Source organism: Streptomyces sp. NPDC031265, assembly GCF_055570295.1.
This window is the reverse complement of sequence record NZ_JBVIHM010000028.1, coordinates 1-49,706: the sequence shown is the minus strand read 5'-3', so window position 1 is coordinate 49,706 and position 49,706 is coordinate 1. Positions and strand designations below refer to the sequence as shown.

Annotated in this window: 29 protein-coding genes and 3 pseudogenes; 15 read left to right on the top strand and 17 right to left on the bottom strand. The window is 69.3% G+C overall.

The window, feature by feature from the left end; translation table 11 throughout:
* From ACZ499_RS32045 to ACZ499_RS32000, 10 genes and pseudogenes are all read right to left on the bottom strand, one after another.
* A partial coding sequence (locus ACZ499_RS32045) for a FadR/GntR family transcriptional regulator (RefSeq protein ID WP_468679698.1) occupies positions 1–663 on the bottom strand: 663 nt, incomplete at its 3' end.
* A gap of 932 nt (positions 664–1,595) precedes the next feature.
* A complete protein-coding gene (locus ACZ499_RS32040) occupies positions 1,596–2,912 on the bottom strand; it encodes a ricin-type beta-trefoil lectin domain protein (RefSeq protein WP_468679697.1) in 1,317 nt (438 codons plus the stop codon).
* 176 nt (positions 2,913–3,088) lie between these two features.
* A pseudogene (locus ACZ499_RS32035) lies at positions 3,089–3,670 on the bottom strand (alpha-L-fucosidase); the annotation flags it as partial.
* Between the two features lie 183 nt (positions 3,671–3,853).
* On the bottom strand, positions 3,854–5,683 hold the full coding sequence (locus ACZ499_RS32030; protein WP_468679696.1) for an RICIN domain-containing protein: 1,830 nt from the start codon (positions 5,681–5,683) through the stop codon (positions 3,854–3,856).
* A 22-nt stretch (positions 5,684–5,705) separates the two neighbouring features.
* Entirely contained in the window at positions 5,706–7,349 is a 1,644-nt protein-coding gene (locus ACZ499_RS32025; RefSeq protein ID WP_468679695.1) for a glycoside hydrolase family 27 protein, read from the bottom strand.
* Positions 7,350–7,684: 335 nt separating this feature from the next.
* A pseudogene (locus tag ACZ499_RS32020) lies at positions 7,685–9,154 on the bottom strand (glycoside hydrolase family 10 protein); the annotation flags it as partial.
* Between the two features lie 38 nt (positions 9,155–9,192).
* The gene (locus ACZ499_RS32015) at positions 9,193–10,341 is read right to left on the bottom strand and encodes a ricin-type beta-trefoil lectin domain protein (RefSeq protein WP_468679694.1); all 1,149 of its coding nucleotides are present in this window, start codon (positions 10,339–10,341) and stop codon (positions 9,193–9,195) included.
* A gap of 81 nt (positions 10,342–10,422) precedes the next feature.
* The gene (locus tag ACZ499_RS32010; protein WP_468679693.1) at positions 10,423–12,867 is read right to left on the bottom strand and encodes an RICIN domain-containing protein; all 2,445 of its coding nucleotides are present in this window, start codon (positions 12,865–12,867) and stop codon (positions 10,423–10,425) included.
* 117 nt (positions 12,868–12,984) lie between these two features.
* Positions 12,985–14,580: an arabinofuranosidase catalytic domain-containing protein gene (locus ACZ499_RS32005; RefSeq protein WP_468679692.1), complete on the bottom strand. Its 1,596-nt coding sequence runs from the start codon at positions 14,578–14,580 to the stop codon at positions 12,985–12,987.
* Between the two features lie 819 nt (positions 14,581–15,399).
* Positions 15,400–16,152, bottom strand: a complete 753-nt coding sequence (locus ACZ499_RS32000) for a FadR/GntR family transcriptional regulator (protein ID WP_468679691.1) — start codon at positions 16,150–16,152, stop codon at positions 15,400–15,402.
* 414 nt (positions 16,153–16,566) lie between these two features.
* Between ACZ499_RS32000 and ACZ499_RS31995 the strand changes: the two genes are divergently transcribed.
* The 10 genes from ACZ499_RS31995 (at position 16,567) to ACZ499_RS31950 (ending at position 30,215) form a co-directional block, all read left to right on the top strand.
* The gene (locus ACZ499_RS31995; protein WP_468679690.1) at positions 16,567–17,943 is read left to right on the top strand and encodes an ABC transporter substrate-binding protein; all 1,377 of its coding nucleotides are present in this window, start codon (positions 16,567–16,569) and stop codon (positions 17,941–17,943) included.
* Complete coding sequence (locus tag ACZ499_RS31990; RefSeq protein WP_468679689.1) at positions 17,940–18,854, top strand: carbohydrate ABC transporter permease; 915 nt, start codon at positions 17,940–17,942, stop codon at positions 18,852–18,854. Before ACZ499_RS31995 ends, ACZ499_RS31990 begins: the two co-directional genes overlap by 4 nt.
* The gene (locus tag ACZ499_RS31985) at positions 18,844–19,812 is read left to right on the top strand and encodes a carbohydrate ABC transporter permease (protein ID WP_468679688.1); all 969 of its coding nucleotides are present in this window, start codon (positions 18,844–18,846) and stop codon (positions 19,810–19,812) included. Before ACZ499_RS31990 ends, ACZ499_RS31985 begins: the two co-directional genes overlap by 11 nt.
* Positions 19,813–19,892: 80 nt before the next feature.
* Positions 19,893–21,857 carry a DUF8034 domain-containing protein gene (locus ACZ499_RS31980; RefSeq protein WP_468679687.1) on the top strand — a complete coding sequence of 655 codons (1,965 nt, stop codon included), beginning with the start codon at positions 19,893–19,895 and terminating at the stop codon, positions 21,855–21,857.
* A 359-nt stretch (positions 21,858–22,216) separates the two neighbouring features.
* Entirely contained in the window at positions 22,217–23,263 is a 1,047-nt protein-coding gene (locus ACZ499_RS31975; RefSeq protein ID WP_468679686.1) for a LacI family DNA-binding transcriptional regulator, read from the top strand.
* A gap of 144 nt (positions 23,264–23,407) precedes the next feature.
* Positions 23,408–24,655, top strand: coding sequence for a sugar ABC transporter substrate-binding protein (locus ACZ499_RS31970; protein ID WP_468679685.1), 1,248 nt, complete (start codon positions 23,408–23,410; stop codon positions 24,653–24,655).
* 14 nt (positions 24,656–24,669) lie between these two features.
* Entirely contained in the window at positions 24,670–25,653 is a 984-nt protein-coding gene (locus tag ACZ499_RS31965; protein ID WP_468679684.1) for a carbohydrate ABC transporter permease, read from the top strand.
* Entirely contained in the window at positions 25,650–26,474 is an 825-nt protein-coding gene (locus ACZ499_RS31960; RefSeq protein WP_468679683.1) for a carbohydrate ABC transporter permease, read from the top strand. The genes ACZ499_RS31965 and ACZ499_RS31960 overlap by 4 nt, the downstream gene beginning before the upstream one ends.
* A gap of 81 nt (positions 26,475–26,555) precedes the next feature.
* Positions 26,556–28,292, top strand: coding sequence for an amylo-alpha-1,6-glucosidase (locus ACZ499_RS31955; RefSeq protein ID WP_468679682.1), 1,737 nt, complete (start codon positions 26,556–26,558; stop codon positions 28,290–28,292).
* Between the two features lie 69 nt (positions 28,293–28,361).
* A complete protein-coding gene (locus tag ACZ499_RS31950; protein ID WP_468679681.1) occupies positions 28,362–30,215 on the top strand; it encodes an RICIN domain-containing protein in 1,854 nt (617 codons plus the stop codon).
* Between the two features lie 26 nt (positions 30,216–30,241).
* On the opposite strand, the pseudogene ACZ499_RS31945 reads toward ACZ499_RS31950, so the two are convergent.
* The 3 genes and pseudogenes from ACZ499_RS31945 to ACZ499_RS31935 all read right to left on the bottom strand — a co-directional run.
* Positions 30,242–31,267 (bottom strand): annotated as a pseudogene (locus tag ACZ499_RS31945) (glycoside hydrolase family 10 protein); the annotation flags it as partial.
* A gap of 330 nt (positions 31,268–31,597) precedes the next feature.
* Complete coding sequence (locus ACZ499_RS31940; RefSeq protein ID WP_468679680.1) at positions 31,598–33,019, bottom strand: glycoside hydrolase family 10 protein; 1,422 nt, start codon at positions 33,017–33,019, stop codon at positions 31,598–31,600.
* 120 nt (positions 33,020–33,139) lie between these two features.
* Positions 33,140–34,177, bottom strand: coding sequence for a LacI family DNA-binding transcriptional regulator (locus tag ACZ499_RS31935; RefSeq protein ID WP_468679679.1), 1,038 nt, complete (start codon positions 34,175–34,177; stop codon positions 33,140–33,142).
* A gap of 179 nt (positions 34,178–34,356) precedes the next feature.
* Between ACZ499_RS31935 and ACZ499_RS31930 the strand changes: the two genes are divergently transcribed.
* The 4 genes from ACZ499_RS31930 to ACZ499_RS31915 are packed head-to-tail and all read left to right on the top strand — an operon-like array spanning position 34,357 to position 39,744.
* Positions 34,357–35,649 (top strand): ABC transporter substrate-binding protein, encoded by a 1,293-nt coding sequence (locus tag ACZ499_RS31930; protein WP_468679678.1) that lies wholly within the window; start codon positions 34,357–34,359, stop codon positions 35,647–35,649.
* Positions 35,646–36,542: a carbohydrate ABC transporter permease gene (locus tag ACZ499_RS31925; RefSeq protein WP_468679677.1), complete on the top strand. Its 897-nt coding sequence runs from the start codon at positions 35,646–35,648 to the stop codon at positions 36,540–36,542. Before ACZ499_RS31930 ends, ACZ499_RS31925 begins: the two co-directional genes overlap by 4 nt.
* The gene (locus tag ACZ499_RS31920) at positions 36,542–37,360 is read left to right on the top strand and encodes a carbohydrate ABC transporter permease (RefSeq protein WP_329394767.1); all 819 of its coding nucleotides are present in this window, start codon (positions 36,542–36,544) and stop codon (positions 37,358–37,360) included. The genes ACZ499_RS31925 and ACZ499_RS31920 overlap by 1 nt, the downstream gene beginning before the upstream one ends.
* Positions 37,357–39,744 (top strand): beta-xylosidase/alpha-l-arabinosidase, encoded by a 2,388-nt coding sequence (locus tag ACZ499_RS31915; RefSeq protein WP_468679676.1) that lies wholly within the window; start codon positions 37,357–37,359, stop codon positions 39,742–39,744. The genes ACZ499_RS31920 and ACZ499_RS31915 overlap by 4 nt, the downstream gene beginning before the upstream one ends.
* A gap of 132 nt (positions 39,745–39,876) precedes the next feature.
* On the opposite strand, the gene ACZ499_RS31910 is transcribed toward ACZ499_RS31915, so the two are convergent.
* Both ACZ499_RS31910 and ACZ499_RS31905 read right to left on the bottom strand, forming a co-directional pair.
* The gene (locus tag ACZ499_RS31910) at positions 39,877–42,351 is read right to left on the bottom strand and encodes a glycoside hydrolase family 9 protein (protein WP_468679675.1); all 2,475 of its coding nucleotides are present in this window, start codon (positions 42,349–42,351) and stop codon (positions 39,877–39,879) included.
* Positions 42,352–42,598: 247 nt separating this feature from the next.
* Positions 42,599–42,817 carry a hypothetical protein gene (locus ACZ499_RS31905; RefSeq protein WP_468679674.1) on the bottom strand — a complete coding sequence of 73 codons (219 nt, stop codon included), beginning with the start codon at positions 42,815–42,817 and terminating at the stop codon, positions 42,599–42,601.
* 495 nt (positions 42,818–43,312) lie between these two features.
* Between ACZ499_RS31905 and ACZ499_RS31900 the strand changes: the two genes are divergently transcribed.
* Complete coding sequence (locus ACZ499_RS31900) at positions 43,313–46,231, top strand: glycoside hydrolase family 48 protein (protein ID WP_468679673.1); 2,919 nt, start codon at positions 43,313–43,315, stop codon at positions 46,229–46,231.
* 287 nt (positions 46,232–46,518) lie between these two features.
* On the opposite strand, the gene ACZ499_RS31895 is transcribed toward ACZ499_RS31900, so the two are convergent.
* Entirely contained in the window at positions 46,519–47,121 is a 603-nt protein-coding gene (locus ACZ499_RS31895) for a DUF4986 domain-containing protein (protein WP_468679672.1), read from the bottom strand.
* 342 nt (positions 47,122–47,463) lie between these two features.
* Positions 47,464–49,581, bottom strand: a complete 2,118-nt coding sequence (locus ACZ499_RS31890; RefSeq protein ID WP_468679671.1) for a beta-galactosidase — start codon at positions 49,579–49,581, stop codon at positions 47,464–47,466.
* Between the last annotated feature and the right edge of the window lie 125 nt (positions 49,582–49,706).

The window sequence follows — 49,706 nt, the reverse complement described above, 5'->3', positions numbered from 1 at the left end:
GGGGGTGGAGGAGGCGCGTCCTAACCCGCGGGGGGGGGGGCCACTTAGGGAGGAGGGGGGGGGGCAGTTGGGCTGCTTTGTTTTTTTGTGTGGGGGGGGGGGGCCCCCCTCTTCTTTTCTTCCCCCCCCCCCCCGCCAGATCCGCGCCCGCAGCGTACGGCCCGAGATGCCCTCCAGAAGAGTGAGCAGCGAGTCGTTGCCCGTCGCCGCGACGACGGTGCGGTGGAAGGCCGCGTCATGGGCGTTGAGCTGCTCGACGTCGTCGCGGGCCTCGCGCATGGCGTCCAGGTGGTGCTTGACCTCGGCCAGCTGGTCGTCGGCGATCCGGGTGGCGGCCAGGCCGGTCGCGGCCGGTTCGAGGAGCCGGCGGACCTCCATGAGGTCCAGCAGTGCGGCCGAGTCCGTCTGCAGGAGTTCCACGGCGCCGCCCAGCCCCTCGAACAGCAGGCTCGGCTCCAGGCTGGTGACGTATGTGCCATCACCCCGGCGGACCTCAAGGACCCGTGCCACGGCCAGCGCCTTGACCGCCTCGCGCGCGAGGTTGCGGGACAGCCCCAGCTGAGCCGCGAGTTCCGGCTCCGGCGGCAGTTTCGAGCCCGGGAGCAGCGCACCGGTGCGGATCAGTTCACGAATCCGCTCGATCGCCTTGTCGGTCAACGACATCGCGAACTCCCTCGTCCTGGTTCTCCTACTGCACGCCGGGGCTGATCAGCCCCGGGCGCGAGGGTCGTTCGGGACATGCCGACGGTGGAACTCCACTCCGCGTTCCGCGTGACTTGTTCGCGATTCCGCATGCCCAGGGTGACGTTGATGATACTGGAGTGGGTGCACGCGAAGGCGATGGCTGCCGCGGGAAGCGTCGTACCCTGCGTGGAGCAGACCGCGGAGATCTCCCGGGCGCGGGCGACCAACGCGGGCGGAGCCGTCTGCGCTCGCGCCCTGCCGGGATGCGGTCCGGGATCGCCTTGCCGCGTACCGGACCGGCCCCGCAGGACCTGGGTGGTGTCGGTGGCCGCCGGCCGGGTCACACCGGCCGATGGGACTCGCGGCTGCCCAGCAGCGTGGGGTTCCTGCGGGCCCGGGATGCCCAGGATCCGCTGATCCTGGAAACCGGCCGGCTCTCCGTCGGCCATGTCGACGAGTTCGTGCGGTGCCCGCCCCCCCGGCTGGAAGGTCGGCATCGCCGATCCCGAGGGACGGCCTGGGACCAGGGAGATCAAGGAGACCCTTGAGATCCTCAAGCGGGAAACCGGTGTCACGTACGCGGAGAACGCTCAATCCGGTCGGGGTGATCGGCGAGCCGGGCGCGGGCCTTGCGGAAGCGGTGGGCGCAGTGGTCACCCAGGACAAGGTGGACCTTGTGCGTGACGTGTCCGGTGAGGCGGTCCAGGAAGCGGCAGCCAGTCCACGCGGGAGTTCGACGTTCGACGCACGGAGACGCGAGACCGCAACGATCCGGATGGGCGGCAGCAGCCCGGATGCCGCTGCGCCCGCGTCAGGAGCGCGGCAGGGCGCGCCTGCGCGGATCCGGCTTGGCCCGTGCCTCGAGATCTGCGGGGCCAGGCCCGCACGGTGACGTGCCTGGCCCCGGCGTGTCAGTTCTGCAGGCGCCAGTGCTGGTTCGCACCGCCCGTGCAACTCCACAGCTGGACTTTCGTCCCGTTGGCGGTCCCACGGCCGTTGGCGTCCAGGCAGAGCCCCGACTGCACCGCTGTGATCGTGCCGTCGGGATTGACGTTCCATTGCTGGTCTGTCTGCCCGCCGCAGTCCCAGATCGCCGCCGGTGTGCCGTTGCCTGCTGCCTGGCCGGCGATGCCCAGGCACTTGTTGCCGTACACAACCAGCTGCTTTCCGGCGGTGTGGGTCCACCGTTGGTTGGAGCCGCCGTTGCAGTCCCACAGTTGTGCCTGCGTGCCGTTGGCCGTGGTCGAGTTATTGATGTCGAGGCAGCGCCCCGACTGCTGGCCGACGATCTCCTGGTTGCCGGTGGGCGGTGACGGATTCGAGCCGAACTGAGTGAAGAACTGCCACACCGCTGCCGACGTCCAGGTGTGCCAGCCGTCACCGGTGGAACCGTCTATGGGACCGGGGTCGTGGCCCGCTCCGTCGAACGCGGCCCAGACCACGGGGTATCCGGACCTGCATCCTGAGTAGGTGGTGATGATGTGCGTCAGGCTTCCGTAGGCCGGCTCGGGCGGGTTCTGCGGGGTGCAGCCGTTCGTACGGACGAAGGTGTCGCGCAGTTCCCGTCCCGACGCGATGGGCAGCACGTTGTCCCTGATGCCGTGCAGACCCATGTAGGCGATGGGCTGAGTGCCGCCGTTGCACCCGCTGAGGTTCGCGCCGGAGTAGACCGCGACCGCGCGGAAGACCGTCGCCCGGGAGCAGGCGAGGGCGTACGACATCGCGCCGCCGTAGCTGAAGCCTGCGGAGAACAACTGGGTGGTGTCGACGCACAGACCTGATTCGATCTGGCCGACCATGGCGTCGACGAAGGCCGTGTCCTGGCCGCCGGAGTTGGCCCAGCCGTTGCCGATGCCCTGGGGGGCGACGAAGATCGTGCCGTTGTTCGCGTTGTCCGCCAGGCTCCGGAGGCCGTAGTAGGACCAGTTGTACCCGTCCGTTCCGCCCGAGTCGACGTCGTTGGCCGTGCCGCCCCGCCAGTGGAAACCGAAGATCAGCCGGTAGGGGTGGTTGCTGTCGTAGCCGGCAGGAACCCGCAGTATGTAACTGCGCGTCTGGCCGCCGCTCTGAATCGTGTGTGCACCACTCGTCAGGGTGGGGGCCTTGCCGCAGCCGGCGGTCGCCCGGACCGCGCCGGTGGTCGTGGCCGACGCGGGCGCGCCAAGGCCGCTGCTGAACGAGGTGCTCGCAGCTGCCAGGACGAGAAGTACCGCGGCCGCGATGGACATTAAGAGCGATTTGCGTTGCATACATGCCTTCTTCCGTGGTCGGGGGAGGGGCAGGGAGCGTTGGTCGCCCGGGTACGGGTGCTGTGTGCGGCGGTGACACCACAACGCATGACAAGAGCCTGGGCTCGAAGCCTCCGAGGCGGTGGGGACGTCGCTCTTCGAGGTCCGTTCGATGGTCGAATGGACTGCGCCTGCAGCCCCACCAGATCGAGTCCGGGGCCGTGCTGGACCGAGTTCCACGATTTGGATCGGCTGTTCCACATGGAGAAGCCGTCGTGGTGCTCGGCGACCGGGCCGGCGAACTTGGCGCCCGCGGCCTTGAACAGCTGCGCCCAGGCGTCCGGATCCCAGTTGCCGCCCTGGGAGGCCGTTTTGGGGCGAACTGCACGTAGGTGCCGGTTTTGTCGCGGGCACCGTCGATGAAGTTGTTGTACGGCCATACCGAGGGGTCGCCGTAGGTGGCGATGTGGTGCCGGTTCTCGGCCGAGCCGCCGATGTACATGTTGCGCGGATACCACTCGTTCCCGAACGCGGGAACGCTGAAGACGCCCCAGTGGTAGTAGATGCCGAACTCGGCGTCCTGGAACCAGACCGGGGCCAGGGGGTGCTGGTCCACGGAGGACCAGCTCGCTGTGCAGCTTCCGGGGCCGTCGGTCGCGGCGGCCTCGGGGGCGAACCGCAGCAGGCCGAAGGCCGTGGCCGCACCGGCTGTCGAAAGCAGTCGGCGCCGGGCTGAGCGGGAGGGAAGAGGAAGGCATGTGGGGTGCCTCTCGGGGGAATTGACGGAGGTGATCCGGGAGTCGGTGATCGTCAGCCGGTCACCGGATCAGCCCCGCGTCCACTTCTGGTTGCAGCCTCGCTCGTTCCACCCGCCGAGGCAGTCGGTGCCGAGCCCGTGCTGCTTGGCGCGGCCCAGCCGCGAGAGCGGATAGTCGATCACGTCAGCGCAGGATGAAATCCTGGTTGGTGCCGGGCGCGTTCTTGCACGGCCACTGGTCCAGTTGCTGGCCCAGGTTGCCGCCGGCGCCGTAGACGTCCAGGCACAGACCGCTGTTCTTGTTCTGGAACTCGTACGAGCCGTCGGACTGCCGCACGGGCAGCCAGAGGCTGTTGGCCGCCGTACCGGGGGCCTGTTGGACGATGTCCGGGACGCCTGCCGCCGTGGATCCGCCGGCGACCGCCACGTCCTGGCCCGAGTTCTGGGCTCGCAGTTCGCCGTAACCGCCCGAGGCCGGCACGAACTGGAACTGCTGGTTGCTCTGCCCGTTGCAGGTCCACTGGTCGATCGCCACGCCCGCGCTGCCAGAGTTGCCGTAGACGTCCATGCACAAGTTGTCGTTGGCGACCGCGAGTTGGTGGTAGCCGTTCGGGAAGCCGCCGCTGGACGAGGCGGGTGTGAGGTAGACGGCGAACGCGTCGTGCGAGGCCTGGAACGTGAACGGTACGGTGATCGAGCCGCCCGAGGTGCTCACGTTCTGGTTGTACACGGTCTGCGGGGCGGCGAGTGGCGCCTGCTCCGGGATGCGGTGCACCGTGACGTTCACGCTGCCCGCGTTCGCCAGCCAGGGCACGGACGCCAGCCCGTCGAAGGTCACGGACGCGGAGCCGGTGTTCCCGTTCGAATCGCCGATGATCGCCACCACCCGCTTGGCGGTGGAGTCCTCGGAGGCTGAGATCGCCGTCGAGCCGACCTGGCCGGAGGTGGCCACCAGGGTGCCGGTCATGTCGGCATAGTCCCGAAGCGCCCACCAGTTGCCGGTCGGCTGCCAACTGCCCCCGCTCTGGGTCAGGACTCCGGTGAGGTTCGGGGTGACGCAGCACACCCAGTTGCCGCGCATCGCGTTGGTGTACCCGGACTGCGCGAACCGCGCCAGATACCACGCCGTCACCCCGGCGGTCTGCCGGTCGGCGGGCTGGTACTCGTTCGCGGACAGCGGCAACGGACCGATGCCTGCCGCGGTCAGGGCGCTGTTGAGGGACTGCCCGACGGTGACCGGGTCGTCGACATCGCCCTCGTCGTGGTTGGTGATCATGTCCGGCACCGTCCCCGCCGCCTTCACGTGCGCGAGCCAGGTCTGCCATTCACCGGGGTTGCCCTGCGGGGTGAACGCCAGTGACGGTCCCACGATCTGCGCCCCGGGGGCGATGCGCCGGATCTCCCGGTAGGCGGTGTCCCACATCTGGAAGTACTGGGCGCTGTTCACGCCCCGGGTCCAGAAGACGGAGATATCCGGCTCGTTCCAGATGTCGTAGGAGAACTTCAGCCCCGAAGTTTGCAGCGCTCCCACCGTGGAGTCGATGAAGCTGATCCAGTTGGAGCAGTCCCCGTTGTCGCACGGGTACTTGGTGTTCGACGGCTGGCCGCCGTTCGCACCGTAGATGTCGCTGACCAGTACCTGGTACTGCGCGTGGTAGGGCGGTTGGGTGAGCCGTTTCGCCTGCGAGATGATCGAGCCGACATCGGCCCGAGTCGCCGAGCCGTACTGGTAGTTGTCCTTGATCCAGCCGCCGGAGAACCATCCGCCGCCGCGGAACGCGTTGACGCCCAACGGCTGGATGAACTGGTCCACGGGCTGGCTGCCGTCTTCACTGATGCCGTAGAGGAAGCCCTCCCCGACGCCGGTCGACGGCCCTCGTGTCGACGCCAGGTGCACGCTCAGCGACTCGCCCGAGGCGGCCTGGCTCACTGCCGTCGCCGGCAGGGGCAGTAAGAGCGCCAAGACGGCGCCGGCTATCAGTGCCAGACGTCCGGGTCCCACTCTCGTCTTCATCCGATCCTCCTGCGGTCCGAGGTCAGCCGAGCGACCATTGCTGGTTGGATCCGCCGTTGCAGGTCCACAGCTGTACGGGGGTGCCGTTGGCGGTGGCGGCATTGTTGACGTCCAGGCACAGGCCCGACTGCGTGTTGGTGAGGGTGCCGTTGGTGTTGAGGTTCCACTGCTGGTTGCTCTGGCCGTTGCAGGTCCAGGTGATGACCTTGGTGCCGGGGGTGGTGCCCTGGTGGGAGGCGTCCAGGCACACCCGGCTGGTGCCGGAGTACACGGTGAGCTGGTGGGAGGTGGTCTGGGACCAGGTCTGGTTCGCCTGTCCGTTGCAGTCCCAGATCTGCGTCTGCGTACCCGCTGTGGTGGACGAGCCCGGAATATCCAGACACCGGCCCGCACCCACCGCGCGCAGCTCACCGGTCACGCTGGTGCCGCCGCCGCTGGTGCCGCCCGCGACCCGGTACATCACCGTGCCGTGCGCCGGCACCGAGGCGCGGATCGTGCCCGAGGTGGTCGAGGCCGCCCCCGACCACAGGTCGGTGAGGGTGTAGGCGGACGCCCCGGTCTTCCCGATCGCGGCGGCGGTGGTGGTGATGGTCGCCGTCGAGCCCGTCTCGTTGAACAGCGCCACCGACACGTCCCCGTTGGCAAGCGGCTTGGCCAGCACGTCCAAGCCGCCCGAGGACGCGACCATGGTGCCCTGCTTGCCCAGGGGATCCTGGTCGACCGCGATCACCCGGGAGTTGGTCAGCGTGGACAGGGTGTCCGCACTGGCCGAGGGGATGTTGGTGCCCGCGATCAGCGGCGCGGCCATCTCCGCCCACAGGCTGAACTCGGTGCGGCTCTCGGTGGCCGTCATCGAGCCGTTGCCGACCTCCAGCATGTCCGGGTCGTTCCAGTGGCCGGGGCCGGCGTAGGAGGCCAAACCCATGTTGCTGTGGAAGATCGACAGCATGCTGGAGAAGCTCGCGCTGATGTCCCCGGTGGTGCGCCAGCTGTTGCCCACGCCCGCGCCCCAGGTCCACACGTTTTCCTGGCCCCAGTTGCACAGGCTGTACAGGATCGGCCGGCCGGTGGCCGCCAGGGCGTCCCGCATCGCGGTGTACCGGGTCTGCGCCGGCGCCCCGTTGCTGTTGCAGTTGTCGTACTTCAGATAGTCCACACCCCACGACGCAAACGACTGCGCGTCCGTGGTCTCGTGCCCCAGGCTGCCCGGATACCCCGCACAGGTCGCGCTGCCCGCGTCCTCGTAGATCCCCAGCTTGAGCCCCAGCGAGTGCACATAGTCCGCGGTGCCCTTGATGCCGTCGGGGAACTTGGCCGGATCGGGCACCAGGTGGCCGCCGGAATCGCGGCTGTGGGTCATCCAGCAGTCGTCGATGTTGACGTACGAGTAGCCCGCCGCCTGCATGCCGTTGGTGTGCATCGCCTGTGCGGTGGACTTGATCAGCGACTCGGAGACACTGCAGCCGTACGCGTTCCAGTCGTTGAAGCCCATCTGCGGAGTCAGCGCCAGCCCGTTGTCCAACGCGGCGGCGGGCTGCGCCATACCGGGGGAGAGGAGCGGGGCGGCCGACGCGAGCAGCGCGACCGAGAAGGTGAGCGCCAGCGTCCTGCGCAAGGACAGTCGCGGGAGCAGGGGCGGAAGACGTCCGGCAATGGTAGTGAGCATGTCAATGACTCTCCTGGAGGGGTCTTCTGAGGGCTGAACAGGGGCCGACTCTGCCTTGGTGTCGTGGGGGTGAGGGCGACCGAGAGCACCCATAGAGAGTACTTAGACATCCCATGTCCCTCAGTGATCCATACGTCATTCCCGCTGTCAATACGCATGCCGCCCCAACCGGAAGCTGATCCATCCCATGTATATGCCCCGGCCGGTCAGCCGTGAGGGCATGGTGAAACCCGCGTCCGGCGACGGCCGCCATGGCGGACGCGGACGCGGGTGTCCGTTCCGGTCCCGCCGAAGCGATCCGGCGGCCGGGGCGCGCTCTGGCGCCGATCACCTCACCTGAGACTCCAGTGCTGGTTGGCACTGCCGTTGGAGTCCCAGACCTGGACCGGGGCCCCGTTGGCGCTCTGGCCGCCGGGCACCTCCAGCGCCCGGCCGGAAGCGACGTTGGTCAAGGTGTACGAACCGTCGCCGTTCCGACTCGCGCGCCAGTGCTGGTTGGCACCGCCATTGGCGTCCCAGATCTCCATCCGCGTGCCGTTACCCGTCTGGCCACCCGGCTCGTCCAGAACCCGCCCACTGCCGGTGTTCGTCCACGTGTATGAGCCGTCGCCGTTCTGATCCGCCCGCCACTGCTGATTCGCAGCACCGCCATTGGCATCCCAGATCTGCAAAGACGTGCCGTTCGCCGTCTGGCCGGCCGGCACGTCCAGCACCCGCCCCGCGGCGACATCGCTCAGCGAGTACACCCTGCCCGAGACGATGCCCCCGGGGTTCCCCGTGCTGCCGCCGAGCGCGGACAGGGCCGAGTCATAAGCCGGCTTCTTGTTGCCGTTGTTGTCGAACAGCAGCGGGTTCTCTCCCGTCCGCCACGAGTCGCTGTCCCTGATTCCCCACACGGTGATGCCGGTGCAGCGGGCGACGTTCATGCAGGCCCTCAACGTGTTGGCGTACGCGCTCGGCGATGCCTGGGCGATGTCGAGTTCGGTGATCTGGACGTCGACGCCGAGCGCGGCGAATTTGGACAGGGTGGTCTGGAAGCTGGCGGGCGGGCCGCCGGTGCCGAAGTGGCTCTGGAGGCCGACGCAGTCGATCGGCACGCCGCGGGACTTGAAGTCCTTGACCATGTTGTAGACGCCCTGGGTCTTGGCGTCGGTCCAGTTCTCGATGTTGTAGTCGTTGTAGCAGAGCTTGGCCGAGGAGTCGGCCGCCCGGGCGGTGCGGAACGCTTCCTCGATGAAGCCGTTGCCCAGCACGTTCTGGAACACCGAGCTGCGGTGCTGGCCGCTGCCGCCGTCGGCGAACGCCTCGTTGACCACGTCCCAGGCGTAGATCTTGCCCTTGTAGTGGGTCATCTCGGTGGTGATGTGGTTGTTCATCACGCTGCGCAGCGTGTTCGCGTCGCCGATGGAGCTGACCCAGCCGGGTAGTTGGGAGTGCCAGACCAGGGTGTGGCCGCGCATCCGCTGTCCGTGCGCGGTGGCGTGGCTGACGATCTGGTCGGCGGGGCCGAAGTTGAAATTGCCGCGGGACGGTTCGGTGGTGTCCCACTTCATCTCGTTCTCCGGGGTGATCATGTTGAACTCCCGGTCGAGAATCGTGGAATACGTCGAGTTGCCGAGTTTTCCGGCAGCCAGGGCCGTACCGAAATAGCGGCCGCTGTCGGCCGCGGCGGCGCCCAGCGTGCCGGAAGCCGCGTGTGCGGCAGGGCTCGCCGGACCGGTCAGGGCCAGTACCGTGCCGGCCACCAAACCGGTGGCCAAGGTCAGGGCCTTGCGGAGACGGGGCTCCTCGTTGGGCCAGGACATGGGGGATCGTTCTCCTTGTGTGGGGGGTGAGGCACCGATCAGGAGAGGGTGCCGCGGTGGAGTCGTGTCACGGAACTGACCGGCAGGGTGGTCCACCCCTGGTTGGCGCCGCCGTTGCAGTCCCACAGGACCAGTTGCGTACCGTCGGTGGTGGACGCACCTGGGTCGTCGAGGCAGCGGCCGGAGACCGGATTGCGGTATCCACCGTTGTACGCCTGCCATTGCTGGTTGGTACCGCCGTTGCAGTCCCAGACCTCGATCTTGGTGCCGTTGGCGGTACCACGGCCGGTGGCGTCGAGGCACTTCCCGAGCGCCCGCAGGGTGCCGTCGGAGCGTGCGGACCACACCTGCGCGTCGGAGCCGTTGCATGACCAGATCTCGGCGGCGGTCCCGTTGGCGCTGTTGCCGCCGTTGACGTCCAGGCACTTCCCCGCGATGCCGGAGCGCACCTGCCCGCCCACGGAAAGCGGCGGCTTGATCCAGCCTGCCGCGTCCGCGGCCTGGACCCCGGCGTTGAAGGCGTCCGCCATCTTGCCGTAGCCGCTGTCGTTGGGGTGCAGCGAGTCGGCCAGGTCCGCGCTGGTCAGAGCACCCATGTCCACCAGGCGTACATGCTTGCCGGCTGCCTGCTCGGCCTGGACGATTCCGGGTAACTTGGCGTTGAAGGCCGGCCGGTTGGCCTCCTCGGTACCGCTGGTGGAGATGATCAGGGTGCCGACGAGGACGGTCGCGTCTGGTGCGTCGCTGGTGATCCGGTCGATGAGCGCACGGAGCCGGTCGGTCGCGGTCGGGACCTGATAGCCGCCGTTCAGATCGTTGGTACCGATCTCCAGGGTGACCACATTCGGCCGGTATCGGGCCAGCATGGAGTCCGCGATGCCGGCTATCTGGTCGATCCGCCAGCCGGAGTGGCCTTCGTTGTCCGGGTCGGACATGGTGCCGTTGCGGCCCGAGCCGACGAAGTCCAGGGCGTGCCCCTCGGCCGCCAGTCGGTTCCACAGGAAGCCCCGGTAGCCGTTCCCGGACGCACTGCCGACGCCCCAGGTGATCGAGTCACCCAGCGGCATCAGCCGCAGGGCGGCGGGCGCGGCCTCGCCGCCGTCGTCGGCGGCCGCCGCGGGCAACGCGCCGCTCAGGCCGAGCGCGACCGTCAGCGCCGCGGCCAAGGGTGCCCAGTACTTCTTCATCAGTGTTCCTCACTGGTGGGGGACAGTGGTGTGGTCAAAGAACCGCCGGCCCGGTGCAGGCGCCGGGGCCGTACGGGCCGGTCAGCGCGGGGTGAAGTCCTGGTTGGTGCCGGCGGTGTTCTTGCAGGGCCACTGGTCGAGCTGCTGGCCGAGGTTGCTGCCGGCGCCGTAGACGTCCAGGCACAACCCGCTGTTCTGGTTCTGGAAGGCGTACGAGCCGTCGGACTGGTGCACCGGCAGCCACAGACTGCTGGACGCTCCGTCGGGGGCCTGCTGCACGATGTCCGGCGTACCGGCAGCCGTGGAACCGCCCGACACCGTCACGACCTGTCCGGAGTTCTGTGCCTGCAACTGCCCGTAACCACCCGAGACCGGCACGAACTGGAACTGCTGGTTGCTCTGCCCGTTGCAGGTCCACTGGTCGATCGCGGCGCCCGCGGCGCCGGAGTTGCCGTACACGTCCAGACACAGACCGTTGCTGCCGATCACCAGTCGGTGGTAGCCGGTGGGGAAGCCGCCGCCGCCCGACGTCGGGATGCCTGCCTGCTGGATGACCTGCTGCGCACCCTGCGGCCAGTTGGTGCCGCTGACCTGGACGTTGCCGGTGAGGACGTTGTTGTGCGGAGGACCGGTGGCCACGTACGTGTTGCCGCCGTTGTACCAGTTGCCGGAGAAGGTGCTGTTGTCGGTGTGGTTGTTTCCGTTGGCATTGGTGAGCGCCCAGTTACCGGCGTCCTGCACCACGTTGTGCGACACGGTCAGGTACCGGGAGCCCTCGTCGAGGTACAGCGCGGTGGTGTGACGGTTGTCGTACATGTAGTTGTCGGAGATCACCGAGCCGGGGCTCGCGGACAGGCTGTAGATGCTGCCGCCGTCGAACATCGCGTTCTTGGTGTTGAAGACCAGGTTGTACGAGACGGTGTTGTTCTTCAGCGTTGTGGGAGTGCTGTAGACGGGCTGGTAGTTGTACGTGCCTCGGTTGACGTAGTCCTGGCTGCCGCCCGGGTCGTTGACGCCCCAGCCCCAGCCGATGTCGATCCCGTCGTAGGGAAGGTGGTCGCACTGGTTGTGGGTGATCGTCGCGTTCGTGACGTAGGTGGACAGGATGGCCGCGGTCTCTTTGTAGTCGGTGCCCACTCCGCTGACCCGGTTGTTGCTGACGACGATGTTCTGGTTGGTCATCCGCGGGTCGCTGGGGTGGTGTGCGTCCGGCTGGATCCCGCCGATCTGGATGCCGCTCCCGGCGTCGTCGGTGAACGTGTTGCCGGTGATGGTGATGCCGTTGGCGCCGAGGCCCGTCCCGGAGGCCGTGGCGGCGCCGTCGTTGCCCACGCCCAGCCCGGCCTGTCCGAGTTCGGAGAACGTGTCGCCGGAGAACGTGATGTTGGCGGCGGCGGAGACCTGTACGGCCGCGGGCATCTGCACCCAGTGGTTACGGGTGGCCTCGAACTGCGTGCACCCGGACTTGCAGGTGCTCAACCAGTCCGCCGGCATCGTGTAGGCGCCGGTGATGTGCGCGCCGCTCTGCTGGTCCGCGTAGCCGACGGATCCGCTCGGGCCGAGCCAGGAGGTTCCGGTGAACCGGATGCCGGTGAACCGCAGTCCGGTCGCGGGGGAGCCGTAGCTGCCACTGATGCCGAGCAGGCTTTGCAGCCGGGGCAGTTCGATGTCGAGGCTGCCCGGATTCTGACCCGGCTGGGCCCGGTAGTACAGGTCGCCGGTGGACGAGTCGAGGTACCACTGTCCGGCCTGCCGCAGGAACGCGTAGTTGTTCTCCAGGTACATCGTCCCGCCGGCGAATGGCGCGTTGATCGTGTCGTAGCCCCAGGAGTTGTTGTTCCACGCGGGCTGCTGCATCGTGATGGTGTTGCCGCTGATCGACTGGACGGGCGCGTAGCGGTCGGTGAAGGAGTTGAGGCTCTCGACTTCCATGTGGTTCTTGTCCGAAAGGCCGGCCAGATAGCTGAGTGAAGAGTTGGTGATGGTCAGACCGGTCTGGGTGAAGGTGAAGTCGGAGCGGGACACCTGGATCGCCGCCCGCGGTGCCTCCTTGCCGTTCACGTACAACTGGCGCGTGTTCACGCCAGTGCCGACGTGGACCGACCAGATGTTGTTCGTCTGGTCCTGCACCTGCCAGCCGGTCACCTGCTGGGCGCCGGTCACGACCGGCTGCTGTCCGGACATGGCCTGGTAGGAGATGGTGTGGCCGTTCTGGCCGCCGTCGCCGGAGCCGAACGTCAGCGGCTTGGACTGCCGGTAGGTGCCACCGGCCAGGTAGACCACGACGTCCGAGTCGGCCGCGAGCTGGTGCGCGGGCTGCCGCGCCTGGTCGATGGTGGCGAACGGTTGCTGGGCACTGCCGTTCCCGTCCGGCGCCGCGCCCGGAGCCACGTACAGGGCGGCTGTTGCTTGGCGTTCGGCCGGTGCGGCGCTCGCGGCCCCGGCCGTGGCGACGCCCCCGGCCAGTAGGGCGAGCAGCGACAGGGGAACGGCCCAGCGGCCGCGGAGCACTCTGGGTCTGGGCATCGTCATCCTTGAGTAGTGGCGCGTGTGGCCCGGTGCCGGGCATGCGGGTGCCCTCATCTGGTGGCGAGTGCGGCCCGCGGCCGGCCGTGAGCCGGCCACGGGCGGGAGCCGTTCAGGTCAGTTGAGGCGCCATTGCTGGTTGGATCCGCCGTTGCACGGCCAGAGTTCGGCCAGAGCGCCGTTGGCCGTGGAAGCGCTGGTGACGTCTAGGCAGAGCCCTGACTGGAGACCGGTGACGGTGCCGTCGGAGGTCAGCTGCCATTGCTGGTTGGCGCCGCCGTGGCACGGCCAGGTCACCACCTTGGTGCCGGCGGTGGTCTGGTTGTCGTACGCGTCCAGACACATCTGGCTGCTGCCGCTGTAGACAGTCAGCTGGTTGGAGGAAGTGCGGGTCCAGGTCTGGTTGGCGCCGCCGCTGCAGTCCCAGATCTGCAGCTGTGTGCCGGCAGTGGTGGACGAGTTCGGCACGTCCAGGCACTTGCCCGCGCCCACCGCGTGCAGCGGGCCGTTGCCCGTAGTGCCGGAGGCGTTGTTGTATCCGGCCGCGGTGATGTTGGCCTGGACCGCGTTCTCGGTGGCGTCCGAGGGGTAGCCGGAGGTCATCACGCCCTCGTAGAAGGTGCCTTGGGCGCCCTTGCTGTTGTCGCCACCGATACCCAGGATGATGGCCCCCTGCTTGCGCATCGGGTTGTAGCCCGCAACGTTGGGCCGCGGCCCGTCGTAGAAGGTGGACAGGCCGCCCGACTGAGCGTTGCCGCCGCGGATCGCCCAGTGGTTCGGGCCGCCCTTGACGATGGCGGTCGTATACCGGTAGTTGATGGATGGGTCGCCCGCGTTGTAGTGCTGGTTCACCCCGGAGAACAGGCCGTTCTCCAGATCGGCCATGATCCAGGGGCCGTTGCCGGAACCGTAGCCCCAGACCTTGATGTTGCCGAAGTAGATGGCCTCCATGGTGCCGTTGCCGTCGTCGTTGCTGTCCGTCTCGGCGTTGCCGTAGTCGAAGCAGCAGCCACCGTTGTAGTGCGTGCCGTCGAAGATCGCGTACATGCCCTCGGGGTTGTCCCCGGTCGCGATGCCGTTGGTGTGGTTGTTGCGGTAACCCGTGCCGGGCGCCACGAAGACGCCGTAGGCCTTGTGGCCGCCCACCGTGGTGGGTGCGGCGGTCGCGTTCGCGAGGTTGTCCGGACCGCCCGCGGCACCACCCCCGGGCGCCTGGGTGAGGTGGTTGCCTCGGCCCGACTGGTCGTAGATGATCGTGATCAGGCAGCTCGTCCCCGCGCAGAACGAGTCCTGCGCGGCGGCGTCGGCATACCCACCCGCGCTCAGGACGCCGATGTTTCGGGTGGTGTTGTCCGAGGAGCGCCGGACCTGGTAGAGCGGCCCGTTGTACGAGGCGTACAACGCGCGCGTCGTGCTGTGCGCCGCGACGCATGGTGTACTGCCTGTCGCGTAGATGTCGCACGGCCCGGATGTGGCCGCCTGGGCCGTGCCGGCCGTGGCCGTGGCACCGGTCAGCGCGCCAACGACAAGTGCGGCCGCGGCCCCCGCTCGGGCGAACGTCTTCAGCCGAGAGCGCGGCGAGCGCACCGGCGGAGGGACATGTGCCTGATCCGGCACCCTGTCCGGCCCGCCGCGGCGCCGTAACGCTGCGAGCAGCCGTTGGACGCCACCGCGTCCGGACAGCATGTGGCGTTTTGTATGTGGGGTTCCCATCCGATCTCCCTACCGTGCCGGCGTATCCCAGTCAGGTTGTGCTGGCGGCGCCCATGGTGTGGAAGCGCTTGAACGTGCCGTGTTTGCAGTGGGATTGCAGTGAGGTTTCGGGAGGAGACGCTGCTCCCGATTCCGCAGGGCTGTCAAGGGTTAGGGAGCGCACTGTTGCGAACCTTCGCGGAATCGGTTCGATGGCTGAGACCGACAGAACGGGGGCGATCGACGCGCCGAGCCGGGCCGACGCAGCGGCGGGCGAGTGGTGGCGCGGTGGGTCGAGCGGGGTGCGTTCGACGGCCACGCCCAGGAAACCCGGGCGACCTGCCGTCATGCCCCTGAACAGGTACGCAGCCGTCAAACCCCGGTGATCGGGGGTCGGTTCGAAGCGCACTCGCCGAAGCAGCGGGCTCGGCCGGCGTGTCTGCGTCGCCTTCGCCTCGCGGCACGTCATTGACCCCGTACCCCGCCGGTCGTACCATCCAGTCGAAGCGCTTGCGTAGAATCGGTTCGCTCCACGCCTGCCGGTAAGGCATGAGACTCAGAACGCCTGGCGGTGACCAGCGGGCCTACGCCGTTTCCCGCACACTCATGACACTCGGGCATCTTTCATCCGTCCGGGCACGCCAGTGGGAGCGACGGCCGCCGGACTGCGCCGCAGCCCGGTCCAGCTCCGTCGTACAGCGTGGGATGCAGTGGCAAGGTGACCATCACGGGCATCAACCGCACGCCGTCCCGGGGGATACCGTTGTCGGCGTCACCCTGGACCGCACGGTGCAGCCGGACGACATCGCCGTCGGCAAGTGCCACCACGCCCGGCGGGCATCAGCCAAAGACGCGCTGCTGAATCTTCTTGCGATAGTCCTCAAGGGTGTTGTCGATGTGGGTGGCGGCCGCGAGCGCGGCGTCCTCGGGGAGGCCGTCTCTGATGGCGCGGAAGATCGCGTCGTGTTCCTCGATCGCGGCTGCCCCGTGCCCGCCCAGCGTGCCGCGTAGCGCCATGACGCCCGACTGGCTCTGCAGTCGCCGTGCCTCCTGCACGGCCACGGACAGGAAGGCATTGTGAGCCGCAGCGGCGACACCGGTGTGGAAGGCGTCGTCACCCTGCTCGAACAGCTCGACGTCGCCGGACTCGAAGGCGCGGCGGCAGGTGTCGGCGGCCTTCTCGATGGCACGCAGCTCGACGGGGGTTGCCCGGACCGAGGCCAGTCGGCTCGCCTCGGTCTCCTGGACTCTGCGGAATTCGAAGAGCATGAAGAGGTGGTCGAGGTTGGTCGGCAGGAAGAATCCGCCGAACCGCCCGGAGCCCAGCATGCCGGGGTCGTCGGCGACGTAGAGCCCCCGGCCCTTCTGGGCGCGGACCCGACCGAGCGCGGAAAGGATCTTGATGCCTTCGCGGACCACGGTGCGACTCGTTCCGAGCCGCCCGGCAAGCTCCAGCTCCGTGGGCAGACGGTCGCCCGGCCGCAGAGCCATGGACGCGATGAGTTCGAGCAGTTGCTCCGCAGCCACCTCATACCCGGGCCGGTACGGAGCCTCCTCGTCGCCGTCCGCCGTTCCTCTCGCTGTGCCCGTCACGGAAGCCTCACTTCTCCGTAGTCCTCGCTCGCCATGGATCTGATACATCCTCTCGCCGAGTTCGGCAACGAACAAGGGTCGGGCAAATAAGCCTATACATTCTGGGGGCGAAGGCGGCCTTCGCTGTCTGCGACAGGGGCTTGAGCTCGGCATCCCCGTCTCGCCTGGCCTCACAGAGCGAAGAAATGGGGCGAAGGGTGGCTCGGAGCGGCCTGGGTGTCGCTGAAAATAGGTGTGCTCATCCCCTTGACCCGGTCGGCGGGGCGGGAGCCTAATTACCGCCGAGAGGCCCCTACTTAAGTCCGTCGTCGGCCGGGACGGTCACAGATGCAGGCCGTGTGTATGACTCATCCCAGGCTGCCCCTCACCTGCTGCCCCCTGCCGGTGGGCACCACAACGGAGCGGAGAAGGCTCATGATCGGTACGGTCGGCGCCGGTGGCGGCACGAACAGACAGCGCAGCCGCCGTCTCCGCGACGCCGTGGCAGCCTCCTGCACCGTGCTGGCCCTGGTGACCGCCGCCGCCTGCACGAGCGACAACGCCAGCAGGGGAAAGACCACGAAGGACGGCTTCAAGCAGGTCGCCCAGGTCGGCGGCGCGCTGACCGTGTGGGTGGACTCGACCCGGCTGGCCGCGGCGAAGCTGTACGAGAAGCAGAACCCCGGGGTGAAGATGGACATCGTCACCTTCGACGGTGACGCCAACGGATCGCATTACCTGCAGACCAAGGTCCAGCTCTTCAACCGCACCGGCAAGGGCTGGCCCGATGTGGTGTTCAGCTCGCAGAACAACGAAGTCACCTGGGCGGTCCAGGCCGGCTTCACGGCCCCGCTCAACAAGGGCCTCCTCCCCGCCTCGACCCTCGGCAAGTTCGCCTCCGGCGCCAACGACGTGTGCACCGTGGGCGGCACGCTCTACTGCCTGCGCAACGACCTCTCGCAAGGCGTCCTCTGGTACAACAAGAAGCTGCTCGACGAGTTCGGCTACCAGGTGCCGACCACCTGGGAGCAGTACGCCGACCTGGGCAAGAAGGTGGCGGCCGAACACCCCGGCTATCTGGTGGGCGACGCCGGTGACTCCTTCGCCCCGGAGATCTACCTGTGGGCGAGCAAGTGCGGTGCCAACCAGATCACGGGTCCGAAGTCCGTTTCGGTGAACACCGCCAGCACCGACTGCACGAAGATGGCCAAGCTCATGGACGGCCTGATCACGAACAAGTCGATGTCGACCAGCGGTGTCTTCAGCACCGACTTCGGTAAGAACAAGGCTGACAAGGTGCTGCTGATGCCCGGTCCGGCCTGGTTCGGCGGCGCCCTGTTCAAGGGCACCTTCAAGACCCCCGCCGGCCAGATCGCCGCAGCCCCGCCGCTCCAGTGGACGGGCGACTCCAGCCCGGCCACCGGCAACGTGGGCGGCGGTACCTGGCTGCTGTCCGCCCACTCGGCGCACATCAAGGCCGCCACCGACTTCCTGACCTGGGTCACCACCTCCGACGACTACCAGGGCAAGGCTGCTCCCGGGTATCCCGCCTACGCCCCGGCCGCCGCCACCTGGCTGGCCGCCCAGAAGTCCGACGGCTACTACGCCGACGACATCACCAAGCCCCTCCAGGACGCCGCCACCAAGGTCTGGCCCGGCTGGGGCTCCGGCCAGTTCAGCCAGGAAGCCATCTGGGCGTCCACCGTCAAGCCCGGTCTGACCGCCGGAAAGACGATCGCCGCCCTGCTCCCCGCCTGGCAGGACGCGATCGAGAAGTACGCCAAGGCCGACGGATACAAGGTCTCCGAGTGACAACGCACACCCGCGCGACCGGCTTCGTCGGGGACCGTGCGGGCCGCGCCCCCCGACGAAGCCGGACCACTCATCTCTTCGTCGCCGGATACGTCATCCTGCTTGCCGCGTTCGGGATCGTGCCCACCGGCTACGCCGTCTACTTCGCCTTCACCACCGCTGATGGCGCCTTCACCGGGTTCGACAATTTCGCCGCCTCCGCACAGGACTTCCGCTTCCTGCCGGCCGTCGGACACATCGTGCTCTACCTGGTGTTCTGGCTCGCCCTGCTCGTGATCCTGGTCGTCGCCCTGTCCCTCTTGCTGCACCGGCTGGCCTCGCACGGCGCCAGCAGGGCACTGCGGTTCCTCTTCTACATCCCCGGCGCACTGGCGGGCGCGGCGAGCGTGATGATCTGGCTGTTCATGCTCGACCCCACCGTGAGCCCGGTCAGCTTCCTGCTGCGCCGGCTCGGCTACGCCACCTTCGGCGAGGTCATCGCACCTGGCCATCTGCCACTGCTCTTCGCGCTCATCGCGTTCTGGACCGGCGCGGGCGGCTGGATCGTGGTGATGTACGGGGCGCTCAACAACATCCCCACCGAGGTACTGGAGGCTGCCCGGATCGACGGCGCCGGCGCGTGGCACACCGCCTGGCACATCCAAGTGCCGATGCTGCGCAAGTGGATCGTCTACATGGTGATCCTGGCCTTCGCGGGCGGCACCCAGCTGTTCGTCGAGCCACAGCTGCTCTCCCAGGCCAGCGTAGGCGTGGCCGGCCGGGACTACTCGCCCAACCAGCTCTCGTACGACTTCGCCTTCCAGATGGACAACATCAACGGCGCCGCCGCCATCTCCGTCGAGCTCCTGGTCGTCGGGCTCGCGGTCGCCACGGTCTTCGTCGCGCGGTCGGGGTTCTTCGATGCCGAATGACATCAGGCCGTACGCCACCGCCAGGCCCTCCGCCGCCCCGGCACTGGCACCTGATGCGCCGGCCCCGCGGATCCGCCGCCGTCCGCGCCCGGTCCGCAGGCCGGCGGTTCCCCGGCTGCTCACCGCCGTGGTGCTCGCACTGTGCCTACTGTTCTTCGTTCTGCCGTTGCTGTGGCTCATGCTGGCTGCCACCAAGTCGGACCAGCAGCTGGTGCACGGCAATCCGCTGTCCTTCGGCTCCTGGCACGCGCTGCGCGCCAACTGGAACGCGCTGACCGGCTTCCAGGACAACGTGCTCCTGCTGTGGCTGCGCAACTCCGCGCTCTACTCCGGCCTCGCCCTGGTCATCACCCTGTGCGTCGCCGTGCCCGCCGGCTACGCCATGGCGATGACCGAGTTCCGGGGGCGGCACACGCTGCTGGTCGCCACGCTCATCGTGATGCTGATGCCCAACGCCACCCTGGTGGTGCCGCTCTTCCTCGAAGTCAACGCGGTCCACCTGATCGGGTCCATGTGGTCGGTCATCCTGCCGTACTCGTTCTACCCCTTCGGCGTGTACCTGACCTACATCTACTTCAGCACCGCCGTTCCCAAGGATCTGCTCGCCGCGGCGCGCATCGACGGGTGCTCGGAATTCGAGGTCTTCCGGCACGTCGCCCTGCCGCTTGCCGCCCCCGTCGTGGCACTCGTCGGTTTCTTCAGCTTCGTCGCCAACTGGACCAACTACTTCCTGCCCTATGTGATGCTCCCCGAGAGCAGTCAGATGCCCGTACAGGTCGGCCTCGGCACCCTCCTCGACAGCGTGCCCTCCTTCAACCCGACGGTCGGCGCGCTCGCGGTCGAGCGTCCCCAACTGGCCCTGGCCACACTGGTGGCGATCACCCCTGTCCTGGTGGTGTTCCTCTTTTCCCAGCGCTTCCTGATCGCCGGAATCCTCGCCGGGTCCACGAAGTCCTGAGCCACCAGGTCCCAGTCCGCTACGGCCTCGTACTCAACGCTTGTCCTCCCTGCCGCAGCGCCCCCGAAGGAGACCTCCCCATGTCCTTCAACCCTGCCGAGACCGGGCCGTCGCCCTCGATACCCGGCGTCACGGCCTCGGTTCCGCTGCTTGAGCCCCCGGGCTGGGCCATCGCGCAGCGAGACCTGTTCGAGCTCCTCGACCACGCCTGGCGGCGGTTCACGAACGACTTCACCGGCGAGGACGGCCGGCTGAACTACAGCGGCGTGCTGACCTCGCGTGACGGCGTGGACGACTTCTACGAGGTCTTCTTCAACTGGCCGCAGCTCTACCTGCTCGGCGGCGCGGACGACCTGCTGGCGGCCGCCGAGCGTCACTGGGAGGGCGTCACCCGGCAGCTGACCGAACTGGGCATGCTCCACGACGAGTACGAACGGGGGTACGACTGGTTCCACCAGGGCGAGAGCCTGCTGCTGCTCTACTTCCTGTCGATGGCCGCCCCCGAGCGCTGGTCGGAGCGCGCCCTGCGGTTCGCCGACCTCTACGTCGATCCGGCCAACGGCAACTACGACGCCGAGCACCGCATCATCCGCCGCCCCCACAACGGAAGCGACCCCGAGCGGGAGGGCCTGTCCGACGGCGAGGCCTACCCGTGGCTGCCCCAGGAAGCCCAGACGTACGGATTCCCGCTCGACTGGATGCTCCCGCACGGCACACCCGAACCCGAGCTGTCGCAGGACCCGCGCCTCGGCGAGGAGATGCGCCGCAGGATCGGCAGCGGCGACACCGCGGTCAACCTCGCCGCGGCCGGACTCGTCCTCAACGCCTGGATCCTGTCCGGCGAAGAGCGCTACCGCACCTGGATCATCGACTACGTCGGCGCCTGGCGGGAGCGTGCGGCGGCCAACGACAAAATCATTCCGGACAACGTCGGCACCGACGGCGAAGTCGGCAGCCGACTGGACGGTCGCTGGTACGGCGGGCACTACGGCTGGACCTGGCCACACGGCTGGTACAGCGTCGGCCAAGCAGCCCTGGTGGCGGCCCTGGCAGCCGTCGCCGCGACCGGCGACGACAGCTTCCTCGACCTGGTCCGCCCGGCCCTGGACACCGTCATCGCCCAGGGCAGGACCATGACCTTCAACGAATCCGACTCCAGCCTGCGCTCAAGGTGGACCGCCCAGCTCGCCGAGGATGTGGACACCCCCACCCTGCACGTGCCGTTCCGGCACAGCGACCGCGGGTGGTTCGACTTCAACCCGCTGCTGGCCGCCGTCCCCACAGCCCTGTGGCACCACAGCGCGGCCGACACGGACCGGGAGCGCCTGGAGCGGATGCGCGAGGCCGGTGGCATCGACTGGCGTACGGTGCGCCCGTTCCGTACGAAGGAGGAGGCGGGGCACGAGGAACCCTGGTTCGCCTTCCTGGCAGGCGACAACCCCGGCTACCCGGAACGGATCCTGGCCGCCGCCCAGGCCCAGGTGCGCCACCGCCTTGCGCGGATGGATCGCTACCGCGACCGGGACGTCCCCGAGGAGGACATCCACCTGTGGCAGCAGTCCAACCCGGTCGTCACCGAGGCTCTGGTCCAACTCACCTGGGGCGGACCGCAGGTCATCTACAACGGCGGCCTCCAGCAGGCCCGCGTCCGCCACTACGACGCCCGCAGCCGTCGCCCCGGCCTACCGCCCTCAGTGGCCGCACTGGTCACCGGCATCGACCCCGCCGCGACCACCGTCGAACTGGTCAATCTCCACCCCCAGACCGCGCGCACCGTCATCGTGCAAGCCGGTGCCTGCGCCGAACACACCATCAGGGCCGTGCGGCACACCGTCTGCCAGGACCCCTCCTGGATCGGTGACCTGTACGACTACGGCCACCGCGAACCGACCGTCACCGAGACCACGGTGGCCGTCGACGGCACCTGGATCAGCGTCGAGCTGCCGCCCTCCACCAGAATCCGGCTGACCCTGGAACTGGCGCTCCGCACGCGTACCCCCTCCTACCGCACCCCCTTCGACACCGCCGAGGGCGGGGCTTCCTAAGGACCGGCCGCCGGGCGGAGTGCGGATCACGGCTCGATCCGAGGCGGCCCGTCGACCGGTTCGACCACAGGCGCGACAACCGGCCCGCGGCTGTCGGAAGGACCACTTCGTCGAACCGGTTCGAGGAAGCTAGCACCGGGACACTCGGCCAGCAATACCTCTGATGCGAGGTTCTCGCATGTTGCTTCCTGTGGCTGGGAAAGTGTGCGCGGAGTATTGACAGCCGGAGGTGTCGTTTCTACGTTCCTTCATGCGAACCGGTTCGACAGCCGGGGCGTGCTCTTCCCGTAACCCGCACCCCCCCGGCCGGTGGGCGTTCCTCCTTCGAGGTGTCGAACCGGTTCGAGCAAGGAGTCGTCGTGAACATCGGTGAGATCGCCCGGCGAGCTGGTGTCTCGCGCTCCACGGTGTCCTACGCGCTGAGCGGCAAGCGCCCGGTGTCGGACGACACGCGCCGGAAGATCCAGGAGGTCATCGACGAGTTGGGCTACCGCCCGAACGCCAGCGCGCGGGCCCTGGCCAACGGCAGGACCAGCACGATCGGCCTGGTGTTCCCGCCGGCCGGCGACCACTACACGGGCATGCAGTTGGACTTCATCGGCAGTGTGGTGGAGGCCGCCGCGGCGTACGACTATGACGTGCTGCTGTCACCGAGCGGCGTCGACCGTGACCGCTCGTTCCAACGGCTGCTGGGGGAGCGGCGCGTCGACGGGGCGATCCTGATGGAGATCAGGCTGGCGGACGACCGGGTCGACCACCTGGCCGCGCTGGACTTCCCCTCCGTCGCCATCGGGCGTACGGCCGATCCCGAAGGCGGCTGGTGGGTCGGCCTGGACCACACCGCGCTGGCGGCGGCGTGCGTCCACCACCTGGCGGATCTCGGCCACCGCAGGATCGCCTTCGTCAACCGGCCCGAGCAGTTGCTGCGAGCCGGGTACGAGTCCGCGCACCGGGGACTGGACGGCTTCACCAAGGCCGCGGCCGAGCGCGGGCTGACGGTGCGGACGTACTGCTGCGGGGACGACGCCGCCTCCGGCCAGGCATGCGTGGAACGGATCCTGTACGACGATCCGGCCACCACGGGCCTGGTGACCCTGAACGAGGCCGCGCTGGGCGGTCTCTACCGGGGGCTCGCCCAGGCGGGCCGCCATGTGCCGCGCGATTTCTCCGTCACCGGAGTCGTGGCCGCCCGGTGGGCAGAGACCGTGACCCCGCAGCTCACGGCGGCGGACGTGCCGGCGGCGGAGATGGGCAGGCGCGCCGTCGACCTGCTCGTGGAGCGGCTCGGCCGCCCCGGCGCGCCGCCCCGGCACCATCTCCTGGCGCCGCCGATCTCCCTGCGGGCGAGTACGGGGCCCGCGGGAATCCAGCCCACCGGGGGCGACGGGCCCGACACCACGCCCTGACCGTACCCACGCGCACCTCCTCACACCCCGGCCGACCGACCCGTGCAGCAGTGCCGCCCGACCCGTTCGGCTGCGTCGTCGTGCCGGCCTCTCCTCACCACCCCGTGCCCTCGGCACCCGTATGTCCAGAACAAGGGAACCTCAATGAACAGCTTCTCCGGACAGCGCCGTCTGACCGCCGCTGCCCTGACCGCCCTGGCCGTGGCCGCCACCGCCACCGCCTGTTCCTCCGGCTCGGGCAGCAGCGACACCAAGGGCGCCGGCGGCGGCACGTACACCATCTGGGACCCGTACCCGCAGTTCGACAAGAACTCGGCCTGGGTCAAGTTGCTGGACCAGTGCGGCACCAAGGCCGGAGTGAAGGTCAAGCGGACCGGCTTCGACACCAGCGACCTGGGCAGCAAGGCGCTGCTGGCGGCGCAGCAGGGCAACTCGCCGGACGTCCTCGTCGTCGACAACCCGGTGGTCTCGACGCTTGCCGAGGCGGGTGTGCTCACCACGGCCGACGAGAACAAACTGGACACCTCGAAGGTGGACCCCAACCTGCTCGCGGCAGGCCAGTCCGGCGGCAAGACCTACGGCACGCCGATCGGCGCCAACACCCTCGCCCTCTACTACAACAAGAAGGTGCTGAAGGAGGCCGGGGTGGACATCGCCTCGGTCAAGGACTGGAACTCGCTGACGGCGGCGCTGGCGAAGGTCAAGAAGGCGGGCAAGAAGGGCATCACGTTCTCGGCGATCGGCACGGAGGAGGGCAGCTTCCAGTTCCTGCCGTGGTTCTGGGGCGCCGGTGCCAAGCTGACCGAACTCGATTCCTCCCAGGCCGTGTCCGCCCTCTCCCTGTGGAAGGACTGGCTGAAGAACGGCTACGCCCCGAACTCGGTGCTCAACAACACCCAGACGACCAGCTGGCAGGAGTTCGCCAGTGGCGACTACGCGTTCAGCGAGAACGGCACCTGGCAGCTCGCGGGCGCCAAGAAGGCCGGCCTCGACTACGGCGTGCTGCCCGTTCCCGGTGCGAACGGAGGCAACGCCGCCGCCCCGGCCGGCGGTGAGTTCGTGACCATCCCGGTCCACAAGGACACCGGCCGCTATGCCACCTCCCAGAAGCTGGCGACCTGTCTGACGAGCACCGACAACCTCTACAACACCGACACCACGCTGTCCTACGTCGCCCCCACCAGTGAGGTCCAGGCCAAGCAGATGGCCGCGAACGCCGAGCTGAAGCCGTGGGTGGACGCGGTCAAGGCGAGCAAGGGCCGCACGAGTGACGAGCTGGGCACCAAGTACCCCAGGATCTCCGAGCAGATGTGGAAGGCCGTCCAGTCCGCCCTCAGCGGGTCCAAGTCGCCCGAGGACGCCCTGTCCGCGGCCCGGTCCGCCGTCAAGTAGCCCGAGGGTCGTTCATGAACCACACGACACAGCCGCCGGCCCACCGGTCCGTGCGCGTCCGGGACGCCGCGGCCATCGCCGCCCCGGCCCCGGCTCGCAGAACGAGGCGCCCCCGGCCCACCTCCACGCAGTGGGCCGCCTGGGGATTCCTCGCCCCCGTAACCCTCTACCTCATCTTCTTCTACGCCTATCCGCTGTACCGCAACATCGACCTGAGCCTGCGCGAGTACACCGTCCGCTCCTTCGTCCAGGGCGACGCGCCGTTCACCGGCCTGAAGAACTACCACACCGTCTTCGCCGACCCGACCTTCGCCCCGGCCCTGCTCCACACGGCGGTGTTCACCGCCGTGTGCCTGGTCTTCCAGTACGCCATCGGGCTGGCCCTCGCTGTCTTCTTCAACCAGCACTTCCGGCTGTCAGCCACCCTGCGGGCCCTGTTCCTGGTGCCCTGGCTGCTGCCGCTGATCGTGTCGGCCTCCACCTGGTCGTGGATGCTCAACAGCGACTCCGGCGTCGTCAACGCCGTCCTGCACGGCATCGGCGTCGGGCCGGTGAACTGGCTGACCTCACCCTCCTGGTCGCTGGCTTCGGTGATCATCGCGAACATCTGGATCGGCGTCCCGTTCAACCTGGTCGTGCTCTACAGCGGCCTGCAGTCCATCCCGGCCGGCCTGTACGAGGCCGCGGCGCTCGACGGGGCGGGTGCCTGGCGCCGGTTCTGGAGCATCACCTTCCCGCTGCTGCGCCCGGTGTCCGCGATCACCCTGCTCCTGGGGCTGGTCTACACGCTCAAGGTCTTCGACATCATCTGGATCATGACCAAGGGCGGCCCGGCGGACTCGTCCACCACCTTCGCCACTTGGTCCTACCAGCTCGGATTCGGCAACCTGCTGCCCGCCTTCGGCCCCGGGGCCGCCGTCGGCAACCTGCTCGTCGTCGCCGCCCTGGTCTTCGGCCTGGTGTACCTGAGAGTCCAGCGAAAGCAGGCACTGTCATGAGCCGAAGCCGAAGCCGTACGTGGTGGAAGACGGCCGTGGGCCTGGCGCTGACGGCGGTCATGCTCTTCCCGGTCTACTGGATGCTCAACGTCTCCCTCACCCGCGACCAGGACATGCGCAAGAGCCCGCCGGACCTGCTGCCGCTCCATGGCACGCTGGCCGGCTACCGCACCGTCCTCGACGAGCAGCTGCCCTACCTCGGCACCAGCCTCGTCATCGGCCTGGGCACCGTCGTCCTGACCGTGGTGCTGTCCGCGCCCGCCGGCTACGCGCTGGCCAAGCTGCGCCCGCGCGGCGGGGGCATCCTGAGCTTCGTCCTGCTGGCCGCCCAGATGATCCCCGGCATCATCATGGCGATGGGCTTCTACGCCATCTACCTCCAGCTCGGCCTCCTCCAGTCCGTCCCCGGCCTCATCGTCGCCGACTCCACCCTGGCCGTCCCCTTCGGCGTCCTGATCTTCACGGCGTTCATGTCGGGCATCCCCGGCGAACTGCTCCAGGCGGCGCAGATCGACGGAGCAACTGCCCTGCGCACCTTCCGGTCCATCGTCCTGCCGATGAGCCGCAACGCCGTCGTCACGGTGTCCCTGTTCGCGTTCCTGTGGTCCTGGTCCGACTTCGTCTTCGCCAGCACCCTCGTCAACGGCGGTGCCCAGGAGCCGATCACGCTCGGCATCTACCACTACATCGGCAACAACAACCAGGAGTGGAACGCCGTCATGGCCACCGCCGTCGTGGCCTCGTTGCCCGCCGCGGTCATCCTCGTCCTCGCCCAGCGCTATGTCGCCGCCGGCGTGACCGCCGGCGCCGTCAAGGACTGAGACCGGCCCGACCCCGCCACGACGGCTGAACCAGCGCGTCAGCCTGCTGCCGCCCCCTGCTCCAGAAACGAGTCACGACACATGACCGCCGCCCGATCCGGCCCGGCCTTCTCCGTCCACGACATCCCGTTCAGCACGTACGGATCCTGGTTCGACATATCGCCCGTGGTGGCCGAGAACACGTACGCCGAGGACCTCCAGCTCGTCTCGCACCAGAACGGCATGCACGGCGTCCTGCGCCTGGTCCCCCAGGACCCCGCGCGAGGCGACCGGGCCGAGACCCGCGTCGAGGCGACACCAGGCCTGCTCAGCTGGACCGGTGAGAGCGGACGCGTCGACCTCGCCTACGAGTCGCCGGACACCGTACGCCTGCGGGGGAGCGGCCTCGGCATCGGCGTCTTCGCCGCCGCGCGGACCCTCACCCCGTTCAGCGGAACGTACTTCTTCCACGACCCGGCAGCGGACGCGCACGTGTTCACGTCGTACGAGACGGGACGCCGTTACCGCGTCACCGTTCTGTCCGGCACGGTCGCCCACACGGCCGGGGCGCAGGCGCTGGGCGGCGCCGACCGCGGTCTCGCCGTCGTCGCGGAGACGGGCGGTGTCTGGGAGATCGCGATCGAGGAAATCGGCACCGCCCGCCGGCCCTACGCGCCCTCAGGGACCTTCGACGACACCGTGGAGTCCGCACGGCGCGCCTTCGCGGACTTCGTCGACGCGGTGGCCCCCTGGCGCTCGTCCGCCACCCCGGCGGCCGAACTCGCCGCCTATGTCGTCTGGTCGGCGACGGTAGGGCCGACGGGACTGGTCACCCGGCCCGCGGTGCTGATGTCCAAGCACTGGATGGACAAGGTCTGGAGCTGGGACCACTGCTTCAACGCGCTCGCGCTGGCACGGGGTTGCCCGGATCTGGCACTGGACCAGTTCGCCCTGCCCTTCGACCATCAGGACGACAGCGGTGCCCTGCCCGACTCGGTCACCCACTCCGAGGTCCTCTACAACTTCGTCAAGCCGCCCATCCACGGCTGGGCCTTCGGCCACCTGCGCCGCCGACTGCCGACGCCTCCCGGACAGGCCGAACTCACCCGGGTGTACGCCCGGTTGGAGCGCTGGACCGACTTCTGGCTCACCGCGCGAAGAGCCCCCGGCGCCCAGCTGCCCCACTACCAGCACGGCAACGACAGCGGCTGGGACAACGCCACCACCTTCGACCCCGAGCGGGTGGTCGTCACCGCCGACCTCGCCGCCTTCCTCGTCCTCCAACTGCACGAACTCGCCTATATGTCCGGGGAGTTGGGCAAGCAGGAGGAGGCGCGCCGGTGGACTGCGACAGCCGAGGAGACCCAGACGGCCCTGCTCGACCAGCTCTGGACCGGCGAGAGCTTCCTCGCCCGCTCGGTCGCCACCGGGGACACCTGGGGCAGCGCCAGCCTTCTCGACCTGATGCCCATCGTGCTGGGCGAGCACCTGCCCGCCGAGGTCGGCAGCGCGCTGGCCGACCGCATCAAGGCCCACCTGACGCCGTACGGCCTGGCCACCGAACTGACCACCTCATCGCACTACCTCGCCGACGGATACTGGCGCGGCCCGATCTGGGCCCCCGCCACCGTCCTCGTCGAGGACGGCCTGCGGCGCGCCGGCCACCACCGGCTGGCGGACGACATCAGCGCCCGCTTCCGCGCCCTGTGCGAGACCCACGGCTTCGCCGAGAACTTCGACGCCCTCACCGGAACGGGCCTGCGCGACCGCGCCTACACCTGGACCGCGAGCAGCTACCTCCTCCTCGCCGAAGCACACGCCCACCGAGACAGCCGCTGACCGGCCGTCTCCCACAGCTCCGGGACCGTACCGAGCCCCGGTTCTCCCTTCCCCTCCAGGAGCCGCACAATGAACTCACCCACGGCCCTCCCCATACCCACGACCAGCACCGGGCGCCGGGCGCTCTCGTCCGTCGCCGTCCTCCTGACCGCCCTGGCAACGACCCTGGTACCGGCCGCCCCCTCCCGGGCCGCGGACACCAGCGTCACCGTCGACTTCGCCGAGGCCGGCGGCGCCCCCACCCACCGCGCCTCCGGAATGATCTACGGCATGACACCGAACGGCTCGCTCCCGCAGGACCACTTCTTCAAGGACATCAAGTGGCACTTCATGCGGGCCGGCGGCGCCCAGCTCAACAAGGGCGGCTACGCCACCAGCCTTGCCGAGTACCAGACCCGCTGGAACGCCACCCTCGCCCAGTACAAGCGAACCGCCGCCCTCGGCGGCACCTTCATCATCCTGCCGCACGACCTATGGGGCGCCGACAGCACCACCAAGGTGGGCTGGCCCGGTGACAACGGCGACTGGACGCAGTTCGACAACTTCGTCACCCAGCTCATAGGCGACGTCAAAGCCAACAACATGACGGTCCAGTGGGACCTGTGGAACGAGCCCGACGGCAGCGGCTTCTGGGGCGCCTCGCAGGCGCAGTACCTGCAGATGTGGTCGCGGTTCTACGCCCGGGTCCGCTCCGCGTTCCCGAACCAGCTGATCGTCGGACCCAGCACCGCGAGCCAGCCGAACTCCTCCAACACCTGGTGGACGGCCTTCCTCAGCCACGTCAAGGCCAACAACGTCGCCCCGGACATCTACAGCTGGCACGACGAGCCGGGTGATCCGGTGACGGACGTGGGCCGCGCCAACTCGACCCTCGCCGCGGCTGGCCTGGCCAACACCCGCCCGTACCAGATCAACGAGTACGCCACCTTGTCCATGCAGTCCCCGGGCGGCGGCGCCTGGTTCATGGGCCGCCTCGAGCGGGCCGGCGCCGACGGCCTGCGCGGCAACTGGGCCTACGGCACCGGCCTGCACGACAACGAGGCGAACCTGCTCACCAAGAACAGTGCGGGCCAGTACCTGCCGCTGGGTGAGTGGTTCATGTACCGCTACTACGGCTCCCAGACCGGCAACATCGTCAACCTCGTCCCCGGCAGCAACACCGACGGTCTCGCCACCAAGGACAACACCGCGAAGAACGCCAAGGTGCTGCTCGGCAGCAACGGCAACACCGGCAACGTCACCGTCAACCTCACCGGCCTGGGCACCACCTCGGTGGTGGAGAGCGGCAAGGTCCGCGCGGTCGTCCAGCGCGTCCCCCACAACAACGGCGCCGCGGTGGCGGGCCCGGAGACGATCTCCGACACCACCCTGACGGTCAGCAACAACGCGGCCTCGGTGAGCCTGCCCTGGAGCAACGCCAAGGACGGCTACACCATCACCCTCCTCCCGCCGTCCGACACCACCGTGTCCACGGTCGCCGTCAGCGAGAACAGCGGCCAGTGCCTGGACGACACCAACCTCAGCACCGCCAACGGCAGCCAGTACCAGCAGTGGAACTGTGAGGGCGGCTACCAGCAGATGCTGGACCTCAAGCCGGTGAGCGGCAGGACCAACACCTACACCGTCGTCAACGAGCACAGCGGCAAGTGCCTTGACGTGTCCGGGGCTTCCACGGCAGACGGTGCCGTCGTCATCCAGTACACCTGCAACGGCGCCACCAACCAGCAGTTCACCCTCAACCCCGTCACGGCGCTGGGCAACAGCAAGGACTACCAGCTGGCGGCCGTCCACAGCGGCAAGTGCGTCGACGTCAGCAACGTCTCGACCACGGCCGGGGCGCTGATCCACCAGTGGACCTGCGACCCGGCGAGCGCCCTCGGCACCAAGAAGAACCAGATCTGGCGGCTACAGGGCAAGAGCTGACCCCCGGGACAGCGTCACTTCTGCCGAGCGGGAGTGCCGCCGAGCGTGGTGAGGGCCGCGTAGTACGCCGACTTCTTGTTGCCGCCGCCGTCGAAGAGCAGCGGCTTCTCGCCGCTGCGCCAGGAGTCCGTGTCCCGGATTCCCCATACGGTGATGCCGGTGCAGCGTGCGACGTTCATGCAGGCCCTCACCGTGTTCGCGTATGCGGTCGGCGGTGCCTGGGCGATGTCGAGTTCGGTGATCTGTACGTCGACGCCGAGCGCGGCGAAGTTCGCCAGCGTGGTGCCGAGACTCGCGGGCGGGCCGCCGGTGCCGAAGTGGGCCTGGAGGCCGACGCAGTCGATGGGCACGCCCCGCGCCTTGAAGTCGCGGACCATGCGGTAGACGCCCTGGGTCTTGGCGCTGCTCCAGTCCTCGATGCTGTAGTCGTTGTAACAGAGCTTGGCCGACGGGTCGGCCGTGCGGGCCGTCCGGAAGGCCGTTTCGATGAAGCCGTCGCCGAGGACGTTCTGGAAGACGGAGGAACGATGCTGTCCGCTGCCGCCGTCCGCGAAGGCCTCGTTCACCACGTCCCAGGAATGGATCTTGCCTTTGAAGTGGGTCATCTCCGCGGCGATGTGGTTGTTCATCACGCCGCGCAGGGTGGTGGCGTCGGTGAGGGAGCCGACCCAGCCGGGCAGTTGGGAGTGCCATACGAGGGTGTGGCCACGGACCTTCTGTCCGTGCGCCAGGGCATGGCTGACGATCTGGTCGGAGGGGCCGAAGTTGAACGATCCCCGGGACGGTTCCGTGGCGTCCCACTTCATCTCGTTCTCCGGCGTGACCCTGTTGAACTCGCGGTCCAGGATCGTCGTGTACGTCCTGTCGTTGAGCTTGTAGGCAGCCACGGCGGTCCCGAAGTACCGTCCGGACTGGGTGGCTTGGGCGCCCAGGGTGGTCGCCCGGGCGGCAGGGGGAGTCGCGGTCGCCGTGCCGATCGACGCCAGGGTGGCGGCGGCCAGTAAGCCCAGCAGGCAGGCGCGGCGTGAGCTGGGTCGGTGCGGGTGCTTCATGGTTCTCCGTAAGTTGTTGGGCGGCTCGGGAGGGGTGGGGCACGCCGCCGACGGCCAGACCGGTGGCCCCGGCCGGCACGGATCGCCGGTCCACCTGCCTGTCGGTCCGTGACATCACGGCCGCGCTCCCCAGCAGTTCGGGTTCGCCTGCGTGAGCAGACCGATGTGGTAGGGGAGTTGGGAGTAGTCGCCGCCGGAATCCGGTGAGCGCCCTGGTACACGTACTGCATATGGCAGGGGTCGACCGTCAGCGTGGTCATTGCTTGAGCGGACCATCTCGCCGTGGCCCGTGGCCCCGGGGCGGCGTGCGGGCCACGAGGGGAGGGGCCGTCAGGCGGTGTTACAAGGAGCGCCGTTGAGGCTGAACAGGGTGGGGAGGGAGGTGTTGCCGGTGTGGGTGGCCTGGAAACCGAAGGAGGTGGAGGCGCCGGGGGGCAGCGTGCCGTTGTAGCTGAGGTTTCCGGCGGCGATCCGGCCGGTGGCCGGGGTGAGGGAGGCGTTCCAGCTGCTGGTCACGGTCTGGCCGGCGGGCAGGGCGAAGGCCAGGGACCAGCCGTTGATCGTGGTCGAGCCGGTGTTGGTGAGGGTGATGTCCTCCGTCAGGCCGGTGTTCCAGGCGTTGACCGAGCTGGTCACCTTGCAGGAGGCGCCCGGGGTGGTCGGCGTGGGGGAGGGGCTGGTGGTGCCGCCGAGGGCGGTGGCGGATGCGGTGTAGGCGGGCTTCGGCCGGTAGTTGGCGTCGTACAGGGTGGCGGCGCCGTAGCCGGGGAAGGTGCCGGGGATCCAGGAGTCCGCGTCGCCGACGCCCCACTGGGTGATGCCCACGCAGCCGGTGACGGCCAGACAGGTGTTGACCACGCCGGCGTAGTCGTTCGCCTGCTGGGCGAGACTGGCGGTGTTCGCCGGGAGCTGGATACGGTCGTCGAGCTCGGTGATCGCGACGTTGACGCCGAGCGCGGTGAACCGCTGGAGGTTGGCCTTGAAGGTCGAGGGGACCTGGCCGAGGATGAAGTGGGCCTGGAAGCCGACGCCGTCCAGCGGGACGCCCTGGCTCTTGAGCGATTTCACCAGGTTGTACATGGCGTCGCTCTTCGCGTTCTGGCCCTCGATGTTGTAGTCGTTCAGATACAGCTTGGCGTCCGGGTCGGCGGCGCGCGCGGTGCGCAGCGCGTCGGCGACGAAGCCGCTGCCCATGGCGTTGTAGAAGGCGTCGGTGCGGAAGCTGCCGTCCTCGTTGAACGGCTCGTTGACCACGTCCCAGGCGTAGAGCTTGCCCTTGTAGTGGGTGACCTCGTTGGTGATGTGGTTCTCCATCGCGGCCTTCACCTGTGCGGTGGGCAGGCTGCTCACCCAGGACGGGAGCTGGCTGTGCCAGACCAGGGTGTGGCCGCGCAGCTTCATCGAGTGGGCCTGGGCGAAGGAGACGAGCCTGTCGGCGGGGGCGAAGTTGAAGCTGCCCCGCGAGGGCTCGGTGGTGTCCCACTTCATCTCGTTGCCGGGGGTGAGCATGCCGAACTGGCTGCCTGCGACGGCGGTGAGGGCGGAGTTGTTGAGGTCGCCCTGGGTGATGGCGGTACCGAAGTAGATGCCCTTCGCCTCGGCGAGCGAGCGCAAGCTGGTGTCCGCGGCGCCGGCCCGGCCGGTGGGCAGCAGGGTGGCGGCGGCCAGGGCTGTGACTGCGGTGACGGCTGCGGCGCCGAAGGCGCGCCGGGCATGCCTGGGGCGGGGGAGGCGGAGCGTCCGGACTGACACCGGCGTGGTCCTTTCTCTGTGAGGGAAGAGACGGACGTGCGGTGGGGCGTGGAACGCGGACCGTGCGGAGAGACCGAGTAGTCGAAAGTTTCGGTCTCTCCGCCGATTCAGTCGGTGACCCTAGAGGCGGGTTGATGCTCCGTCAACCGTTCGGGACGGTGTCTGTGGCGGTGCGGTGCTGCTCCGCTCGACCAGGCTGGTGGCCAGGTCCACCCGCAGGGTGCCGGGCCGGGTGCCTCGGGCGAGGTCGATCACCATGCGGGTGGCGACCTCGGCCATCTCGGTCAGCGGCTGGCGGACGGTGGTGAGCGGAGGGCCGACCCAGCGGGCCAGCGGCAGGTCGTCGAAGCCGACCACGCTGAGATCCGCGGGGATGCGCAACCCCAGCTCACGGGCGGCCTCGTAGAGCCCGAGGGCCTGTAGGTCGTTTCCCGCGAACACGGCGGTCGGCCGGTCGGGCAGGCCCAGCAGTTCCAGCCCCACCCGGCGGCCGGCCTCGTGGTGGAAGTCGCCTTCGCGGACCAGCTCCGGGTCGTATGCGATGCCTGCCATGTCGAGGGCCGCCCGGTAGCCGTCGGCCCGGGCCCGGCTGCACATCATCCGGCTCGGCCCGCCGATCAGGCCGATCCGGCGGTGGCCGAGGTCGAGCAGGTGCCGGGTGGCGGCCAGACCGCCGTCCCAGTTGGTGGTGCCGACGGCGGGCACCCCCTGGCCGGGGTCGCCGGCCGGGTCTATCACCACGAACGGGATGTCGCGGCCGGCCAGTTGTTCCTGCTGGGAGCGGTCCAGGCCGGACAGGACCAGGAGTACGCCGGCGGGGCGACGGGCGAGCACTCCGTCCACCCAGGACTGGCCGGGGGTCAGCCGCCCGGAGGACTCCGAAAGGACGATGCTCAGCCCCTCGTCGCGCGCCACGTTCTCGACGCCGCGGATCACCTCCATCGCCCAGACGCTCTCCAGCTCGTGGAAGACCAGTTCCAGCAGCGGGCTGCTCTGGGTGCCGCGCCGCCGCCGGTAGCCGTGTCGGCGCAGCAGCTCCTCGACCCGCTCCCGGGTGGCCTGGGCGACGTCGGCTCGGCCGTTGAGGACTTTCGAAACAGTCGGGGCCGAGACCCCCGCCTCCCGTGCGATCTCGGCGAGCGTCGCGGCTCTGGTCACGAACTCCTCCTGCACTGCCCTGCTGGGCGAACTGCGCTGTGGGTGGCCGTCGGCACGGATGCTAGCCGGTCGGCCGGGCGGATCGGATCCCGCCCGAACTCTTGACGGGCGTCGAGGGTGGTCCTAGTTTTCCCACAACATTCGCCAAAGTATCCGAAACATTCGAATGAAGGCAGGGTATGGGATCGAGATTCGCCGCGAGCGTCGCGGCCACCGCACTCGTCCTGGGCATGACCGCGGCGTGCGGATCGGGTGGCGGCTCCTCCGATGCGGGCTCCGGGACGATCCACGTGATGGTCTACGGCGACGCCACCAACAAGGTCGAGAAGCAGATCGCCGAGACCTTCAACAAGACCTCCAAGGTCAAGGTGGTGCTCGACACCGTGCCCGGCGCGGACTACCAGCAGAAACTGCAGACCGTCATCAGCACCCCACATGCCCCGGATGTCTTCTTCAACTGGGGCGGCGGCTCCATCCAGCCCTTCGTCAAGGCCGGCCTGCTGCTCCCGCTGGACGGCTTCATCGCCAAGGACCCGGGACTGAAGAGCAACTTCCTGCCGTCGGTGTTCAACTCGGCCGTCGTGGACGGCAAACCGTACGGAGTGCCGATGCGCGGTACCCAGCCGGTGCTGCTGTTCCACAACAAGAAGGTGCTCGCGGACGCCGGTCTGACCCCGCCGCGGACCTGGGACGAGCTGGTCGCCGCCACCAAGGCGCTCAAGGCCAAGGGCAAAACGCCGATCGCGCTCGGCGGCGGCGACCAGTGGCCCACCCTGATGTGGTTCGAGTACCTGTACGACCGGATCGCCGGGCCCGGCCTGCTGCAGCGGGCGGTGAGCGGCGACCGGGCCGCCTGGGCGAGCGAGGACAGCCGCAAGGCACTGGCCACCCTCAAGGAACTGGCCGACTCCGGCGCGTTCGGCAGGAACTACGACTCCGTCAAGTTCACCGACGGCGGCTCCCCTGCCCTGGTGGCCAAGGGCAGGGCGGCCTTCGAACTGATGGGCTCCTGGTACTACTCCACCCAGCAGGACGCCAACCCGGACTTCGCCAAGTCGGGCCTCGGGTACACCGGCTTCCCCACGCTGAACGGTGGCAAGGGCGACCCGGCCGACGTGGTCGGCAACACCAACAACTTCTACTCGGTGCTGAAGAAGACCAAGCACCCGGAGGCCGCTGCCGCCTTCCTGAAGCTGATGTACTCCGAACAGTTCGTCAAGGCGCAGCTCGCCGTGGGCAATCTGCCCACCACCGTCAACACCGTCGACTTCCTCGACACCGCGGCCAGCCCCGCGTACTCCAAGTACCAGTACGAACTGGTCAAGGCCGCACCCTCGTTCCAGCTCTCCTGGGACCAGGCGTACCCGCCGAGCGCGGCCACCCCGATGCACACCGCAATCCAGCAGTACTTCGACGGCAAGCGCGATGCCGACGCCTTCATCAAGGCCATGCAGGCCTTGCCCACCTCATGACGCGGTCCCCGAAGTCCGGCACGGGCGTGGCCCGCCCGGGCTTCGTCTGGGCGGCGCCCGCCGCGGTGTTCTTCCTGCTGTTCGCGATCGTGCCGCTGGTCCTGGTCGCCGTGCTCTCCTTCACCAGCTGGGACGGCATCAGCGAGCCGCACTTCAACGGCCTGGACAACTGGGTGGCGCTGATCCACGACCCGGTGATGAGCCAGTCGGTCTGGACCACGTTGCTGCTCACCGCCCTCGGCGTGCTCACCCAGACGCCGGTCAGCCTCCTGCTCGGCGTGTGGGCCGCCGGACACCAGCGCAACCGGGCCGTGCTCTCGGCCGTCTACTTCGTACCGCTGCTCCTGTCGGCGACCGCCGTGTCCGTGGTGTGGCGGGCAGTCCTGGACCCCAACTTCGGCGTGCCCTCCCAACTGACCTGGCTGTTCGGCGACGGCAACCTGCTCGGCAGCCGCAGCGGCGCGCTCGCGGTGCTCACCTTCGTGGGGATGTGGCAGTTCACCCCGCTGCACGCACTGATCTACCAGGGCGGTGCCCGGGCCATCCCCCAGGTGCTCTACCAGGCCGCCGCGGTCGACGGGGCGGGCACCGTCCGGCAGTTCTTCCACATCACCCTGCCGCAACTGCGCAACACCGTCATCACCTCGATGGTGCTGATGGTGGTCGGCGGACTCACCACCTTCGACACGGTGCTGATCCTCACCCAGGGCGGCCCCGGCACCGACACCACCGTCAGCGCCTTCTACATGTACCAAAAGGCCTTCAAGAGCTACGACTTCGGTGCCGCATCGGCCATCGCCCTGGTCCTGGTGGTCGTCGCCACACTGATCTCCCTGGCCGTGGTCAAGTTCTCCGGCTACGACCGCATGCGCGGCACGGCGGAGGGCCTGTGATGCGCGGACGCCCCAACTACCTCGCCGGATTCGGCTCGTTGATCTGGCTGCTGCTGGTCGGCCTGCCGCTGTACGTGCTGCTGCTCGCCACCCTGCGCACCCGCGCCGACTACTCCACCAAGGGCCCGCTCAGCCTGCCCGCACAGTGGACCCTGCGGAACTACCTCACCGATCTGTCCAACGGCTTCGGCCGGGACTTCCTCAACACCCTGACCGTCACCGCCAGCGTGGTCGCCCTCGTCCTGCTGGTCGTCCCGCCGCTCGCGTACGCCATCGTACGGGCCCGGGGCCGCGCCACCGGCTGGGTGTTCCGGCTGTTCCTCCTCGGCCTGGCGATTCCCGCCCAGGCGGTGATCGTGCCGATGTTCTACCTGATCAGCAAGGCCGGGCTGTACGACCACCTGATCGGTGTCATCCTGCCGACCGCCGCCTTCTGCCTCCCGGTCTGCACCCTGGTCCTCACCGGCGCTATGCGTGACATCAGCCCCGAGCTGTACGAGGCGATGGCGATGGACGGCGCCTCCCCGGGCCGGGTCTTCCGGCAACTGGTGCTGCCGCTGTCCAAGGGAGGCCTGTCCTCCATCGTGGTCTTCGCCGCCCTCCAGGCGTGGAACGGCTTCCTGTTCCCGCTCATCCTCACCCAGTCCGACTCCACCAAGGTCATCACCCTCGGCCTGTACGAGTTCCAGACCGAACACGGCGTCGACGTACCCGGACTGCTCAGCGCCGTGGTGCTGTCCATGCTGCCCATCCTCGTCGTCTACCTGTTCGCCCGCCGCGCCCTCGTCCAGGGCCTGACGGGAGTGGGAGGAAAATGAGCGCCACCCCGCCCCCCGCCCCGGACGGCGTTCCCGCCTGGCGGGACGCCACGCTCACCCCGGAGGCCCGGGCCGACGCCCTGATCGCGGCCATGACCCTGCGGGAGAAGACCGCCCAGCTGATCGGCGTCTGGGTCGGTGCCAGCGACGAGGGCGGTGAAGTCGCCCCGCACCAGCACGAGATGGAGGACCCGCCCGACCTCGACACCCTGCTGCCATACGGGCTCGGCCAGTTGACCCGTCCCTTCGGCACCGCACCGGTCGACCCGGCGCTCGGCGCCCTCTCGCTGATGCGCACCCAACGCCGGATCATCGCCGCCAACCGCTTCGGCATCCCCGCCCTGGCCCACGAGGAGTGCCTGGCCGGCTTCGCCGCCTGGGGCGCCACCGCCTACCCCGTGCCCCTTTCCTGGGGCGCCGCCTTCAACCCGGCACTGGTGCGGCGGATGGCCGCCGCGATCGGCCGCGACCTGCGCGCCGTCGGCGTGCACCAGGGCCTCGCGCCGGTCCTCGACGTGGTGCGCGACGCCCGCTGGGGACGGGTCGAGGAGACCATCGGGGAGGACCCGTACCTGGTCGGCACCATCGCCACGGCCTACGTCCAGGGCCTGGAGTCGGCAGGGATCGTCGCCACCCTCAAGCACTTCGCCGGGTACTCCGCCTCCCGCGCCGGACGCAACCTCGCCCCCGTCTCCATGGGCCCGCGCGAACGCGCCGACGTCATCCTGCCGCCGTTCGAGATGGCCGTCCGCGAAGGCCGCCCCCGCTCGGTCATGCACGCTTACACCGATACGGACGGTATCCCCGGCGCCGCCGACGAGACCCTGCTCACCGGCCTGCTCCGGGACACCTGGGACTTCACCGGAACGGTGGTCGCCGACTACTTCGGCATCGCCTTCCTCAAAACCCTGCACGGCGTCGCCGAGGACTGGCCGCAGGCCGCCGCCCTGGCCCTCACCAGCGGCGTCGACACCGAACTGCCGACCGTGAAGACCTATGGGCAGCCCCTGCTCGACGCCGTCGCCACCGGGCTCGTCCCGGAGCGGCTGATCGACCGGGCGCTGCGCCGGGTGCTCGTCCAGAAGGCCCAACTCGGTTTGCTGGACCCGGACTGGGACCCCGTGCCCGGCGTCCTCATCGACCCCGACCCGAGCGAACCGGAGGCGCTGCGCGGCACGGTCGACCTCGACCGGGCCGCCAACCGAGCCCTCGCCGCCGAACTCGCCGAACAGGCCGTGGTGCTGCTGCGCAACGACGGCCTGCTGCCGCTGCGCGACCCCGCCCGGATCGCGTTGATCGGCCCCAACGCCGACGAACCCACCGCCGTGCTCGGCTGCTATGCCTTCCCGGTGCACGTGGGCGGCCAGCACCCGAAGGTGCCGTCCGGCATCGAACTCCCCACTCTGAGCGAGGCGTTGCGGGCCGAGTTCGCCGGGAGCGAGGTGCGGACGGTGCGCGGGGTGGCCGTCGACGGCGAGGATGCCGACGGCATCGCGGAAGCGGTCCGTGCCGCTCGGCAGGCCGACGTGGTGGTGCTGGCCCTCGGTGACCGGGCAGGCTTGTTCGGCCGAGGCACCAGCGGCGAGGGCTGCGATGCCGAATCGCTCGAACTTCCCGGCGTCCAGGGCAGGCTTCTGGACGCGTTGCTGGACTGCGGCACCCCGCTCGTGGTCACCCTACTGGCCGGGCGGCCGTACGCGCTGGGGCGCGCGGTGAGCGAGGCTGCGGCGATCGTCCAGTGCTTCTTCCCCGGCGAGGCGGGCACACAGGCTGTGGCGGGCGTGCTGAGCGGACGGGTCAACCCGTCCGGGCGGCTGCCGGTCAGCATCCCCGCGCACCCCGGTGTCCAGCCGTCGACGTACCTTGCCGCGCGGCTCGCCCAGGTGAGCGGTGTCTCCAGCACCGACCCGACGCCCGCCTACGGATTCGGACACGGGCTCGGCTACAGCGAGTTCACCTGGTCGGCTCTGGCGGTGGAGACCGACGAGACCGGCACCGACGGCGAGTTCCGGCTCGCCTTCGACCTGCGCAACGTCGGCGGCCGGGCGGGCAGTGAGGTCGTACAGCTGTACCTGCACGACCCGGTGGCGAGCGTGGTGCAGCCGGTGCAGCGGCTGATCGGCTACCGGCGGATCGAGCTGGCCGCGGGCGCCGGGTGCCGCGTGGAACTGGCACTCCCCGCCGACCTGGCCTCCTTCACCGGCCGCGGGGGCCACCGGATCGTCGAACCGGGCGCGCTGGAAGTGCGGATCGCCGCCTCCAGCACCGATGCCCGCTTCACCGTACCGCTGCGCCTGACTGGGCCGGTCCGCCCGCTTGACCACACCCGGCGCCTCCACCCGACCGTCACCGCGCAGGTTCTGCCTCGGCCAAACCCGGTGTGACACCGATGAGTTGAGGAAGGCGGGCCGGGTGGGGCTGTTGCTCTGAGGCAACAGCCCCACCCGGCAAGGGATGTCGATGCCCGGAGCGGTGATGCCGGGGCGGCGGCCCTGCCCGGTGTGGTCGTCCGTCGCTCAGGAGCAGAGCACGCCGTTCAGGGTGTACCGCGTCGGTGCCGTGTTCGTACCCGAGTACGTTGCCTGGAACCCGAGACTCCTGCTGTCACCGGGCGCCAGCGCGGCGTTCCACCCGGCGTCGCGGGCCGTCACCGCGGCGCCCGACTGACGCACCGTGGCGTTCCAGGCGCTGCTGATCCGCTGATCGCCCGCGAAGCTCCACCCCAGCGTCCAGCCCGAGATCGCCGACGCCCCGGTGTTCTTCACGGTCACTGTCGCCGTGAACCCGTTGCCCCAGGAACTGTCGAGCCGGTACGTCACCGCGCAGGACGCCGGCGGCGCCGCGTCGTCGTCCACCTCCGTCGCCGTGAAGGTCGCCGACCGCACCCCCGGCCCGCCGACCGTGAACGTCGCGCTGTCCGACACCGCGTCGGTGTCCTGCGCGGCGGACACCGAAACCTGTTGCGCAGTTGCCCAGTTGGCTGGTGTGAACACCAGCGTCATACCCGTCGTCGCGGCCAGATCCTGGTCGCCGGAGCTCCGGGCCACAGTCACGGTGACGCTCTGCGCCGGCGCGGCCGCGAGCCGCACCCCCACTGTCGCCGAGCCGCCCTCCGGGACGGTCACCGCCGCCGGTGTCACCCGCACCTCGGGCACCGCCGGGGTCCCGCGCCGCTCCGCCGCGAAGGCCGCCAGCCATGCCAGCGAGGCGTTCCAGTTGATCGCCACCTCGTTGGTGGAGTACGAGCCGATGTCGTCCACGTAGCACGCCGCCGGCGCGCAGCCCGGAAGCTTGGCCTTGGCCACCGGGTCCTCCAGACCCGCGTTCGGACCGCCCGCGAAGGAGCCGGTCGGCGGATGCGGCAGCGAGGCGTCGTTCTGGTGCGCCCAGAAGCGATGGTGCTGGTTCTCGGAGGAGCGCTCGCCGTAGCCGGTGACGTAGGAGAGGTCGAGGGCGTTGCGGCCGAGCAGGTAGTCCATCGATTCCAGCGCTCCGGCACGGTACCGTTGCAGGCCGGTCAGCTCGTAGGCGACGGCCAGGATCATCGCGTTGTTGGCGACGGAGCTGTTGGAGCCCCAGACGTAGCCGGTGGCGGGGATCGGCACCGCGTAGCCCTGGCCGGCCATGGTGGAGAGATAGCCGTCGGCGGCCGAGGTCAGCAGGCCGCGCACCCGGGTCAGGTCGTCGGCGGGCAGGTCGACGCCGGGGACGGTGGCGAGGGTGACGCGGCCGAGCGTCGCGGTGCCGCCCCACCAGAACCCGTCGGCGGGCTTGGTGTGAAGCGGGGAGGTGGTCACGGCGTCCCGGTACTGCGACTCGCCGGTGGTGGCAAGGAGTTCGGCCGCCGCCCAGTAGAACTCGTCCGAGACGTCGGCGTCCTCGTACGCGCCGCCGCCGGTGTTGTCGGCCGCCGGGGCGAGCACGTCCGGGTTGGCCTTGGCGGCCGCCCATGCGCGGCGGGCGGAGTCGAGGCAGCGCGCGGAGAAGGCCGCGTCGTACGGCGCGTACACCCGGGCGCACTGCGCGGCCGTGGCCGCCAGGTTGAGCGTGGCCGCGGTGGACGGGCGGTGCACCTCGCGTTGCTTGTCGTCGAGTTCGGGGCGGGTCGGCAGCGCGGTCCACTCGGCGTCGTGCAGCTTGTGGAAGGCCATTCCGGCCATCGGTCTGCCCGCCGGCACCTGCATCCGCAGCAGGAACTCCAGCTCCCAGCGGGCCTCGTCCAGCACGTCCGGTATCCCGTTGCCGCGCTCCGGCACCCGCAGCGTCGAGTCGCCGAGGGCCGCGTCACCGCCCGAACGCCGGGACCGTTCAAAGGAATTGACGATCTCCCAGACGGATATGCCACCGTTGACCACGTACTTGCCCTGGTCGCCTGCGTCGTACCAGCCGCCGCGCGCGTCCAGCCGGTAGTCGCACACCCCGGCCTGGCAGGGGACGCTGGTATCTCCCTTGTTCGGGGCGACGCCCAGGTGCCCGGCGGGGCGGGCGTAGGCGGCGCCCGCGAGGGCCGCGTCGATCGCGATGCCGCTGCGCTGCTGGTAGAAGAACGACATGCTGTCGGCGCGCAGCCCGTCGTACAGCGACGCGGAGATGTCGAACGGGTGGCTGGCCTGGCCGCCGACGACCAAGGTGAAGCCGGTGCCGGTAGCGGTGTACGCGCCGAAGTCCACCAGGTGCGTGGACTGGCCGGACGCCTGGTCGGCGCCGCGCACGGTGGTGGTGCCCGAGGCGACCACCGTGCCGGAGGAGTCGCGCAGCAGCCAGGGGAGCGGACCGGTCGCGGAGCTGACCACGGTGGCCCGCTTGGGGCCGTCGGGCAGGTAGCCGAGCTGGTTGACCCGGACGGGGACGTCGGCGGCCGTGACGGTGGCCGAGCCGGCGGAGTGCGCCGGAAACGCGGTGGCGGTCAGGCCGGCGGTGGCCAGGACGAAGCCGGCGACCGCGGCGACCGCATGACGTAGCACGCCGCGGGCGGAGGTGACAGGGGGCACTGGTGGGGCCTTCCTGGGGTGGGGGCTCAGGGGGGGATGAGGTATGGGAGCGCTCCCAATTCATCAAGCCAGCCTTGCGCAGTACACGTCAAGACCTGGGCACGGAAAGGCAGTTGATCCACGTCGGTGAAGGGTGCGGTCAACTGCCTGACTCTGCCACGGCTGGGCCGGGGTGGGCGATCTCGCGGGGGCCCCGTGGCCCTTGAGGCCTTGGGGGGGAGGACCCGCACGTGCCAGGCGCCGAGGCTCACCGACCTGTCGGCGGGGACCGAGGTGCTGTCCAGGACGTCAGGTCCAGCCTGGGAATGAGCTGGTGGCGGTCGTCGGCCCGGATCGCCACCTGGTCGACGGAACCGTGCGAGCGTGCGCTCGCGCTGATTTCCCGCGCCGCCGGCCGAACGGGGTCGATGGCCCGGCACGTCAGCTCCTGGCTGAGGTCGCCGGAGTACGTGAGCCCGTCGGCCATGAGGACGGTCTTCGCACCGGCGTCGCGTATCGACGTTGCAGGCCGCCCCGTTGAGCTCGAACGTCGCCGGTGCGGGGAGCTCTGGGAGCCGGTGTCCAACCGGCCGGTGACCGAGCGCTCCACCGTGCAGGACGGGTGACTCCGTCGGTCGTCACCACGGCCGGGTCAAACCGCCGACGAGCACGGACGCACCGGGCGGCTAAGAGTAGTGAACACGGGGCGAGGGGTGTCGCATGAGCGACTCCTTGCAGCTTGGCGCGCCGTGACCGGCGCGTCGACTGAAGGGAACCGCTCCCACTGGTGCGAAGGAACGTAGCGCCCGATGGCGGAAATGCCCAGGGGTGCGGCTTGACTTCGCCTCAATTGAACCCGCGAACGCTTTCGACGCTTCAAGCACCTTGACCGCACGCGAGGCCGTCCCCAATATGGGAGCGCTCCCACTGGGTTCAAGACCTGAATTCTCCAGAGCCGCAAGCCGCAAGGAGGAACCAGTACATGGATCCCGGACACAGGCGCAGAGCCGTACGGCGGTGGTGGACCGCCGCCCTGGCCGCGCTCGCCTTGCCCCTGACCATGCTCGCCACCAGCACCACCGCCGCGCACGCGGCGGCCGTCCGGTGCAGCGTCGACTACAAGACGAACGACTGGGGTTCCGGCTTCACCGCCGACCTCACCATCACCAACCGCGGCACCGACACCATCGACGGCTGGACCCTGACGTACGCCTACGGTGGGAACCAGAAGCTCACGAACGGCTGGAACGGCACCTGGTCCCAGGCCGGCCAGACGGTCACCGTGAAGGACGCCGGATACAACGCGAAGATCGCCGCGGGCGCCGCCGTCTCCACCGGTGCGCAGTTCACCTACAGCGGCACCAACACCGCGCCCAGCAGCTTCGCGGTCAACGGCACCACCTGTGCCGGCGCACACCAGCCGCCCGTCACCGTGCTCACCAGCCCGAGTGCGGGCGCGGTCTACACGCAGGGGGACGCGGTCCCGCTCGCGGCGACCGCGGCGGCGGCCGACAACGCGACGATCAGCAAGGTGGAGTTCTACGACGACACGACCCTGCTGGGCACGGACACGAGCTCTCCCTACACGTTCTCGGCCTCCAACCTGGCCGTGGGCAGCCATTCCCTGCTGGCGAAGGCGTACGACAGCCTGAATGCCTCCGCGGAATCGACCCCCGTCGGCATCATGGTCGCCTCGGGACCTGCGGTCGTGGCCTCGCCCACCCAACTCGCCGTTCAGCAAGGCAAGTCGGGCACGTTCTCGGTGAAGTTGTCGAAGCAGCCGAGCGCGAACGTGACGGTGAGCACAGCTCGCACGGGCGGCAACGCGGGCCTGTCCGTTTCCAGTGGCTCGTCGCTGACCTTCACCCCGTCGAACTGGAGCACCGCGCAGACGGTGACCATCGCGGCGGACTCCTCCGGCACGGGCGGCGCGACCTTCACCGCCTCGGCGGCCGGTCACAGCAAGGCGACGGTCACGGTGACGGAGCTGCCCGCGTCCAAGACGTACGACGCCCGCTTCCTGGATCTCTACGGGAAGATCACCAACCCGGCGAACGGCTATTTCTCACCCGAGGGCATCCCCTACCACTCGGTCGAGACGCTGATCGTCGAGGCCCCGGACCAGGGTCACGAGACCACGTCGGAGGCCTACAGCTACCTCATCTGGCTGCAGGCGATGTACGGCAAGGTCACCGGTGACTGGTCGAAATTCAACGGCGCGTGGGCCCTCATGGAGAAGTACATGATCCCCACGCACGCGGACCAGCCCACCAACTCCTTCTACAACGCCTCGAAGCCGGCGACGTACGCACCCGAGGAGGACACCCCGAACGAGTACCCGGCGAAGCTGGACACGTCGGTGCCGGTGGGATCGGACCCGATCGCGGGCGAGCTGAAGTCCGCGTACGGCACGGACGACATCTACGGCATGCACTGGCTCCAGGACGTCGACAACGTCTACGGCTACGGCGACACGCCCGGCGGCACCTGCGAGGGCGGGCCGACGCGGACCGGGCCGTCGTACATCAACACCTTCCAGCGCGGCCCGCAGGAGTCGGTGTGGGAGACGGTGCCTCAGCCGACCTGTGACGCCTTCAAGTACGGCGGTACGAACGGGTACCTGGACCTGTTCACCGGCGACAACTCCTACGCCAAGCAGTGGAAGTACACGGACGCCCCGGACGCCGACGCGCGTGCGGTGCAGGCCGCGTACTGGGCGGACGTGTGGGCCAAGGCGCAGGGCAAGGGCGGCGACGTCACCGCGACCGTCGGCAAGGCCGCGAAGATGGGCGACTACCTGCGCTACGCCATGTACGACAAGTACTTCAAGAAGATCGGCAACTGCGTCGGGCCGTCCACCTGCCCTGCCGGGACCGGAAAAGATGCCTCGCAGTACCTGCTGTCCTGGTACTACGCCTGGGGCGGCTCCACCGACACCAGTGGCGGCTGGGCCTGGCGCATCGGCTCCAGCCACGCGCACGGCGGATACCAGAACCCGCTGGCCGCGTACGCCCTCAGCTCCAACGCCGACCTGAAGCCCAAGTCGGCGACAGGGGCGGCGGATTGGAGCACCTCACTGACCCGGCAGCTGGAGTTCTACCGCTGGCTGCAGTCGGACGAGGGCGCCATCGCGGGCGGTGCGACCAACAGCTGGGCCGGCCGTTACGCGGCACCGCCGGCCGGGAAGTCGACGTTCTACGGCATGTACTACGACGAGCAGCCCGTCTATCACGACCCGCCGTCCAACCAGTGGTTCGGCTTCCAGGCATGGTCGATGGAACGGGTCGCCGAGTACTACCAGCAGACCGGGGACGCCAGTGCCAAGGCGGTCCTCGACAAGTGGGTCAAGTGGGCACTGTCCAAGACCACGATCAACCCGGACGGCACGTACCGGATCCCCTCCACACTCCAGTGGTCGGGCCAGCCCGACACCTGGAATGCCTCAACGCCCGGCGCCAACGGCGGACTTCACGTCACCGTCGCCGACTACACCAACGACGTCGGCGTGGCGGCCGCGTTCGCCAAGACGCTTACGTACTACGCCGCCAAGTCCGGTGACACGGCGGCGAAGACGACGGCGAAGGCACTGCTGGACGGCATGTGGAACAACTTCCAGGACAGCCTGGGCATCGCCGTCCCCGAAACCCGAACCGACTACAGCCGGTTCGGCGACACGGTGTACGTGCCGAGCGGCTGGAGCGGCAAGATGCCGAACGGCGACGCGATCAACTCCTCGTCCACCTTCGCCTCGCTGCGGTCCTTCTACAAGAACGACCCGGCCTGGTCGAAGATCGAGGCGTATCTGGCGGGCGGGGCGGCGCCCTCCTTCACGTATCACCGGTTCTGGGCCCAGGCGGACATCGCCATGGCCATGGGCTCGTACGCGGAGCTGCTTGAGTAGCCCCGCCCAGCACTCCGCGTGCGCGACCCCGTCGTAGGGCGACGAGGTCACCGGGCCGGGCGGCACCCATCCGTACAGGGGCCGCCCGGTCCTCCCTCAACGCTTCACCCGATGGCTGTCGTGGGAGTCGTGCACCGGCATGTCGTTCGGGCGGTCGGCATCCCCTTCCTCGACGACCGTGAGCAGCGCATTGTCCTAGGTGATCAATTCCAAGGGGGTCAGTGACCGTACGAGGTGAGCGAGGGCTGTGATGGCCACACCCGTGCCGCCCACGATCGGCGGTCACGTCAGCGCACCAGGCGTACTTCGCGCAGCCGGATGGTGGTGCAGTGCCAACCGCTTCGAACCGAATCTCGGCGGTCCCGGCACGACGGTTTGCGTCCAGCGGAGTGCCTTGGAGATGTGAACCGGTGGTCGCTTTGAGGCTGTTGCTCGCCGGCGGCCACGGCGTCAACGGTTCGTTCGTGCAGCGCGAGTGCCGCTTCGCCGGCCGCGTGCAGCTCCGCCCGCCGCTCGTGGAGCCGCTCCGCTTCCGCCAGGGGGAAGCAGAGGTGGCAGCGGGAGTCGTGGATGTCGGCGAACGGTACGAGGGTGACGGACTCACCTGGTCGCGCCTCCACGTGCTCCAGGGTGAACGCCGGCCGGTCCGGGGCGAGTCGGCGCACGCCGGCCGCCGGATCGGAGGTGCTCGGGGTGAGCACGACGGGCAGGTGCTCCAGGGGGCGCGGCGGGCCGCCGGCAACATGTCCCATCCTGGAGTCGCCGGCGAAGAGCCCGACCAGGTCGCCCCGGTCGCCCTCGGCCGCGAGGACGCTGGGTCCCAAGCGGAACGACACCCACGGCGAGCCGTCGGGGAGCAGCGCGGCGCTGATGCGCGGGTGAAGGCGCACGGTGATCGTGTCCCCTTCGCGCCACTGCCGCTCCAGACGCACGTATGTCAGGCGTGTCCGCCTGCCTCGCGGCGCGTCGTGACCGGGGGCATCCACGGGCGGTGCGTCGTTGATGCGGACCTGCGGCGTCCCTTCGTGCTCTCCGCCGCCATCTGGTCCCACCAGTCGGCCAGCCGTCGGATGGTGGTCAGCGCCAGGTCCGAACCGGTGTGGCGGTGGGAGTCCAGCAGGTCGGCGAAGAGCTTGTGCAGGGTCGTACCACGGCACCGAGGTCCAGGGGGCGCTCGCGGATACGAGAACGAGGGCGGTGGGCCGGGCGGGCCCGCCGCCCCTCCCTTTCTCTCAACGTGCGACGAAGACCCGTACGTCCCGGGCACCCAGGGAGACCCGCCCGCCGGCGGTCATCGGGGTGCCGTCCAGCACGTCGGTCAGATCCACCGGAGCCTGGGCCTCGGCGGGCTGCCGGCTCCAGTTGTGGACCACGTGGACCCGGCGCCCGTCCGGGGACGTTCCGGTGGTCGCGGTGACGGAGACGGGCAGGTCGGTCCAGCCGCTCACCGGAACGGCGGCGAGCCAGCCGGCCAGTGCGCGGGCCAGGCCGCGTCCGGGGACGGTGCCGACGCAGGTCACCCGGCCGGCGCCGTGGGCCCGGGTGGTGACCGTCGGCCAGCGGCCGAAGTGCGGGTGGTCGTACCTGGCGAGCACGGTGGCGTCGGTGGCGGTGAGGCCCTCCACCCAGCGGGTCGCGGTCGCGCCGTCCGGGAGCTTCAGCGGGCTGTCGGGGGCGGTATGGAGAGGGAGGTCCGAGGACAGGTTGCTGAACTCGTCGTACCACGCGCCCGCGGCGGCCGTGAGGCGCGGTGGGGCGGTCTCGTGGCGTGCCCGGGCCTCGTGGTCGGCGTAGCCGGTGCGGGGGCCGAGCACGAGGTGGCCGCCGGCCTCGGCGTAGGCCGCGAACCAGTCGAGCAGCGAGTCCTCGGCGAGGTACAGCGCGGGGACGACCAGCACGGGGTGGCGCCTGGCAGCCAGGTCGGGCGCCACCCCCTCGCGCTCGCCCCGGGCGTCGTGCAGCTGGCGGGCGTGGAGGATCCGCACCTGGCGGCCGGCCTCGAAGGCGCCGCGGTAGAAGGGGTCGAAGATGCGGTGGTAGGACGCCGGGTCGGGGCTGCCGTCCGCCTTCGCCAGCGGCGGGTACTTCTGCATCAGCCACTTGCTGGGCATCGAGTAGACCATCGCGATGTCGGCGTCCGGTTCGATACCGGCGACCAGCGACCCGGCCGTCTCGAACTCAGCTCCGAGGCGGGCGAGTTCGCCATGGATCCGGCCGGGCCTGCCGCTGTGCGGCAGGATGCCGCCCCAGTACGTCTCGGTGCCGAAGTGCAGCGTGTGCCAGTGCCAGTACTCGATCATCCGCGCACCACGCGAGACGAGGGCCCAGGCGGCCTGCCGCCACTGGCCGTCGTAGGCGGGCCGGTTCTCCGAAGTGCCGCTGATGGCCTGGGCATTGGTCTCGGTGACGAGGAACGGCTCCTGGCGGGAGGAGAAGATCCGGTCGGCGCTCTGGTACAGCGCCCACACGCCCGTGGTCTTCCACTGCTGTTCGTGGTCGTCGGGCGTGGGGTCGGGCAGCGCGAGGGCGTCCTGCATGTCGTAGTACGGGTTGCCCGCGGTGACGTCCAGAGCGTCGGTCAGCTCGTCGTCCTCCAACGCGGGGTGGTTGTAGGCGAGGCAGGTGGTGACGAACTGGTCGGGGCGTGCGTACTCGCGCGCGATGCCCGCCTGCCAGGCGACGAACTCGGTGGTCTGGCGCGCCTGGAACGCCCGCCAGGCGACGTCGTACTGCGGCTGCTGGTTGCCGTCGGGCTGCCACAGGTCGGCCCAGGTGGAGAGCTGGTGCGACCAGTACACGAGCCCCCACTTCCGGTTGAGGGTCTCCACGTCTCCGTACGTCTGCCGCAGGTGGTCGACGAAGCGCTGGAAGACGCCGCGGTTGTGCGGCAGGCGAAGGCCGGGCTCGTTGTCCACCTGGAAGCCGATGACGGCCGGGTGTCCGGCGTGACGGGCGAGGATCGCCCGGGTGACGCGTTCGGCGTGGAAGCGGAAGGCGGGGTGGGAGAAGTCGGCCTCCTGGCGGGCGCCCCAGCCCATGGGTCGGCCGGTCGCCTGCTCGGTGACGATCTCCGGGTACTGCCGGGCCAGCCAGGGTGGCACGGCGTAGGTGGGCGTGCCGAGGACGACCGCGATGCCACGCTCGTGGGCGGCGTCGAGCACGGGGGTCAGCCAGTCCAGTTCGAACCGGCCGTTGTCCGGCTCCCAGGTGGACCAGACCGACTCGCCGACCCGGATGACGGTGAACTTCGCCTCCGTCATCAGGTCGAGGTCTTCTTTGAGCCGCTCGTACGGCTGGTACTCGTGGTAGTAGGCGGCACCGAACAGGACGCGAGGGGGCAGCGGGAACATGGGTGAACCTCGATATGTGAGGGCCCCGGGGGGGGGGGGGGGGGGGGGGGGGGGGGGGGGGGGGGGGGGGGGGGGGGGGGGGGGGGGAAAGGGGGGGGGGGGGGGGGGGTGAGGAGTGAACGATT

Excerpts from the sequence above, each read along its gene's own strand:
- ACZ499_RS32040 (WP_468679697.1), bottom strand. The coding sequence starts at position 2,912 with ATGTCCATCGCGGCCGCGGTACTTCTCGTCCTGGCAGCTGCGAGCACC.
- ACZ499_RS32030 (WP_468679696.1), bottom strand. The coding sequence starts at position 5,683 with ATGAAGACGAGAGTGGGACCCGGACGTCTGGCACTGATAGCCGGCGCC.
- ACZ499_RS32025 (WP_468679695.1), bottom strand. The coding sequence starts at position 7,349 with ATGCTCACTACCATTGCCGGACGTCTTCCGCCCCTGCTCCCGCGACTG.
- ACZ499_RS32015 (WP_468679694.1), bottom strand. The coding sequence starts at position 10,341 with ATGAAGAAGTACTGGGCACCCTTGGCCGCGGCGCTGACGGTCGCGCTC.
- ACZ499_RS32010 (WP_468679693.1), bottom strand. The coding sequence starts at position 12,867 with ATGCCCAGACCCAGAGTGCTCCGCGGCCGCTGGGCCGTTCCCCTGTCG.
- ACZ499_RS32005 (WP_468679692.1), bottom strand. The coding sequence starts at position 14,580 with ATGGGAACCCCACATACAAAACGCCACATGCTGTCCGGACGCGGTGGC.
- ACZ499_RS31995 (WP_468679690.1), top strand. The coding sequence starts at position 16,567 with ATGATCGGTACGGTCGGCGCCGGTGGCGGCACGAACAGACAGCGCAGC.
- ACZ499_RS31985 (WP_468679688.1), top strand. The coding sequence starts at position 18,844 with ATGCCGAATGACATCAGGCCGTACGCCACCGCCAGGCCCTCCGCCGCC.
- ACZ499_RS31980 (WP_468679687.1), top strand. The coding sequence starts at position 19,893 with ATGTCCTTCAACCCTGCCGAGACCGGGCCGTCGCCCTCGATACCCGGC.
- ACZ499_RS31970 (WP_468679685.1), top strand. The coding sequence starts at position 23,408 with ATGAACAGCTTCTCCGGACAGCGCCGTCTGACCGCCGCTGCCCTGACC.
- ACZ499_RS31965 (WP_468679684.1), top strand. The coding sequence starts at position 24,670 with ATGAACCACACGACACAGCCGCCGGCCCACCGGTCCGTGCGCGTCCGG.
- ACZ499_RS31960 (WP_468679683.1), top strand. The coding sequence starts at position 25,650 with ATGAGCCGAAGCCGAAGCCGTACGTGGTGGAAGACGGCCGTGGGCCTG.
- ACZ499_RS31955 (WP_468679682.1), top strand. The coding sequence starts at position 26,556 with ATGACCGCCGCCCGATCCGGCCCGGCCTTCTCCGTCCACGACATCCCG.
- ACZ499_RS31950 (WP_468679681.1), top strand. The coding sequence starts at position 28,362 with ATGAACTCACCCACGGCCCTCCCCATACCCACGACCAGCACCGGGCGC.
- ACZ499_RS31930 (WP_468679678.1), top strand. The coding sequence starts at position 34,357 with ATGGGATCGAGATTCGCCGCGAGCGTCGCGGCCACCGCACTCGTCCTG.
- ACZ499_RS31925 (WP_468679677.1), top strand. The coding sequence starts at position 35,646 with ATGACGCGGTCCCCGAAGTCCGGCACGGGCGTGGCCCGCCCGGGCTTC.
- ACZ499_RS31920 (WP_329394767.1), top strand. The coding sequence starts at position 36,542 with ATGCGCGGACGCCCCAACTACCTCGCCGGATTCGGCTCGTTGATCTGG.
- ACZ499_RS31915 (WP_468679676.1), top strand. The coding sequence starts at position 37,357 with ATGAGCGCCACCCCGCCCCCCGCCCCGGACGGCGTTCCCGCCTGGCGG.
- ACZ499_RS31905 (WP_468679674.1), bottom strand. The coding sequence starts at position 42,817 with ATGGCCGACGGGCTCACGTACTCCGGCGACCTCAGCCAGGAGCTGACG.
- ACZ499_RS31900 (WP_468679673.1), top strand. The coding sequence starts at position 43,313 with ATGGATCCCGGACACAGGCGCAGAGCCGTACGGCGGTGGTGGACCGCC.
- ACZ499_RS31890 (WP_468679671.1), bottom strand. The coding sequence starts at position 49,581 with ATGTTCCCGCTGCCCCCTCGCGTCCTGTTCGGTGCCGCCTACTACCAC.